Here is a 56851-nt window from a genome sequence, read left to right as displayed (position 1 = left end):
CCACCGGGCTCTTTCGGGCTCAAGCACGCGTACTTGAGCCCGAAAAAGCCCTGGGGGGCGGCTGCGGGGGCGCGGGGGCCTTCGTCACCGGGCAGGCAGGCTCCGGGCGACGTCGCGGCCGATCGCCACCCAGCGGCGCAGGGCCTCCTCGTCGTCCACGGCCTCGGCCGCCACCCGCAGCCAGCCGTCGAGCTCCCGGCCGCGCATGACCATCCGGGCCACGCCGTCGGCGGCGACCAGCTCGTCGGTCTGCCGCGGGTCGCAGCGGACCATCAGCCCGCCCTGGCCGCTGACGGCCACCGCCATGGCGCCGTCGACCATGAACGCCAGGCCGCCGAACATCGCCTTCTCGGTCACCGCCGGCTCGGTGGAGAGCGCGGCGCGCAGGCGGTCGGCGAGCTCCCGGTCGTAGGCCATGCCGGGAGCGTCCCGCGCACGGGGACGGTGGGCAAGGCCTGTCGGCCGGATCAGTCCGGCGCGGGGGCCGGCTGCTCGTCCGCGTGCGCGACGTGCCGCAGCGAGTGCCAGATGAGCACGACGAACACCGCCGAGCCGGCGAAGGCGAACCAGAACGGGGCGGTCACCCCGCCGTGCTGGGCGAGCACGCCGCCGATGCCCGAGCCGACCACCAGCCCGCCGAAGACGCCGACCATGTTGACGCTGCCCACCCGTCCCTGCAGCGGCTGGGGGACCGCCCGCTGCCGCACGGCGATGGACGTCGTCCCCCAGACGAAGGCGTGCGCCCCGAACACGAAGAACACCGGCAGGGCGACCCAGGGGCTCGAGGTGAGCGCCAGCGCCAGGTGGGTGAGCGTCTCGATGACCAGGCCGACCCGCATCAGGTCGCCGAGGGACACCCGCCGGGTGATCCAGCCGTACGCGGCGGACCCCGCCACGCCCCCGGCCGCGCTGACCGTGGTCAGCAGGCCGAAGCCCACCTCGCCCAGGCCCAGCCGCTCGGTGGCGTAGAGCACCAGCACCGACCAGGCGGCGCCGAAGGTGACGTTGAAGATGGTGATGGTCAGCACCAGCGTCCGGACGGCGGGGTTGGTGCGCACCCAGCGCAGGCCCTCGGCGATGTCGGTCCGCAGCGCCGACCGCGGACCCTCCTCCCGCTGCCGGGAGGGCAGCACCACCCGGGTGACCAGGACGGCGCCGAGCAACACCACCACCGCCTGGGCACCGAGCGCCCACGCCGCCCCCACGGTGAACAGGGCCGCGCCCAGCGGTGGACCGGCCAGCTGGTTCACCGTGATGAAGCCGGTCATCAGCCGTGAGTTGGCGACGGCGAGGTCGTCCCTGGCCACCAGCATCGGGAGCAGGGTCTGCGAGCTGTTGTCCGCGAACACCTCCGCGGTGGCCAGCACGAACAGCGCGCCCAGCACCGCGGCGACGGACACGGAGTCGGTGGCCACGGCCGCCGTGAGCACGGCCAGCACGGCGGCCCGGAGGACGTCGACGGTGGCCACGATCAGCCGCCGGTCCAGCCGGTCGGCCAGCGCGCCGGCGACCAGGCCGAACAGCAGCGGGGGCAGCCACTGCACCGTCGCGGCCAGGGCGACGAGGAAGGCGTCCTCGGTCAGGGACGCCACCAGCAGCGGCCCGGCGGCCAGTGCGATGCCGTCGCCCAGGTTCGACGTCCACGAGGAGGCGAGCAGCCAGCGGAACGGGGTGCCCAGGCGGCTGGGCACGACGACCTCACCGATGCGGCTCACCGGTCGGCCGGGACCGGCTGCGGGAAGCGGACGTGTGCCTCCAGCGTCTGCAGGGAGCGGTGGATCCCGACGGTGAGCACGAGGATGGCGGCGAAGCCGACCCAGCTCGTGACCTCGTGGAGGGCCACGGCCGGCGAGAACCCGGCCAGGAGGGCCAGGAGGCTCCGCCAGGCCGCGGAGGCGGAGTCGGCGACCGTCGGGCCCACCGCGATCACCGCGCCCAGCGGTGCGTGGTGGGCGTGCTGCGCGAGCGCGGGCGGCAGCAGCAGCGCCGCCTGCCAGGACAGCCCCGCCGCCGGCGCCGCCCGGACCGCCCGCTGCACCCACGGCTGCTGCAGCCGCGCGACCACCCACCCCACCCCGCCAGGATGCGGCCCGGACCGGTCCGTCCAGCGGTACGACGCTGTGGCGCCCGCCACAGCGTCGTACCGGCGCCTGGGGCGCGGTGGCGTCAGCCGCCCTGGCGGGCGGCGTTGGCCTGCACGGCGGTGCTCACGTACTGCGCCAGACCCGGCGCGACCTGCTCGTAGTGGGCGGTGAACCGCTCGTCCTCCACGTACATCCGGCCCAGGCCCGCGTGCACCTCCGGCGAGCAGTCGTAGAAGTTCCGGCTGATCTGCTGCCGGTGCTCCTCGGCCAGGTCCATCGCGGTCGCCGAGTCGGCGGGGACCCCGCCGGCCAGCGCCTCGGCGAACCGCCGCTCGACGTCGTCCCCCTCGGCCTTGACCCGCAGCCAGTCCTCCTTGGACAGAGCCGCCGTGCGCCGCTGGGACTGCGCCCAGGCCTCGGTGTCGCCCCACTTCTCCTCGGCCTCGGCCGCGTACTCCTCGGGCAGCCAGTCGCCGAACACCTCGAACCGTTCCTCCGGGGTCAGCGAGATCCCCATCTGCCGTGCCTCCATCTCCTTCTCGACGGCCGCGACCATGGCCTGGGTGCGCTCGAGCCGTTCCCGCAGCAGCCGGTGCTGCCGGCGCAGCGGGAGGACCCGCCTGCCCCCCAGCCTCGCGAGCTCGGCGTGGGCCCCTGCAGGCGGGCCACATGACACGCTGCCAGCCGCTGCAAGTCCTTTTGGCCTCGCTGCAGGGCCCCGCCGCGAGCCTGCGAGTGGTGGGGGGCAGCGGTGTCCTTCGAGTAGTGGTGCAGCGTGCGCACCGTGACACCGGCCAGCCGGCACCAGGCCGGCCTGCAGGGGCCCGCGCCGAGCCTGCGAGGCGCGGGGGGCAGGCCGGTCCTTCCGCTGACGCTGCGTCAGGGTCAAGCATTGCCACGTCCGGGGTGCCGAACTAGTGTTCGGCCCGTGCGTGGACGACTGATTCGGTGCGGGCCCTCCGGCGAGTGACTCTCGCGCCGGCGGGTCCGGGGCAGTGCGATCGAGAGCACCCACGTCCGACCGAGGGCCAGCGGGCCCGGAGGACCACCCCATGTCCCCGCACCACCACCACGCCGATGCCCGGGCCACCGCCAAGGTCGCCGTCCTCGTCTGCGACGTCGCCGGCGTCCAGCGCATCCTGACCCTGCTGACCGGGCGCAACTACGCGATCACCCGCTTCGAGGCGGAGGAGGCCGGATCGGGGCGGTGGCGACTGAGCGTCGACTGCGTCGTCGACGCGCCGGGAGCCGACCTCTTGGCTGCCCGACTCCAACGGATCCCCAGCGTGCTCACCGTCCGACTCCGCCGCGGCGGCCACCTGGCGGCCACCGGCTGACGGGCCGGGAGCCGGGCAGCCCCGGGCCCCCGAACGGCAGGGTCGCATCCGCGCTGACAGCATCGGGGGATGCCCACCGACACGCGCCCGCCCGTGCCCGCCGACGACCCGTTCCCCCGCTCCCGGGTGCGGGTGGACGGGTCCGAGATGGCCTACGTCGACGTCGGCTCGGGCGACCCGATCGTCTTCCTGCACGGCAACCCGACGTCGTCCTACCTCTGGCGCAACGTCATCCCGTACGTGCGGCACCTGGGGCGGTGCATCGCCCCGGACCTGATCGGCATGGGGGAGTCGGCGAAGCTGCCCGACCCCGGCCGGGGCACGTACTCCTTCGCCACCCACGCGGACTTCCTCGCCGGCTTCCTCCGGGAGGTCGGGGTGACCGAGCGGGTCACCCTGGTGCTGCACGACTGGGGCTCCGGGCTGGGCTTCGACTGGGCCGCGCAGCACCCCGGCGCCGTCCGCGGGATCGCCTTCACCGAGGCGATCGTCGCCCCGCTGCTCTGGGCGGACTGGCCGCGCGCGGCCAAGCGCATCTTCCAGACGATGCGGGGCCCGCGGGGCGAGGAGGTCGTGCTGGAGCAGAACGCCTTCGTGGAGAAGATCCTGCCGGCGTCGGTGCTGCGCGGTCTGTCGCCGGAGGCGCACGAGCGGTACCGGGCCCCGTTCCGCGAGCCGGCCGACCGCTGGCCCACGCTGGAGTGGCCGCGGCAGCTGCCGATCGAGGGCGCGCCTCCCTCGGTGCGCGACCGGGTCGACCGCTACCGCACGTGGCTGGGCAGCAGCTCGGTGCCCAAGCTGTTCATCGACGCCGACCCGGGGTCGATCCTGGTCGGCCGGATGCGCACGGTGGTCCGGCGCTGGCCGGCGCTCACCGAGGTGACCGTGCCCGGGTCGCACTTCGTCCCGGAGGACGCACCGGACGAGGTCGGCCGGGCGCTGGCGGACTGGATCCCCACCCTGCGCTGACGGTCGGTCAGCCGCGGGCGGCCAGCCGGTCGGCGCGGACACGGGCCATCGCCCCGTCCGCGGCGGCCAGCAGGGACTCCGGCGTGGAGTCCCGGCCGGACAGTGCCGCCCCGACGCTGACCCGCACCGCGACGGGGACGTCGGGCGTGGGGCGCAGCGGCTCGCCGAAGGACAGGGCCACCCGCTCGGCGATCAGCCCGGCGTCGGCCGGGTCGACGATCCCCGGGCAGAGCAGGACGAAGGTCTCGCTGCCCACCCGGGCGACCAGGTCGCCCTGCCGGACGGCGTTGACCAGCCGGCCCGCGGCCTCGCTGCGGGCGGAGTCGGCGACGGTGGGACCGTGCCCGTGCTCCACGGCGGCCAGCCCGTCCAGCTCGCAGGAGAGCACGGCCAGCCGCCCGGCACCGGGCCCGGCGGCGGCCAGCGACAGCTCGAGCCGGTCGACCAGCAGGCTGCGGACCGGCAGGCCGGTGAGCGGGTCGCGGATGGTCCGGCGGCGCAGGCGCGTGGCGAACTCCCGCTGGGCGGCGACCACCGACGCGGTCTGCACCAGGAGGTCCTGCGACTGCTCGACCCGGATCGTGTCCATGACCCACTCCCGTCTGACGAGGGCCGTCCGTCGCCCCTCACCGGAGACGTCGACCGCGCGGGGGAGCCCCTTGAGGGCAGCCGACCGGCCTGCCCCTTCCGGGTCAGCCGCTGGAGGTCAGCCGGTGAGGATGCGGACCGTCTCCACGACCGCCACCACGGCGAACACCAGGAACAGGACGGCGGCCACCCGGCGGATCAGCGCGATGGGCAGCCGGTCGGCCAGCGTCCGGCCCAGGAACGCGGCCAGGCCGGAGACCACGAGCAGCGCGGCCCAGGCGCCCAGGAACACCGAGACCGGCTCGTCGTAGCGGGCCGCCAGGCCGGCCGTGGCCAGCTGGGAGAGGTCGCCCCACTCCGCGGCGAACAGCACGCCGAAGGAGATCGTGGCGGCCCGCAGGAACGACGTCTCCTCCCGGGCGGCGGCCGCGGCCTCCTCCTCCTCGGGACCGCTGGACGCGCTGCGCCACAGCAGGACGGTGCCGACCAGGAACAGCGCCGCGACCACGGCGGTGACCAGCGCCTCGGGCAGCAGGGACAGCAGGCTGCCGGCGGTGACGGCGATGGCCACCTGCAGGCCGAACGCCGTCCCGACGCCGACGAACACCGGCAGGGCCGGGAACCGGGTGGCGAGCACCAACGTGGCGAACAACGTCTTGTCCGGCAGCTCGACGGGCAGCACCAGGACGAACGCGGCCAGGACGACCGAGGGGACCAACTCGTGCTCTTCTCTGCTCGCGCCGCCGACCGGGTGCGCAGACGCCTCCGACCGGCAGCGCACCGACGGGTGGACTGCGGGTCGAAGGTCTCGCCCACCCGCACCGGGGTGCGGGCCCGCTGACCGGGCGCACCATCGCGCCAGCATGTCGACCAACGGTCGGGGGGCTACTCCCCTTCTCGGTGCGCCAGCCTAGCCGACGCCCCGGGAAGGGCCCGGTGCGCCGCTGCGGTGGCCGCCCGCAGCACCTCCTTGACCGGCAGCCCCCGGTCCCGGGCGAGCGCCGCGACGTCCTCGAACTCCACGCTGACGTTGACCACCCGGCCGGCCGACCGGGCCACCTTCACCCCGACCTCCCCGCCGAGCACCGGCACCCGGTCCTGCACGCGCTCCAGCGCGACCTTCTGCACCGGCTGGCGGCGCAGGCCGATGGTGGTCGTGGCCGCCAGCACGACCTCCTGGACGGCGGCCGCCCGGGCCGGGACGCACAGCACCGACAGGGTGTGCGCCGGACGGCCCTTCTTCATCAGGATCGGCGTCAGCCACGCGTCGGCGGCGCCGGCGGCCAGCAGGTCGGCGAGCACCCCGGGCCAGAGGCGGGGGTCGAGGTCGTCGACGTTGGCCTCCAGCAGCACGTCCCCGTCCCCGGCCGGCAGCTCGGCCGGCTCCCCGAGCACCAGCCGCACCAGATTGGGGTGCTCGACCGGGTCCCGGCCGCCGGCGCCGCTGCCCACCCGCTGCACGCGCATGGCGGGCAGCGCCGTCCACTCCTGCACCCGGGCGGCCAGCAGCGCCGCTCCGGTCGGGGTGCAGGTCTCCGCCGGCACCGGCCCGGCCAGCACCGGGACGCCGGCGAGCAGCTCCAGGACGGCGGGGCCCGGCACCGGCACCACGCCGTGGGCGCCGCGGGCCGACCCGCTGCCCAGGGCCACCGGCGAGGCGGTGAGCCGGGTGAGGGCCAGGTGCTCGAACCCGGCGACCACGCCGACCACGTCGGCCAGCGCGTCCAACGCGCCGACCTCGTGGAAGTGCACGTCGGCGGGCGGCACCCGGTGCACCCGTCCCTCGGCGACCGCCAGGCGCTCGAAGACCTGCAGCGCGCCGTCCCGCACGGCCGGCGGGAGCGCCGCGGTGGTCAGCAGGTCCCGGACGTCGGCCCAGGTCCGGTGGGCGTCGGTGGCCGGGGCGTGCACGTGCACCCGGGTGGCACCGAGCCCGTGCCGGGTGACCGCCTCGGTGGTGAGTGCCACCGGCTCCACGGGCAGCGCGGCGACGGCGGAGCCCAGCACCTCCAGCGGCACCCCGGCGTCGACCAGCGCCCCGAGCAGCATGTCCCCGGACGCACCCGCGGAGAGATCCAGCCAGCCGATCACGAGGCGATCATGCCGGGCCGGCCACGGCTGCCGTACGGGCGACGGCTCGACGCGACGGGGGGACGGCTCCTGGCCGCGGTGCGGTCCGTCAGGATCGCGATGTACGCCGCGCGATCCGGGCGGCGAAGACGCCGGCGGACCAGCCGTTGTCGATGTTGCTGACCACCACGCCGGGCGCCGCCGAGTTCAGCATGGTCAGCAGCGCGCCGAAGCCGCCGAACGAGCTCGGCTGTCCGGTCGAGGTGGGGACGGCGACGATCGGGACGTCGGTCAGCCCGCTCACCACGCCGGCCAGGGACGCGTCCAGCCCCGCGACGACGACCAGGCAGTCGACGTCGGTGAGCAGCGACGGGTCGCTGAGCAGCGGGCGCATCCGGCTGCCGCCGACGTCGTCCACCCGGACGGTCTCGCTGCCGGTGACCCGGGCGACGAAGGCGGCCTCGGCGGCGATCGGGGTGTCGCCGCTGCTGGCGCAGAGCACGCCGACCCGGCCGACGGGCTCGGGCAGCGGGCCGATCGCGCAGGCCATCGCGGCGGCGTCCATCGTCGTGTACGCGTCGTGCTCGCTGGCCAGGGCGACCAGGGTGTCGGCGGTGGCCCGGACGACCAGGGCGGCGCGGTCGGGGAACTCCCGGCGCGCCTCGCGGACCAGGGCCAGCACCTGCTCGGTGCTGCGGCCGGTGCCCCAGATGACGTCCGGACCGGTCGGCAGGGCGAGCTCCCGGGGGGCCGGGGGGCCTGCGACCTGGGCGGCGGCGACCGGCGCGAGCGGCGGTGCCGGGGCAGGTGCCGGGGCGGGTGCCGGGGCGTGTGCCGGGGCGATGGTGCGCCCGCGCGGCGCCGAGCCGAACAGCTCGTCCAGCGGGCTGCGGGAGCGCTCCGGCGCCTCGTCCGGGGGCTCGACGAGCAGCGGGGCGAACCCGCCCGCGGCGTCGGCCGGGTCCTCGACGACGTCCCGGTCGTCCCGGTCCCCGGGGCCGTCCTCCAGCGGTTGGGCGCTCACGGCGCCGACCCTAACCGTCGTCCCGGCCGGCTCGGGGACGTCGGCGACGACCGTGTCCGGGGCCGTGTCGGCGGTCGTGTCCGTGCTGGTGTCGGAGGTGCTGTCGTCGTCGGGACCGGGGTCGCCGGGGAGCGTCTGGGTCACGTCGGACAGCCGGACGACGCGGTCCCGGCCACCCCGCTTGGCCTCGAAGAGCACGCCGTCGGCCGCGGCGAACAGCGTGCGCCGGTCGTCCCCGCGGGCGGCCGAGGCGATGCCGACGCTGATGGTGACCGGCACGTCGACGCCCAGGGAGGACCAGTCGTGCACGGCGATGGAGCGGCGGATGCGCTCCATCGCCCGCTCGGCCTGCTCGGCGGTGGTGTCCGGCAGCAGGATGACGAACTCGTCGCCGGCCCAGCGGCACACCTCGTCGGTGTCGCGGCACCCGTCCACCAGCAGCTGGCCGACCGCGCGCAGCACCGCGTCCCCGCCGGGGTGACCGGCGGCGTCGTTGATCGACTTGAACCGGTCGATGTCCACGACGGCGAGGGCGGGTGCGCTGCCGGCGGTGAGCAGCCCGTCCAGCCGGGCCTCGGCGTACCGGCGGTTGGGCAGGTGGGTCAGGGTGTCCTCGTAGGCCTGCCGGCGCAGCTGGCCGGCGGCCCGCTCGGTCTCCAGCAGGCTCTTGCGGCGGCCGAACAGCTCCACCCAGCGGGTGCGCCGCTCGTCGACCCGGTCCAGCTCGTCGGCGAGGTAGGCCTGCAGGTAGGGCAGCGCCCGGGCGGCGTCGTCCAGCTCGGCGTGCAGCGTGCACAGCTCGCGGAGCGCGGCCCGCCGCAGCCGGGGCAGCCCCTGCTCGGTGCTCAGCGTGAGCGCCGTCGCCAGGTGGTCGTCGGCGGCCCGGCGGTCCCCGGACCGGCGCAGCGCGCGGCCCAGCCCGAGCTCCGCCGACGCAGTCAGCTCGACGTCGCCGGACACGGTGGCCGCGCGGATCGCGGTGGACAGCAGCGCCACGGCGGCGCCGGGCTCGCCGACCCCGACCAGGGCCCAGCCGTGCACGACCTGGGCCTCCAGGACGCCGGGGTCGTCGGGCCCCAGCTGCGCCAGTGCCCGCGCGGTGAGCTCCCGCGCCTCGGCGAAGTGCGGGGCCGCGGCCTCGGAGCTGCCGTCGTCGAGCAGGCCCTCGCCCACCTCGGCGCACAGCGCGGCCAGGTGGGTGGCCGCCTCGGCGGCGACCGCGTGCGGCGGCCGCTCGCCCGCGCGGACCTCACCGGTCGCCTGCTCGGCGGCCGCCTGCGCGGTCTCGGCGGCGCGCCGCTGGTAGTCCAGCGCCAGCGGCATCAGCTCCAGGTCGGCGAGCACCGCGGCCAGTGAGCCCAGGGTGTCCACCAGCAGCGGGCTGGCCGGCAGTGCCGGGTCCAGCAGGCTGGCGGCCTCGACCGCCTCGTCCATCGCCGCGTCGACCCGGCGGGAGAGCAGCTCGATGCGGGCGTGCCGGACGAGCCCGGCGGCCCGCTGCACGTCGTCGTCCTGGGCGTCGAAGGCCGCCCTGGCGGAGCGGACCAGCGCGACGGCGAGGGCGGCGTGGGTGGCCGACTCGGCCCGGCCCTCGCCGCCCGGCCCCGGGGTGGCGGGCGCGGGACCGTCGGCGTCGGGCTGGGGGGCGGCGGCCGGGTCGGCGTCGCCGGCTCCGGTGGTCCCGGCACCGTCGGGGTCGGGCGCGTCGGGGTGCAGCCCTGCCATGCCGGTGTGCAGGTCCAGGGCCGGGTCCTGCTCCGGGCCGCCCTCGACCAGCGGGTCGCCGAGCAGCGACCAGCCGGCCCGGCGCAACCGGCGGACCAGCAGCTCGGCGCGCAGCGTGTCGGCCCACGCGCGGGCCAGCGAGGTGAGCGGTGCGGCGGTCCGCTCGGCCGCGGGCACGGGCAGCGTGCCGTCGATCTCGGTGAGCAGCTGCTCGGCGGTCTCCAACTGCCAGTTGGCGAGCGCAGAGCTCACCTGCTGGTGCAGGACCCCGGGTGGCACGAGGGCACTCTGCCTGCTGCCCGGGCCGGAGTCACGCACCTGACCGGTGCTGGCACGTCGCGCGCGGCCCGGGCCGCCGGTCTGACCCCGTGGGCCCCGCGGTGCGCGGACGGTCACGAGGCGACCTCGCCGTCGTCGAACGCCCACCCCGGCGGCCGGGCGGCCTGGCTGCCCAGCACCTCGGCGACGAGGTCGTCGACGGAGGCCGTCATCGGCAGGGCCCGGCCGGTCGGCTGCGCGACCTGGCCGGAGGTCGTGGCCCGCACCCGGTTGCGCCCGGCGCGCTTGGCGCCGAACAGGTGCAGGTCGGCGCTGTCGAACAGCGACCGCCACGAGTGCGGCCCGCCGGTCCGGTCCGGCTGCGCGGTGGCCACGCCGATGCTGACGGTGATCGGCGTGCCGACGTCCAGCACGGTCCAGTCCTCGGCGGCGACGGCGGTCCGCAGCCGCTCCATGGCCACCACCGCCTGTGGCTCGGCGGTCGCCGGCAGCAGGACCAGGAACTCGTCGCCGGCCCAGCGGTACACCTCGTCGCCGGTCCGGCTGTGCTGGCGCAGCAGCTCGGCGACCCGGCGCAGCACCGCGTCGCCGTGCAGGTGCGACCGGGTGTCGTTGACGGCCTTGAAGCCGTCGACGTCGACGACGCCCAGCGAGACCGGCCCCCCGGAGAAGTCCAGCTCCGCCATCCGCCGCTCGGCGCTGCGCCGGTTGCCCAGCCCGGTCAGGGGGTCCTCCATCGCGTGCCGGCGTAGCACGGCGGTCTGCCGCTGGGCCTCCCGCAGCCGGCTGCGGCGCACGAACATCTCCGCCCACAGCTCCCGGCCCCGGAGGTGCGCCCGGGTGGTCTCGGCGCGGTAGGCCTCCAGCCAGTGCAGCGCGTCGGCGGTGCGGCCCAGGGCGGCCGACGCCTGCCCGAGCTCGAGCAGGCACTGCCGGTACCGCCGCCGGTCGCCCACGGCGGCGAAGGCCCCGGCCGCGGTCACCAGCAGCCCGATGGCCTCGTCGCCCGCGGCGCTGACCGCGGCCGGGCCGTCCTCGGCCCGGCACTGCGTGGACAGCAGTCGCGCGAGCACCAGGTCGGCGTAGCCCAGCAGGTGCAGCCCGCCGTCGGCCTCCACCCGCCCGCGGACCCGGCGGAGCGGCGCGAGCGCCTCCTCCGGCCGCCCGGACAGCGTGATCGCCCAGGCGGTGACCACGGCGAGCAGGTCCTCCTCGGGCTCCGGCGGGTGCCACGGCAGCTCCCGGGCGGCGGCCGCGGAGCCCAGTGCCACGTCCGCCAGCTCCCGGGAGCGGGGGAGGTCGCCGCGGCGGTGCACGGTCTGGGCGAGCTCCACGTGCTGCTGCGCGCTCAGCCGCAGCAGCTGCCAGCGGTCGGCGACGTCGGGCAGCGCGTCGGCCACCCGGGAACCGCGCAGCGCCTGGGCGGCGGCGAGCTCCTCCAGGTCCAGGAGGGTCAGCGCCAGGGACAGCCAGTAGTGCGCCTGGTGCAGCTCGCGGCTGGGTTCCCCGCCGCTGGCCTGGTCGGCGAGCAGGCTGGCGTCCACCGCCAGGTGCAGCGCGGCGTCGAACCGGTCGGCGGTGACCTCGACGTGCGCCAGGTAGGCCAGGGTCAGGGCGCGCTCGGCCGACGGCGGGCAGCGCTCCAGGTCGGCGCGGGCGGCGGCCACGTCGGTCGCCGCGCCGTCCGGGTCTCCGCCGTCCAGTTGCGCTCGGGCGGCGAAGGCGCCGGCCCAGGCGCTCCAGCAGGGGGAGCTGGTGGCGCGGAAGGCGTCCTCGACGGCGGCGAAGCCGTCCCCGAAGGCCCGCGCGTCACCGGCGTCGCTGGCGGCGAGCAGCCGCCACCGGGCAGCCTCGAGCTCGTCCTGCTCGACGGCCGGGAGCCCGGGGGTCACGCCTTCCTCCACTCAGCTGTCGGCTGCCGCATCGGATGCGGTGCCGGCCGGTGACGAGGCAGCTCCCCCCGTGCCGGGCGCCTGCCCCGACACGGCCGCACTACCCTCGCCGGATGCCTGGTACAGCTCCGACGAGGTTCGCCTATCTCGGCCCTGAGGGTACCTTCGCCGAGGCCGCTCTCCGCATCCTCGGTGCCGACGCGGAGGGTGAGGCGCACCCCGAGCCCAGCGTCCCCGCTGCCCTGGCCGCGGTCCGGGCGGGCACCTGCGACGCCGCCCTGGTCCCGCTGGAGAACTCGGTCGAGGGCTCGGTCCCGGCCACCATGGACGGACTGGTGGGCGGGTCGCCGCTGGTCATCACCCGCGAGGTGTTCCTCGAGGTGGCCTTCGTGCTCGCCGTCCGCCCGGGGACGACGGCGGCCGAGGTCGGCACCCTCGCCAGCCATCCGCACGCCCTCGCCCAGTGCCGCGGCACCGTCGCCGGGCTGCTGCCCGGCGCGGAGGTCGTGCTGGCCGCGTCCACCGCCGACGCGGCCCGCCGGGTCGCCGCCGGGGAGTGGGACGCCGCGGTGTGCGCGCCCATCGCCGCCCAGCGCTACGGGCTGACCGCGCTGGCCACCGACCTGGCCGACCACCCGGGCGCGGTCACCCGGTTCGTGCTGGTCAGCCGGCCGGGGCCGCTCCCCGCCCCCACCGGCGCGGACAAGACGACGGTCACCGCGGTCGTCGCCGACCGCACGGGGGCGTTGCTGGACCTGCTCTCCGAGCTCGCCGTCCGGGGCATCAGCCTGACCCGGATCGAGTCGCGCCCCACCAGGGAGCGACTGGGCGTCTACTCCTTCTCGATCGACTGCGAGGGCCACGTGGCCGACCGCCGGGTGGGCGACGCGCTGGCCGCGCTGCACCGGCTGTGCGACGACGTGCGCTTCCTGGGCTCCTACCCGCGCGCGGACCGCCAGCCGGGCAAGCCGGTCGACGACCGGGTCGCGGACGCGGCCTTCGCCGACGCCGACGCCTGGCTGGCCGGCATCCGGAGGGGACAGGCCGGTTGAGCCCGACATGACCACCCGGTCCTCCACTCGTCGACTGCGATCACCCAGTGTGGCGCATCAACGACGGATGGCAACAGCCCGACGGGACCAGTTCGTCACATCGCAACACTCGCGCCCCCTCCGCGTGTCGCTGCCGGACGTCCCGCGGAGCGTCTGCTAGAGGGCCCGCCGCGCGTCGGCGGGGCCCGTCGCTAGAGGTACAGCCCGGTGGACTCCTCGATCCGCTCGGCGGCGACGGCGTGCACGTCCCGCTCCCGCAGGATGATCAGGTCCTCGCCGTGCACCTCGACCTCGTGCTGGTCCTCGGGGGAGAACAGCACCTGGTCGCCGACCTTGATCTGGCGCACCGTCGGCCCGACCGCCCGCGCCTCGCCCCACACCAGCCGCTTGGCCACCTGGGCGGTGGCCGGGATGAGGATCCCGCCGCTGGACCGCCGGTCGCCGTCCTCCCGGCGCAGGGAGACCAGCAGCCGGTCGTGCAGCATCTTGATCGGCAGCCCGGCGGAGGAGCCGGTGGCGGGGCGAACGTCGTCCTGAGGCACGTCCTCCGACGCTACCCGGCGCTGCGGGCGGCCTCCCGGTCCGCGACCTCCGGACGGTCGGCCGCGTGCCGGCCCGTGGCCGCCGGCCCCCGGGCCAGCCGGCTGGGCCACCACACCCGGTCACCGATGAGCGCGACGGCGGCCGGCACGACCAGCGAGCGGACGACGAAGGTGTCCAGCAGCACCCCGAAGCCGACCAGGAACGCCAGTTGGGCGAGGAACAGCAGCGGCAGCACAGACAGCGCTCCGAAGGTGGCGGCCAGCACCAGGCCGGCGCTGGTGATCACCCCGCCGGTGACGGCGAGCGCGCGGAGCACGCCGCCCTTCGTGCCGTGCCGCGCCGACTCCTCCCGCGCGCGGGTCATCAGGAAGATGTTGTAGTCGATGCCGAGCGCGACGAGGAAGACGAAGGCGATCAGCAGGATCGTCGGGTCGCTGCCGGGGAAGCCGAAGAGCGTGTCGAACAGCAGCGCGGCCACACCCACCGTGGCCCCGACGCTGAGGACGACGGTCGCGACCAGCAGCAGCGGGGCCACCAGCGAGCGCAGCAGCAGGGCCAGCACGAGGGTGATCACCACCAGCACGCTGGGCACGATCACCCGCAGGTCGCGGGCGCCGCTCTCCCGCGCGTCGAGGTTGCTGGCCGTCTCGCCCCCGACGATCGCCCGCGGGTCGGCGTCGTCCAGCGTCGTCCGGAGCGCCTGCACGGTCTCGATCGCCGCGACGCTGTCCGGGGTCACCGCGAGGGTGGCGTCCAGCCGGACCAGCCCGTCCACGACGAGCGGTTCCGCCCCCGGCAGCGGCGGGCCGGCGGTGAAGGGGACGACCGAGCCCACCCCGTCCGTGGCCCCGGCCACCTCCGCGACGTCCTGCCAGCTCTCCTCCGGCGTGAGGATGATCGTCGGGCTGCCGGCGCCGGCCTCGAAGTGGCGGCCCAGCGCCTCCTGGCCGGCGATCCCGTTGGACTCGCCCTGGATCGTGTCGCTGATCGGGATGCCGTCGGCATCGAAGGTCGGGGCGAAGACGGCGGCGGCGACCAGGGCCAGCGTGCTCACCGCGAGCACCCGACGGGGACGGCGGCCGACGAGCGCGGCGACCCGCGGCCAGCCGCGGCCCTCCCTCGGCTCGGCGCCGTACTGCGGGCGGAACGGCCAGAACGCTGCCCGGCCGAGGAGCGTCAGGGCCGCGGGGAGGAAGGTGAGCGCGGCGAGGACGGCGAGCGCGACGCTGACCGCGGAGATGGGGCCGAGCCCGCGGTTGCCGCCGAGGTCGGAGAGGAGCAGGCAGAGGACGCCGAGGACGACCGTGGCCCCGGAGGCCACGATCGGCTCCCACGACCGGCGCAGCGCGGTCCGCATCGCCGCGTACTTCGAGCGCTCCCGCCGGAGCTCCTCCCGGAAGCGGGCGACCAGCAGCAACCCGTAGTCGGTGGCGGCACCGACGACGAGGATCGAGGCGATGCCCTGGCTCTGGCCGTTCACCTCGATCAGGCCGCCGTCGGCGAGCAGGTAGGCGACGGCGGTGGCGGCGGTGAGCGCCAGGCCGGCGGTGCCGATGACCAGCAGGGGCAGGAGTGGGCTGCGGTAGACCACCAGCAGGATCACCAGGACGACGCCGAACGCGGCGAGCAGCAGCAGGCCGTCGATCCCCTCGAAGGCGGCGGAGAAGTCGGCGAAGATGCCGGCCGGGCCGGTGACGAAGGAGTCGGTGCCCTCCACCTCGATGGCGGCGCGCATCTCCTCGACCAGGGGGAGCAGCGCGTCGCCGAGGTCGGGGTCCAGGGGGAGGAAGGCCTGGACCGCCTCGCCGTCCTCCGACGGGATGGGCGGCGAGGGCTCCCCGGCGAGCGCGTCGGCGTCCTCGGCCACCCGCGCGGCCGCCCCGACGCGCTCTCCGATCTCGCCCAGGGTGGCCGGGTCGATTCCGTCCGCGCTCTCCCAGAGCAGGAGGGCCGGGATCGACTTGGTCGGCTGGAACTCCGCCTGCACCTCCTGGACGCGGGTGGACTCCGCGCTGTCGGGGAGGAAGGCCGCGACGTCGTTCTCCTGCAGACCGGTGAGCTTGCCCCCAAGGGCGCTCAGCGGGGCCGCGCTCCCCACCCAGACCAGCAGGACCAGCAGGGGGAGGAGCCAGCGGAGCGAGCGGCGAGGCATGATGTCCCTGATCGTCGATTGTCTCGAAGATCGAGAGATTACCGGACGGCCGTGGAGGGTGACCAGTGGGCGGGGACGTCGACCGCCAGGAGCTCGCGCTCCTGCTCCGCCGGCTGAGCATCGCGCTGGACGCCATGGGCCAGCGCTTCGCCGACCTGCACGGGCTGGGCCGCACCGACGTCCGGGCGCTGGTGGCGATCATGGACGCGGCGCGGCAGGGCCGGGCGCTCACCGCGGGCGGACTGGGCGCCGCGGTCGAGCTCAGCTCGGCCTCGGTGACCGCCCTGCTCGACCGGCTGGAGCGGGTCGGCCACGTGCGCCGGGTGCGGGACCCCGCCGACCGGCGGCGCGTGGGCCTGGAGCTGTCGGACACCGCCCTGGCCGCCGGGGGAGAGTTCTTCGGCGGGCTGCAGCGCGAGCTGGTCGGGGCGATGGCCGGCTACACCGACGAGGAGCTCGACGTCGTCCGCCGGTTCCTCACCGAGATGACCGCCGTCATCGAGCACCACCAGCACCCGTGACGTGCTGGAGCGGCCCTCGTGCAGGGCCCCTCCCCGAGCCTGCGAGGGGTGGGGGGCACGAGGGTCCTTTTGCTATCCCCAGCCGAGGGCGTGCAGGCGGTCGTCGTCGATGCCGAAGTGGTGCGCGATCTCGTGGACGACGGTGATCGTGACCTCCTCGGCCACCTGGTCCTCGTCGTCGCAGATGTCGCAGATCGCCTCGCGGTAGACCATGATCCGGTCCGGCAGCGCCCCGGAGTGGTCCCAGCCCCGCTCGGTCAGCGCGTACCCCTCGTAGAGACCGAGCAGGTCCGGCTCCTCGTCGTTGCGGTCCTCGACCAGGACGACGACGTTGTCCAGCAGCGCCATCAGCTCCGCCGGGACCTCGTCGAGGGCCTCGGCGACCAGCTCCTCGAACCGCTCCTGCGGGATCGGCCTCACCAGCTGGTCGGCAGCGGCCTGCCCTCCTCGTAGCCGGCGGCGCTCTGCACCCCCAGCACCGCGCGCTCGTGCAGCTCGTCGATCGTGCGGGCGCCGGCGTAGGTGCACGCCGACCGGACGCCGGCGACGATCTGGTCGATCAGGTCCTCGACGCCCGGGCGCGCCGGGTCCAGGTACATCCGCGAGGAGCTGATGCCCTCCTCGAAGAGCCCGGCCCGGGCCCGGTCGAAGTTGCTCTGCGACGACGTCCGGGCCCGCACCGCCCGGGCCGAGGCCATCCCGAAGCTCTCCTTGTACTGGCGGCCGTTCCCGTCCTCGTTGAGGTCGCCGGCGCTCTCGTAGGTGCCGGCGAACCAGGAGCCGACCATCACGTTCGCCGCGCCCGCGGCCAGTGCCAGCGCCACGTCCCGCGGGTGGCGGACCCCGCCGTCGGCCCACACGTGCCGGCCCAGCTCGCGGGCCGCGGCGGCGCACTCCTCGACGGCGGAGAACTGCGGCCGGCCGACGCCGGTCATCATCCGGGTGGTGCACATGGCGCCCGGCCCGACGCCGACCTTGACGACGTCGGCGCCGGCCTCGACCAGGTCCCGGGTGCCCTCGGCGGTGACCACGTTGCCGGCCACCACCGGGACCGCGCCGGCCACCGACCGGACGGCGCGCACCGCCTCGATCGCCTTCTCCTGGTGCCCGTGCGCGGTGTCCACCACGAGCACGTCGACGCCGTGCCCGAGCAGCGCGGCGGCCTTCCCGGCGACGTCGCCGTTGATCCCGACCGCGGCGGCGGTGAGCAGCTGGCCGCGGTCGTCGACCGCCGGGGTGTACAGCGCCGAGCGCAGCGCGCCCTTGCGGGTGATGACGCCGACCAGCCGGTCGCCCTCGACGACCGGCGCGGCCTGCACCCGCTCGTCGGTGAGCACGTCGAAGACCTTCGGCAGGTCGGTGCCGGCCGGGATGGTCAGCGGGGCCGGGGTCATCACCTCGGACAGCTGGGTGAAGCGGTCGACGTCCCGGCAGGAGCCGTCGGTGACCAGGCCCACCGGCCGGCCCTCCTCGACGACCACGACGATGCCGTGTGCCCGCTTGCCCATCAGCGACAGCGCCTCGCCGACGGTGGAGGTCCGCCCCAGGGTGATCGCGGTGTCGTGGACCGGGTGGCGGGCCTTGAGCCAGGACACCACCTCGCCCACGACGTCGATCGGGATGTCCTGCGGCAGCACGGCGAGCCCGCCCCGGCGGGCGACGGTCTCGGCCATCCGCCGTCCGGAGATCGCGGTCATGTTGGCGACCACCACGGGGATGGTGGTGCCCACCCGGTCCGGGGTGGTCAGGTCGACCTCGAGCCGGGAACCGACCGTGGAGTGCGCCGGCACCATGAAGACGTCGGCGTAGGTCAGGTCGCTGGCGGGGCGGTCACCGAGGAAGCGCATGTGCCCAGTGTCCCGCACCGGCGGGGCGCGGTCAGGCGGACGCCGACGTGGCGGCCGCCTCCAGGGAGGTGACGCCGGCGAAGCCGGTCCGGGGCATCGCCGTCCAGACCGCCTTGCGCCGGGTCAGCGCGGCGACCAGGCCGCGCAGCCGGAACCACGCGTGCGCCTGCCGGAAGCCGACGTTCTCCAGCACCCCGGCGGCCAGCAGCGAGAGCAGGTCGCGGCCGCGGCGGTAGCGGTGGTAGGTGAACTCCTCCACGGCGATCGTCGTCGTGGACAGCAGCGTCCCGACCGCCAGGGCCAGCCCGATCATCAGCAGCGCGGTCCCGACGTCGAGCATGCCGAGGACGGCGGCGAGGACCACCGACGCGAGGCCGACCACCTCCACGACCGGGCCGAGGAGCTCGAACAGCAGGAAGAACGGCAGCGCGAGCATGCCGACGGCGCCGTAGCGGGGGTTGCCGATCATGTGCCGGTGCTTCCAGAGCAGCTGGCCCAGGCCGTGGGACCAGCGCTTGCGCTGCCGGCCGAGCACCCGCCAGGTCTCGGGCACCTCGGTCCAGCACACCGGCTCCGGCACGAACACCACCCGGTGCGGGCGGCGCTCGCGGCGCAGGTGCTCCTGCAGGGTCACCACCAGCTCGGCGTCCTCGGCCAGCGACAGCGGGTCCATGCCGCCGATCTCCAGCAGCAGGTCCCGGCGGAACAGCCCGAACGCCCCGGAGATGATCAGCAGCGCGTTGGCGTCGGCCCAGCCGGTGCGGCCCAGCAGGAAGGACCGCAGGTACTCCACGGCCTGGATCCGCACCAGCCAGTTGCGGGAGAGCCGGGGCTCGACCACGGTGCCGCGGTCGGTGAGCGCGCCGTTGGCCGTGCGGATGACGCCGCCGGCCGCGACCACCTGGACGGGGTCCTCCACGAAGGGGCGGGCCACCCGCAGCAGCGCGTCGGACTCCAGCAGCGAGTCGCCGTCGACCATGCAGACCAGCGGGTGCCGGGCGAGGTTGAGGGCGGCGTTGATCGCGTCGGACCGGCGGCCGACGCTGACCTTGCGGATCACCGTGAGCGGATCGCCGGTGGTGGCGCGGTGCACCGACAGGACCTCACCGTCCACCGGCAGGTCGGCCGTCGGGTGCGCGGTGACCTCGCGGAGGGCGTACCGGGCGGCGACCAGCTCGAAGGTGCGGTCGGTGGAGCCGTCGTCGACGAGCACCACCTCCAGGGCGGGGTAGCGCTGGCCGAGCGCGGCGGACAGGGTGTCCAGCACCCCGGCCTCCTCGTCGTGCGCCGGGACCAGGATCGACACCGCCGGGGTGAGCGGGCTGGCGAAGATCTCGTCGTGTCCCTCGGCGCCGCTCCACCGGCGGCTGGCCGCGACCTTGCGGCCACCGGCGACCACGAGCACCAGCATGGTGAGGTCCAGGGCCAGCACGTAACCCAGCACGGTCCAGTTCATGACCAGCACGACCTGGGTGGCGAGGTCCCTCACGACGACGCCAGCCCGGGACGGCGCCGGCCGGCCGCGACCGCGACCGCGTCGAGCGCGGCGCGGGCCGCCCGCCCGGCCGGGGTGGCCGCGATGGCCAGCACGCCGAGCCGGCCGCGACCGTCGCCGCCGACGGCGGCGAGGGCGTCGGCGCACGCGGCGCGGACCCCGGCGTCGGGGGAGCCGAGGCCGGCGGTGAGGGCCTGGATGCCGGCCGGGTCGCCGATCCGGCCCAGCGCCTCCGCGGCGGCGTGCTGCAGCAGCGGCAGCGGCGCGGAGGCGAGGACCCTGGCCAGGGTCCCGGTGGCCTCCGGGGACCCGATCCGGCCCAGGGCCGAGGCCGCGGCCCGGCGGACGTCGGCCGGATCGCCCCGGTCGGCGAGGGTGGCAAGCAGGGCGGCGGTGGCGTTCGGGTCGCCGTGCAGGCCGAGGACCTCGGCCGACAGCAACCGCGCGGCGGGGGCGCCGTCGACCAGGGCCTCCCGCAGCGGCGCCAGGACCGCGGTCCCGAGGTCGAGCACGGCCATCCCGACGACGCCCGAGGGCAGTGCCGGTTCGGCCGAGAGGGAGGCCAGCAGCGGGCCGACGGCGGCGGCGTCGCCGGTCTTCCCCAGGGCCCGCGCGGCGGCGCAGCGCACCTCGGCCGAGCGGTCCCCGAGCAGCCCGGCCAGCGTGGCGGTGTGGTCGCTGACGGCGGCCGAGCCGAGTAGCGCGGCCGCCCGGCCGCGCCGCCAGGCGGCGCGGGCGTGCACGTCGGCGGCGGCACGGTCGACCAGGCCGCGGGTGACCAGCACCCGCTGCAGGGCCTGCCGGTCGCTGCCGCGCAGGGAGGGGAGCAGGTCCAGCACGAGGGCGTCGAGCAGCGCGGGGGCGGCGGCGAGGTCCGGCGCGGTGCCGTCGTCCTCGTCCTCGTCGAGCAGGGCGTGCAGGACGGGGGTGAGCGCCGTGCGGCGCCGCGCGTCCCGGGCCTGCGCGCGGATGCGGTGCACATGGCCGGCCGCGACCGCCAGCGCCAGGAGCAGCACCAGCCCGGCCACGAAGGAGCCCGCGGCCAGGGCGAGGCCGGCCATCGAGGTCACGCCGGCACGCTGCCCGGCGGCAGGGCCGCGGTCACCCGGCTGACCAGCTCACGGGTGCTGAACGGCTTGGTGACGAAGTCGGTGGCCCCGGCGGCGAAGCCCCGCTCCAGGTCGGGCTCCTGCGCCTTGGCGGTCAGCAGCACGACGGGGGTGCGGGCCAGGGCCGGGTCGGTGTCCGCGCGCAGCGCCCGGCACACCTCCAGGCCGTTCATCCGCGGCATCATCCAGTCCAGGACGACGAGGTCGGGCCGCAGCTCGCGGGTCGCGGCGAGGCCGGCCTCGCCGTCGGTCTCCACGGAGATCTGCAGGCCCAGCCGGCCGAGCCGGAAGGCGACGAGGTCGGCGATCACGGGGTCGTCGTCGACGACCAGGACGTGCGGCATGGGGCTCCGATCAGCGGGGTGGGTGCTGCTGCTGCATCGGCACGTCGCCCGGCGGGCTGAAGCGCCCGGTGCACGCGGGTCCTCCGGGCGGTGCACAACTCAAGGACGGCGCCCTCCCGGTCGATCCCTGAGGGGTGACCACCGACGAACGACCCCCGGCGTCAGCCGACGCTCGCCCCCTCCGGGTCGTCCTGCGCCGCCCCCTCCTCGTGGGGCTGGCCGCGCTGACCACGGTGGCGCTCACCACCACCGGCCTGGCCGTGCTGGTGGTGACGGTGCTCGGCGGGCGGGTCGACCGGGCCAACGACATGCTCAGCGCCCTGCAGGACAGCCACACCGCGATGATCAACCAGGAGACCGGCCTGCGGGGCTACCTGGTCACCCGGGAGGACCGCTTCCTGCAGCCCTACCGCAAGGGCGTCACCGACCTGGCGCTGCTCGACGAGGAACTGCGCCGGCTCGCCGCCGCCGACAGCGCCCTGGTCGAGGAGCTGGCCGCGCTGCAGGACGCCGAGGACCGGTGGGCCGACGGCTGGGTCACGCCTCTGCTGCTCAGCCAGCCCGCCATCGGCGACGTCGCCGGGCTGAGCGCGCTGCTGAGCCGGGACAAGGCGCTCTTCGACGCCTACCGCGAGGTCCAGGCCGGCGTCCGCACCGCGGTCGAGGACCAGCGCGGCCGGGCCATCGACCAGCAGCGGGGCGTGCTGCTGGGCGGGGCCGCCCTGGGCCTGCTGGTGGCCGGCGCCGTGGCCGTCGCCGTCCGCCGGGCCAACCGCCGGCTGGCCGAGGAGCTGCTGCCCCCCACGCAGCAGGTGCGGGAGACGCTCGCGGCCCTCGCAGCCGGTGACGTCGGCACCCGGGCCAGCGAGACCGGACCGGCGGAGCTGCGGGACATCGCCGGGGACGTCAACGCCCTGGGCGAGGCGCTGCAGGACCGCAGCGCGATGGTCGCCGCACGGGAGCGGGACCTCGTGGCCGCCCGGGACCAGGCCGAGCAGGCGGGCCAGGCCAAGACGGCGTTCCTGGCGACGATGAGCCACGAGATCCGCACACCGCTGAACGCCGTGCTGGGGCTGACCGACCTGCTGCTGACCACCGATCTGTCCGAGGAGCAGCGCGGGCACCTGGACACCATCGCCAGCAGCGGCGACAGCCTGCTCACCCTGATCAACGACATCCTCGACTTCTCCAAGATCGAGGCCGGTGAGCTCGACCTGGACCACGCGCCCTTCGACCTCGACGACCTGGTCTACGACGTCGCCCAGCTCCTCGCCGGGCAGGCGTCGGGCAAGGGCCTGGATCTGCTCGTCGACATCGCCGGGGACTGCTGCTGGCAGGTCGTCGGGGACGGCCCCCGGCTGCGGCAGGTGGTCATCAACCTGGTGGGCAACGCCCTCAAGTTCACCACCTCCGGCCAGGTCGTCGTGGGGGTCTCGGCGACCGCGGACGGTGGCCGGCTGTCCTGCCGGATCGCCGTGTCGGACACGGGGATCGGCATCCCGGCCGACCAGCGGCACCGTCTGTTCCGCTCGTTCAGCCAGGTCGACACCTCCACCACCCGCTCCTACGGCGGCACCGGGCTGGGCCTGGCGATCAGTCAGCGGATCGCCCAGGCGATGGGCGGCGACATCAGCGTGGACAGCGAGCTGGGCGCCGGATCGACCTTCACGGTCACCGTCCAGCTGGACGTCGCCGCCGAGGCCCAGCAGCTGCCGGAGACCGGGCGGCTGGCCGGGACCCGGGTGCTGCTCGTCGACGACAACCCGACCAACCTGCGGATCCTGGACCACCAGCTGGCGCGCTTCGGCGCCACCTGCGTGTCGGTCGGCAGCGGCGCCGAGGCGCTCACCGTGCTGGCCGCCGGTGAGCCCGTCGACGTCGCCGTCCTGGACCTGCACATGCCCGGCATGGACGGCGTCGAGCTCGCCGGCCGGATCCGCGAGCTGCCGGTGCGTGCCGGTCTCCCGCTGGTGCTGCTGAGCAGCTCGGCGAGCGTCCGCGCCGACGAGCTGACCGACTTCGCCGCCCGGCTGCACAAGCCGGTGCGCCCGGACCGGCTGCTGCGCACCGTGCGGTCGGTCCTGCACCCGGAGGCCGTCGAGGCCCCGCCGTCGGCCGCGGGGCCGGACGGCACGGGCCCGGACGGTGGTCCTGCCCGCCGGGCGCTGCGGGTGCTGGTGGCGGAGGACCACGCGGTGAACGCGAAGCTGATGGCCCTGTACCTGCGCCAGCTCGGGCACGAGAGCCACCACGTGGTCAACGGCCGGGAGGCCGTCCACGCCGTCCGCGACGGTGCCTACGACGTCGTCCTGATGGACGCCCAGATGCCGGTCATGGGCGGCGTGGAGGCGACCGCGGCCATCCGGGCCGCACACGGTCCCCGGCCCACCGTCATCGCCGTCACGGCGAGCGTGCTGGCCAGCGACCGGGCCGCCTTCCTGGAGGCCGGCGCGGACGCGTTCCTGACCAAGCCCGTCCGGCTGGCCACCCTCGGCGAGGCCCTGACCACCTTCGCCGCCACGAGCCCGCCGGTGGTCGCGCCCGCGGACGCGGAGGCGCCCACCGGCCCGGACGACGACGTCCCGGCACCGCTGGACGCCGAGACGGTCGAGGAGCTGCGGGACCTCGGGGACGACGGCTTCGCCCACCTCTACGGCCAGTACCTGGACAGCCTGACCACCACCGTGACCGCCCTGCTCGCCGCCCAGGACGGCGGGGCGGCCGACCCCGACAGCTCGGTCGACCGGCTGGCCCACCGGCTCAAGGGCAGCAGCGCCGCCCTCGGCGCGCTGCACCTGGCCGAGCTCTGCCGGCAGGTGGAGGAGCACGGCGCCGGCGCCTCGCCGTCGCTGGAGGACGCCCTGGCCGCCGTCGAGCAGGAGAGCGCGCGGGTCCGGGCGGCCGTGCACGTGCTGCTCGGGGCCGTCCGCTGACCGGGGCGCCCGGGCGGACCGGCGTCCGCCGCCACCTACCATCATCGGCGTGATCGACCTGCGACTCGTGCGCGAGCACCCCGACCTCGTCCGAGCCAGCCAGCGGGCCCGGGGTGCCGACGAGTCCCTGGTCGACGCGCTGCTGGCCGCCGACGCCGAGCGGCGCGCCGCGGTCAAGGCCGCCGACGACCTGCGCGCCGAGCAGAAGGCCGCCTCCCAGGCGGTGCGCGGCGCCTCGAAGGAGGAGCGTCCCGCCGTCCTGGAGCGGGCGAAGGCGCTGGCCGCCCAGGTCAAGGAGGCCGAGGAGGCCGAGCGGGCCGCGGACGCGGCGCTGCGGGCGGCGCACCTGCGCATCCCCAACGTCGTCCACCCCGAGGTCCCGCCCGGCGGCGAGGACGACGCGGTCACCCTCCGCACGGTCGGCGAGGTGCCGACCTACGACTTCGAGGTGCGCGACCACCTGCAGATCGGCGAGGCACTCGGCGCCATCGACATGGAGCGCGGCGCGAAAGTCTCCGGCGCCCGGTTCTACTTCCTCACCGGCCCCGGGGCGCTGCTGGAGTTCGCCCTCGCCCAGCTGGCCATCACCCGCGCGGTCGCCGCCGGCTTCACGCCCGTCATCGCCCCGGCGCTGGTCAAACCCGAGGCGATGGAGGGCACCGGCTTCCTCGGCGAGCACGACGAGGAGGTGTACCGGATCGAGCGCGACGACCTCTACCTCGTCGGGACCTCGGAGGTGGCGATCGCCGGGATGCACGGCAACGAGGTGCTCGACCTCTCGGCCGGGCCGCGTCGCTACGCCGGCTGGTCGTCCTGCTTCCGCCGCGAGGCCGGCTCCTACGGCAAGGACACCCGCGGCATCATCCGGGTGCACTGGTTCGACAAGGTCGAGATGTTCAGCTTCTGCGCGCCCGAGGAGGCCGCCGCCGAGCACCGCCGGCTGCTGCAGTGGGAGGAGGAGTTCCTCTCCGCCCTCGAGCTGCCCTACCGGGTGGTCGACATCGCCGCCGGGGACCTGGGCACCAGCGCCGCCCGCAAGTTCGACATCGAGGCGTGGTTCCCCAGCCAGGGCACCTACCGCGAGCTGACCAGCACCTCGGACTGCACCACCTTCCAGGCCCGGCGGCTGGCCATCCGCACCCGCGACGCCGACGGCAGGCCGCAGCCGGCCGCCACCCTCAACGGCACGCTCTGCGCGATCGCCCGGACCATCGCCTGCCTGCTCGAGGTGCACCAGCGCGCCGACGGCTCGGTGCACGTGCCTGCCGCGCTGCGGCCGTGGCTGGGCGGGCACGAGCTGCTCACCCCCGGCATGCCGCTGGCCGCGGTGGCGGCACCGGGGTTCTCCGGATGAGCACCCAGCTCCCCGCCCGGGCCGCCAACGCCCTCACCGCCCCGCACGTCGCGGCCGCGTCCGCCGAGGTCGTCGACCTCGGCGACCTGGCCACGGAGCTGGACGGCTGGCGCCCCCGGCTGGTGGCCACCGACCTGGACGGCACGCTGCTCAGCTCGGCCGGCGAGGTCAGCCCGCGCACCCGGGCGGCCCTGGCCGCCTGCTGGGAGGCCGGCATCCCGGTGGTCGGCGTCACCGGCCGCGGGCCGCGGCTGCTGGACAGCGTGCGGGCCGCGGTGGGCGGCCGCGGCGTCGCCGTCCTCGCCCAGGGCGGGTACGTCGTCAGATTCGGCGGTGAGGGCGGCCGCGACGAGGTGCTGCGCACCGTCGGCATGACCCGGGAGGACGCGACCGCGGTCATCGCCGAGATCGAGCAGGTCGCCGGGGAGCTGGTGGTGGCCGTCGAGGACGCCGCCGAGCAGGCCGAGGCGCTGCAGGACGGCGCGCTGGCCCCGCTGCGGGTGCAGCACGGCTTCGACTGGCCCTATCCCGAGCCCGCGCACCTGCTGCCCCGCCACCAGGTGCTGCCCGTCGGAGCGGTGCTCAAGGTCTTCCTGCGGTCCTCGGTGCTGGGCGAGGACGAGCTGCTGGCCCGCGCCCAGCAGGTGGTCGACCCGGCGGTGGCCGAGCTGACCCACGCCGGGCTCGGCTTCATCGAGGTGCTGCCGCCCGGCGTCACCAAGGCCACCGGGCTGGCGGTCGCGCTGGGCACGTACGGCCTGGACCTGGGCGACGTGCTGGTGTTCGGGGACATGCCCAACGACCTGCCGATGATCACCGCGGTGCGCGAGGCGGGTGGCCGGGCGGTCGCCGTGGCCAACGCGCACCCCGCGGTCCTCGCCGCGGCCGGCGGGCGCACCAGCGGGCACGACGCGGACGGCGTCGCCCGCTACCTCGAGGCCGTGCTGGCCGCGCCGGCCACCGGCCGGGAGGTGACCGGTGTCTGACTGGCGGCCGCGGCTCATCGCCAGCGACATGGACGGCACCCTGCTGCGCAGCGACGAGACGGTCAGCGCGCAGACCCGGGCGGAGCTGGACCGCTGGCGGGACGACGGCGTGCCGGTCGTGCTGGCCACCGGCCGGCCGCCGCGGTGGATGGTCGGCATCCGGGAGGTGCTGGGCTCCGGGACGGCGGTCTGCTGCAACGGGGCGGTGCTGCTGGACCTCGGCAGCCTCGAGGTGCTGGACGAGCTGCCGGTGACCCCCGACGTGCTGCAGGACGTCACCGCCGAGCTCCGGCGCCGGGAACCGGAGACGGGCTTCGCCGTCGAGTACGGCGACCAGTTCCGGCACGAGCCGGTCTACCACCCCCGCTGGGACCTGGCCGGTCCGGGCGTGGAGGTGGCGACGCTGGAGGACATGGTGGCGCGGCCGGTCGCCAAGCTGCTGGCCCGGCACGAGTCCATGCCGCGGGACGACTTCGTCGCGCTCGTCGAGGAGGTCGTGGCGGACCGGGCGACGGTCACCCACTCCTCGCACAACGCGCTGGCCGAGATCTCCGCCCGCGGGGTCACCAAGGCCACCGGGCTGGCCCGGGTCGCCGCGGACCTCGGCGTGGGTCCGGGCGACGTCGTCTACTTCGGGGACATGCCCAACGACGTGGCCGCCTTCGACTGGGTGCGGGAGGGCGGCGGCCGCGCGGTGACGAATCCGGCGATGCCGATGCCGTTGGCGCCCGTCCGGGCGCCGGCCGGGGTGGTCGCGAAGTGCTGTTCGGTGCTCACTGGGTCCTCCGTGTGGTGGCCGGCGTCACAGAAGCCGGGTGACACAGAGTGATCAGCAGGCGAGCGCGCCCACAACGTCCGGGCCCCGGGTTCACCCGACCGGGCGACGGGTGACCCGGGAGCGGGTCAGAGGTACTGGCCGCCGCCGGGACGGGGGTCCGGGCCGGCCTGGTGGCCGGCGGGCAGCGCCTTGCGGCGCATCTCCTCCAGCTGGGCGCGCGCGGCCATCTGCTGGGCGAACAGGGCCGTCTGGATGCCGTGGAACACGCCCTCCAGCCAGCCGACGAGCTGGGCCTGGGCGATGCGCAGCTCGGCGTCCGACGGCGTCTCGTCCTCGGCGAACGGGAGGGTGATCCGCTCCAGCTCCTCGCGCAGCTCCGGGGCCAGGCCCTGCTCCAGCTCCCGGATGGAGGAGGCGTGGATCTCCCGCAGCCGGTTCCGGCTGGCGTCGTCGAGCGGGGCGGCGCGGACCTCCTCCAGCAGCTGCTTGATCATCGTGCCGATCCGCATGACCTTGGCCGGCTGCTCGACGAGGTCACCGATGCCGGCGGGTCCGCCGTCCGCGCCGTCCCCGTCGGGGGGCATCTGCATCGAACCGACCGGCTGGCCGTCCGGGCCGACCACGAGGACCTGCTGCGGGCGCTGCCCGCCCGTACCTGGAGCCGTCATGCCCCCAGTCTGCCCTCCCCTGGCCGACCGGGCCGGGGGTGGGTCGGGCGCTGGACCCACGGGCGGCACAGGTCCGCTGACTAGGCTCGCGGGCATGGCAACGGGGGGCGGTCGGCTGGACGTCGCCCGCGTCCGCGGCCTGTTCCCCGGCCTGTCCGACGGGTTCGTGCACGCCGACGCGCCGGCCGGGTCGCTGGTGCCCGAGAGCGTCGTGCGGGCGGTCTCCCAGGCGATGCGGGTGCCGATCGCCAACCGCGGCGGGGTGTTCCCGGCGTCCGCCCGGGGCGAGCAGCTGGTCTCCGCGGCCCGCTCCGCGGTGGCCGACCTGGTCGGCGGCACGGCGGCGGGCGTGGTCCTCGGGGCCAACATGACCACCCTCACCTACGCCGTCGCCCGGGCGCTGGCCAAGCGCTGGCGGCCCGGCGACGAGGTGGTGGTGAGCCGGCTGGACCACGACGCGAACGTCCGGCCCTGGCTGCAGGTGGCGGAGCGGACCGGCGTCGGGGTCCGCTGGGCCGAGGTGGACATCGAGACCGGCGAGCTGCCGGTCTGGCAGTACGACGAGCTGCTCACCCCGCGCACCCGGCTGGTGGCGGTGACCGCCGCCAGCAACGCGATCGGCACCCGGCCCGACATCGCGGCCATCGCCGACCGGGCGCACCGGGTCGGCGCGCTGCTCTACGTCGACGCCGTGCACGCCGCACCGCACGGGCTGCTGGACGTGCGCGCGATGGGGGCGGACTTCCTCGCCGTCTCGGCCTACAAGTGGTGCGGTCCGCACGTCGGCGCGGTCGTCGCCGACCCGGGCCTGCTCGGCGAGTTCTGGCCGGACAAGCTGGTGCCCCAGCCGGACCGGGTGCCCGACCGGTACGAGACCGGGACGCCGCCGTTCGAGCTGTACGCCGGCCTGGCCGCCGCGGTCGACCACCTCGCCGACCTGTGCTCGGACGGCACCGGCACCCGCCGGCAGCGACTGGCCACCTCGATGGGCGCGGTGGAGCGCTACGAGGGCGAGCTGTTCGGCCGGCTGGACCGGGCCCTGCGGTCGATGCCGCACGTGCACGTGCTCGGGGCGCCGCTGCGGCCGACGCCGACGCTGTCGTTCACCGTCGAACGGCTGCGGCCGCGGCAGGTCGCCCGCGAGCTGGCCCGGCGCAACGTCTGCGCCTGGGACGGCGACTACTACGCCCGGGAGCTCTTCGACGCGATCGGGGTCAACGAGACGGGGGGAGCCGTGCGGCTCGGGCTGCTGCACTACAACACCGCCGGCGACGTCGAGCACCTGATCGAGAGCGTCGCCGCCCTGCGCTAGGCGTCCGGGAGCAGCAGCACCTTGCCGATGTGGTCGCTGGCCTCGATCAGGGCGTGCGCCTCGGCGGCCCGGGACATGGGCAGCCGCCGGTCCACGACCGGCCGGACGACGCCGCGCTCCACGTCCGGCCACACCTCCCGCCGCACCGCGGCCACGATCTCCGCCTTGCCGCCGGGGCCCTGGACCGGCCGGGAGCGCAGCGCCGTGGCCGCGACGCTGGCCCGCTTGCGCAGCAGCTTCCCCAGGTCCAGCTCGGCCTTCGTCCCGCCCTGCATGCCGATGACGACCAGCCGCCCGCCGGTGGCCAGCACGTCGACGTTCCGGGCCAGGTAGGCGGCGCCCATGATGTCCAGGACGACGTCGGCGCCGTGCCCGCCGGTCGCCGTCCGCACCGTCTCGACGAAGTCCTCGTCGTGGTAGTCGACGAGCACCTCGGCGCCCAGCTCCCGGCAGAAGGCGAGCTTCTCGGCGCTGCCGGCGGTGGTGGCGACCCGGGCGCCGGCCCGCACGGCGAGCTGCACCGCCATCGTGCCGATGCCGCTGGACCCCCCGTGCACCAGGAAGACCTCCCCGGCCCGCAGCCCGGCCAGCATGAACACGTTGGACCAGACGGTGCAGGTCACCTCCGGCAACGCGGCGGCGGTGGCCAGCTCCACCCCGGCCGGCCGGGGGAGCAGCTGGGCGGCCGGGACGGCGACCCGCTCGGCGTAGCCGCCGCCGGCCAGCAGCGCGCAGACCTCGTCGCCCACCGACCAGCCGGTCACCCCAGCGCCGACCTCGCTGATGATCCCGCTGCACTCCAGGCCGAGGACCTGGCTGGCACCCTGCGGCGGGGGGTAGTTGCCCTGCCGCTGGAGCAGGTCGGCGCGGTTGACCGCGGTCGCGACCACGTCGACCAGCACCTCGCCGGGCCCGCACACCGGGTCGGCCACCTCGCCCCATCCGAGCACCTCGGGACCGCCGGGTCCGCCGATCGTCACCGCACGCATGGCCCGACCCTAAGGCCCCTCCGCAGGGGCCCGCGCCGAGCTCGCGAGGCGTGGGGGGCAGAGGGGTCCTTCCTCGCCCCGGGCGTGCGCGGGTCCTTCCTCAGCCCAGCGCCCGGCCCATCTCGGTGCACAGTTCGGCCAGCGCCTGGGGCGCGGACCGGCACAGCCGCGGGAAGCTCAGGTAGCCGTGCGGCATGCCGACGTACTCGGTCAGCTGCACCGGCACGCCGGCCTCGCGCAGCACCTCGGCGTAGCGCCGCCCGTCGTCCCGGATCGGGTCGTGCTCGGCCACCTGGACCAGCGCCGGCGGGAGCCCGCGGTGGTCGGGGGCGTGCAGCGGGGAGGCGAGCGGCGCGGCGGGGTCCTGGCCACCCAGGTAGTGGTCGCGGAACGCCACCACGTCGGCCCGGCTCAGGATCGGTGCGTGCGCGTTCTCCTCGAGCGACGGGCTGCCCAGCGTGAGGTCCGTCGCCGGGTACACCAGGCCCTGGAAGCCGATGGCCGGCCCCGACCGGTCCCGGCTCATCAGGCTGACCACCGCGGCGAGGTTCCCGCCCGCGCTGTCGCCCATCACCGCCAGCCGCCCGGGGTCGGCGCCCAGGGCCGCCGCCCGGCCGGCGACGTCGACCAGCGCCGCGTAGCAGTCCTCGGCCGCGACCGGCCAGCGGTGGTCCGGTGCCAGCCGGTAGTCCACCGAGACGACGACGGCCGGCAGTGCCGCCGCGACGGAGCTGCACAGCCAGTCGCCGGACTCCAGCGAGCCGAGCGTCCAGCCCCCGCCGTGGAAGGCGACCACCAGCGGCAGGGGCCCCGGACCGGCCCCGTGCGGGCGGTACACCCGCACCGGGACCGGTCCGTCAGCGCCGGTCGCGGACTCGTCGGACAGCTCCACGCCCGGGGCGACCGGCCCGAACAGCAGGTCGGTGAGCGGGTTGTGCGGGATCCGCTGCTGCTGGACGCGCCGCAGCCGGGCGTCGTCCATCCGGGCGACCGAGAAGGCGCCCAGGGCGCGGCCGGCCAGCCGCACCCGCAGGTCCATCCGTGCCATCTGCACTCCCCATCGGTCCGGTGGTCCACGGCCCTCTCCAGGGCACCACCCCGAGCTCGCGAGGGGTGGGGAGGAGGGGTCCTTCCGCTAGACCCGGGCCTTGAGGTCCTTGCGGAGGATCTTGCCGGCCGCGGACTTCGGCACCGCCTCGATGAACTCCACCTGCCGGACCTTCTTGTGCGGGGCCACCTTCTCGGCGACGAAGGCCATCACGTCGTCCGCGCTGATCGACGAGCCGGGGGTGCGGACGACGAAGGCCTTGGGCAGCTCCTCGCCGTCGGCGTCCTGGACGCCGATCACCGCGGCGTCGGCGATCTCCGGGTGGCCGAGCAGCACGGCCTCGAGCTCGGCCGGGGCGACCTGGTAGCCCTTGTACTTGATCAGCTCCTTGACCCGGTCGACGACGGAGTAGCGGCCCGCCTCGTCGACGACCGCGACGTCGCCGGTGTGCAGCCAGCCCTCGGCGTCCAGCGTGGCCGCGGTCGCCTGCGGGTTGTTCAGGTACCCGGCCATCACCTGCGGCCCGCGGACCCACAGCTCACCCCGCTCGCCGGGGGCGGCGTCCTCGCCGGTGGCCGGGTCGATCAGCCGGCACTCGGTGTTGGGGATCGCGTAGCCCACCGTGCCCTTCGGGGTCGGGCCGGCACCCTCGGGCGCGTGCGCTGCCTCGGGGGTGGTGTGCGAGACGGGCGAGAGCTCGGTCATCCCGTAGCCCTGCGCGACGACCACGCCGTCCGGCGCGCCGCGGCGCAGCCGCTTCTCCACCGCCAGCGCGAGCGACTCGTCCAGCGGGGCGGCACCGGAGGTGATGGTGCGCAGCGAGGAGAGGTCGAACTGGTCGACCAGGGGGTGCTTGGCCAGCGCCACCAGGATCGGCGGGGCGACGTAGGCCCGCGTGACCCGCTGGTCCTGGATGGTCCGCAGGAACTGCTCGAGGTCGAAGCGCGGCAGCGTCACCACCGTGCACCCCCAGGCCAGGCCCTGGTTCATCAGCACGGTCAGCCCGTAGATGTGGAAGAACGGCAGGACGGCGATGACCCGCTCGTCGCCCTCCTGCAGGTCGAACAGCGGGCGGCACTGCGCGACGTTGGCCACCAGGTTGCGGTGGGTGAGCATGACGCCCTTGGGCAGCCCGGTGGTGCCGCTGGAGTAGGGCAGGGTGACCAGGTCGGTGGCCGGGTCGATGTCCACCTCGACCGACGGCGCGTCGCTGGTGAGCAGGTCGCGCAGCGACGCGTGCCCCTCGGCGCCGTCCAGGACGATCACCTCGTCGACCGGCTGCTGCGCGACCGCGGCCTGCGCCCGGTCCAGGAACAGCGAGATGGTGACCAGCACCTTGGCGCCGGAGTCCTCGAGCTGGAAGGCGATCTCGTCCGGCGTGTACAGCGAGTTGATCGGGCTGGTCACGCAGCCGGCCGCGGCGATGCCGTGGAAGACGACCGGGTACCAGATGGTGTTCGGGCAGAACACCGCCACGACGTCGCCCTTGCGCAGGCCGCGGGCGTGCAGCGCGGCGGCCACCCGCTCCACGTGGGAGGCCAGCTGGGCGAAGCTGATCGTCTCCCCGCTGAGGCCGTCCACGAGCGCCGGAGCGTCCCCGCGCCGCGCGGCGTCCGCCAGCACGTACTGCGGGACCGACAGCTCCGGGATCTCGACATCGGGAAAGCGACTGGGGTACGGCACGGGTGCTCCTCGACTCGGCGGGTGACCTCAGTCTCACATCCGCCGGGGGGCTCCGGCGCATCCGGGCCTACCCGTCGGTAGCGATCACCCGAGCGGGTGGTCAGCGTGGCCGGAGGACCGACTGGGTGCAGCGGAAGAGGGCCATCGTCGTACCGGCGTCCGCGTCGGTGACGACGGCGTCCCAGACCTGCGTCGTCCGCCCGGCGTGCACGTTGGTGGCCACCGCGGCGATCCGGCCCTCCCGGGTGGTCCGCAGGTGGTTGCACTTGAGCTCGATCGTGGTGAACCCGACGGCGCCCTCGGGGAGCAGCGCCCGGGTGGCCAGCCCGCAGCTGGTGTCGGCCAGCGCCACCACGGTGGCCGCGTGCAGGTAGCCGTTGGGGGCGAGCAGGTCCGGCCGGACGTCCAGGTGGGAGGTGAGCCGGCCCGCCTCGTGGGTGTCGACCACGATGCCCAGCAGCCCCGGGAGGGTGCCGGGCAGCAGCGCGTTGAGCTCGTCGGCGGTGTGGAACCCGGTGGCGGCCATGCCGGGCAAGGTAGTCAGCTGCTGGGGGCGGCGGTCTCCCAGAGGCCGATGACGTTGCCCTCGGGGTCGCGGACGTAGGCGGAGAAGCCCATGTCCCCGACCGGCTGCCGGGGGACCAGGGTGTCGCCGCCGAGGTCGCCGATCCGGGCCAGCGCGGCGTCGATGTCCTCGACGTCGATGACGACGATCGGGCCGGGTGACGGGCTGTCGTCGCGGGACAGCATGCCGCCGTTGATGAAGCCGGGCTCGGCCGGTCCGCGTTCACCGTTCGGGCCGGTGGAGACCAGGGCGTAGCTCATCTCCGGCATGGCCTGGACCTGCCAGCCGAAGGCGTCGCGGTAGAAGGCCGCGGCGCGGTCCTGGTCGTCGTAGGGGATCTCGAAGTGCACGACGCGTCCGCTCATGGCGCCACCTCCCGGGCTGCTCAGGACCTCGGCGCCGCCAGTCTGGACCGGTCGGGCGGTCGCGACCAGGGGTCCCGGAACGCGCTGGACCCGGCGGTGGGCTGGGGGCATCCTCCTCGGCCATGACCGACCTGAAGGACGACCTGCTCGCCTACCTGCACCAGGGTCGCGAGGTGCTGGTCTGGAAGCTGGAGGGGGCCGCGGAGTACGACGTCCGGCGTCCGCTGACGCCGACGGGCACCAACCTGCTGGGCCTCGTGAAGCACCTCACCGCGATCGAGGCGGGCTACCTGGGGGAGGTCTTCGGCCGGCCCTTCCCCGAGCCGATCCCGTGGAGCGACGTGGAGCCGAACTCGGACATGTGGGCCACCGCCGAGGAGTCGGTGGACGGGCTCGTCGCCCGCTACCGCCGGGTGTGGGCGCACGCCGACGGGACGGTCGCGGCGCTGGACCTGGACACCCGGGGTCTGGTGCCGTGGTGGCCGGCCGAGCGCCGGGAGCCGACGCTGCAGCGGGTGCTCGTGCACGTCGTCGCGGAGGTCCACCGGCACGCCGGCCACGCCGACGTCGTGCGCGAGCTGGCCGACGGTGCGGTCGGCCTGCGACCGGGGGTGTCTAACATGGGCTACGAGGACCCGGCCGACACGGCCGCCCACCACGCCCGCGTGCAGGCGGCGGCCGAGGCGGCCGTCGGCCGAACCTGATCAGGTCGATCCGACTAGGCCAGGCCGCGGGTGCTGTGCACCGGCGGCCGGTCGCCGCGGATCGACGCCACCATGTCCACCGTCTGCCGGGTGGCGGCGACGTCGTGCGCCCGGAACACCCGGGCTCCCAGCCAGGCGCTGACCGCAGTGGCCGCCAGGGTGCCGGTCAGGCGCCGGTCGAGCGGCACGTCGAGGGTCTCCCCGACGAAGTCCTTGTTCGACAGCGCCACCAGCACCGGCCAGCCGGTGGCGACGAGCTCGTCCAGCCGCCGGGTCACCTCCAGCGAGTGCCAGGTGTTCTTGCCGAAGTCGTGGCCGGGGTCGACCAGCACCCGCTCGCGGTCCACCCCGGCGGCGACGGCGGCCTCGGCCAGCGCCGTCGTCCGGGTGACGACGTCGGCCACGACGTCGGGGTAGCTGACCCGGTGCGGGCGGGTCCGCGGCGGCAGCCCACCGGCGTGGGTGCAGACGATCCCCGCACCGGCCTCCGCGGCCACCGCCGCCAACTCGGGGTCGACCCCGCCCCAGGCGTCGTTGACCACATCGGCCCCCGCGGCGAGGGCCTCCCGGGCCACCTCGGCCCGCCAGGTGTCGATGGAGATGGGCAGCGCGGGATGCGCGTCCCGGACCGCCGCCACCAGGTCGACGGTGCGCCGGATCTCCTCGGCGGGGGAGACGTACTCGCCGGGGGCGGCCTTCACCCCGCCGACGTCGACCATGTCGGCGCCCTCGGCGACCACCTGGCTCACCCGGTCGACCGCGGCGGCCAGCTGGTAGGTCGCCCCGCGGTCGTAGAACGAGTCCGGGGTGCGGTTGACGATGGCCATGACGACCGGCCGGCCGTCGGGCACGTCGAGGGCACCCAGTCGCAGCACGCGCCCAGCCAACCAGGTGGAGGACCCCCGCGCCCCGGCCCCCCTGCAGGGTCCCGCCGCGAGCGGGCGAGCGGTGGCGGGCAGGGGGGTCCTTCTCAGCGGACGGCGCCGTCCGGGAGGACGGCGTGCACGCCGACCACCTGGTTGACCACCTGGGTCACCCGCAGGTCCACCACCGCGCTGGCCAGCCCGAGCGCCGCGGAGCGGGTGATGCCGTGCAGGGCCGCCAGCACGTCGAGCATCGCGTCCAGCGCGACCGCCATCGCCTCGTGCAGGTCGTCGGCGACGCCCATGGTCACCCAGCCGGCGGGGGTGCGGGCCACCGGCGTCCGCAGCGGGGCGCCGAACAGGTCCGGCAGCACGTCCAGGGTCAGGTCGACCCGGTCCATCGGGCACTCGATCGCCGTCCCGGCCACCTCGCCGTCGCCCTGGGCGGCGTGCCCGTCGCCGACCGACAGCAGCCCGCCGGGCACGGTGACCGGGAGGTACAGCGTCGAGCCGGCGACCAGCTCCCGGCAGTCGAGGTTCCCCCCGTGCCAGTACGGCGGGATGGTGGAGTGCCGGCCGGGTTCGGCCGGCGGCACGCCGATCACGCCGAGGAAGGGCCGCAGCGCCACGCTGTGCCCGTCCTGGTCCCGGCCGATCCCGGCCACCGGGTCCAGCGTCCAGCGGCGGACCGTCGGTGCGTCCAGCACGCCGAGCCGCTCGTTGAGCGCGGTCCGCCGCAGGCCCACGTAGGTGGTCCCGAACGGGCCGGGGATGACGTCGTCCACCCGGACGGCGAGCACCTGCCCGGGCTGGGCGCCCCGGACGGCGACCGGCCCGGTCAGGGCGTGGCCGTGGGTGGGGTCGTGCGCCGGGTGGCGTGGCCGGGCGGCGAGCGCCTCGAGGGTGTCGGCGCCGGTGTACGGCCCGGTCGACCAGCCCGAGTCCAGGGTGCGCGTGCGCACCGTCGTCCCGGGGGCGACCGTCAGGACCGGAGCCAGCGACGGGTCGAACCAGCCGTGCAGCGTGCGCTCGTCCGCCTCCAGGAACTCCACGGTCCGGTCCTGCCCAGGCGGGCGTCGGTCCTCCGTCAGGTGAGTGCCTGGTTGACCAGCTGCCGCAGCAGGCCCCGGACCGGCAGGGTGCTGGAGGGCATCAGCTGCGTGTAGAAGGTGACCGTCAGGTCCTCCACCGGGTCGACGTAGAAGGTCGTCGACGCCGCGCCGCCCCAGCTGTAGTCACCCACGCTGCTGACCCCGCCGTAGCGCGCCGGGTCCAGCACCATCGAGAAGCCGAGCCCGAAACCGACGCCGCGCAGCGGCGTCTCGGCGAACAGCGGCCGGCCGTAGCTCTCCAGGTCCACGCCGCCGGGCAGGTGGTTGCGGACCATGTGGGCGACCGTCCGCGGTCCGAGGACCCATCCGGCGTCCGGGTCGTCGGCGACCGAGCCGCCGCGGCGGAGCATCTCCACGAAGCGCAGGTAGTCCCCGGCGGTGGAGACCAGGCCGCCGCCACCGCTCAGGAACGCCGGCCGGGACAGCGCCGCCTGCTCGAACGCCGGGGGCATCGGGCTGACCCCGGGGCCGTAGAGCCGCGCCAGGGAGTCCGGGTCGTCCCCGGGACGCAGGCCGAAGGAGGTGTCGGTCATCCCCAGCGGCCCGAACACCCGCTCCTCGAAGACCTCGTCGAGGGGCTTCCCGGCGATCACCTCGACCAGCCGGCCGAGCACGTCGGTGGACATCCCGTAGTTCCACTCGCTGCCCGGCTGGAACAGCAGCGGCATCGCGGCCAGCTGCCGGCTGACCTCGGCGGTGTCGGCGCCGGGCGGGGTGCTCCACTCGAAGCCCCGGGACCGGTAGAGGGTGTCGACCGGGTGCGCGTGGTGGAAGCCGTAGGTGATGCCGGCGGTGTGGGTCAGCAGGTGCCACACCCGGATCGGCTCGACCTGCGGGACGGTGACCGGCCGGAGGTCGGAGCCGGCGACGAACACCCGGGTGTCGGCCCATTCGGGCAGCCAGCGGCTGATCGGGTCGTTGAGTCCGAAGGCGCCCTCCTCGTACAGCGACATCGCCGCCACCGAGGTCACCGGCTTGGTCATCGAGTAGATGCGCCACCGGGTGTCGTCGGTGACCGGCCAGCCCGCCGCGACGTCGCGGTGCCCGTACCTCCCGACGTGCACGAGCCGCCCGTGGCGCGCCACCGTGACCAGGAACCCGGGCAGCTGGCCCTCGTCCACCCAGCGCGCCAGGCGCCGGTCCAGCCGCAGCAGCCGGGCCGCGTCGAACCCGACCTCGGTCGGGTCGGTGGTCACGGACAGGTCGGTCTGCACGGCCGTCATGGGCACCCCCGTGTCGTGGGTCCCGCTTCCCGGACGAGCGGCGCCCCCGCCCGCATCCTGACACGCGGTCAGGAGCGGCGCGGGGGCGCATTCGTCACGCAGGTGGCTCCGCTGCCGGGCCACCCGGATGGCCCCCTTCCAGGGCCCCGCCCTGAGCTCGCGAAGGGTGGGGAGGAAGGGGGTCCTTCACTTGACGGGGACGGCGCTCGCGGCCTTCTTCAGGACCGAGCCGGCGGTCACCTTGACGGTGTTGGCCGCGGCGATGTCGATCGACTCGCCGGTCTGCGGGTTGCGGCCGGTGCGGGCGGAACGCTGCGTGCGCTCGACGGTCAGCAGGCCGGGGAGGGCCACCTTGTCGCCGCGGGTGATGGCCTCGACCAGCTCCTCGCGGAGGCCGTCGATCACGGAGTCGACGGTCGACGCGGGCACGTCGGCGCGCTTGGCGATGGCGGAGACGAGTTCGGCCTTGTTCATCGGGGTCCTCTTCCAGTGTCTCGGGCGGTCGGCCCGGGAGGGCGACCGCCGTTCGTCGTCGGTGCCCGGCTCGCGCCGGGCACGCACCCCGGTCGTCCAAGGGCGGACGCCGGGACCTCCACCGTGCACCGCACTGCTGACGGAACTGGCAGCCGGTGACGACGGGCGGGTCTGGCCGACCACGTCGTCGACCAGGAACGCCGGGCACGCTGCCATGCCGACCCCCGTCCTGGCCAGCGCACCTCCCGGATTCCCGGGGATTTCCCGGCCCGGGGGCCACGGCCGTCACCTCCCCGGGGGTCCGGGCCCGCCGCGCGACGACGCCCTGACCGACATAGCGTGGCCTCCATGCCTCAGCTCCCCGGGACCGACCTGACCGTCAGTGACCTCTGCCTGGGCGGCAACGTGTTCGGCTGGACGGCGGACGAGCCGACGTCCTTCGCGCTGCTGGACCGCTTCCTCGACGCCACGCCCAGCACCCAGTCCGCGTTCGTCGACACCGCCGAGATGTACGGCAACGGCCTCTCCGAGCAGGTCCTGGGACGCTGGATGGCCGAGCGCGGGGTGCGGGATCGGATGGTGGTGGCGACCAAGGCCTCGCCCGGGGAGAAGGAGCACCCGCTCGCCGCGGGGGAGATCGAGGCGGCGGCCGAGCGCTCGCTGCGGAACCTGCAGGTCGACACCATCGACCTCTACTACGCGCACTACGACGACGAGAGCACGCCGCTGGAGGAGACGCTCACCGCCTTCGACGCGCTGGTGCAGGCCGGCAAGGTGCGGCACGTGGCGGCGTCGAACTACTCCGCGAAGCGGCTGACCGAGGCGCTGGAGACCTCCGATCGGCTCGGGGTGGCCCGCTACGTCGCCCTGCAGCCGCACTACAACCTGATGGAGCGGCCGGCCTACGAGGCGGAGCTCCGCGACGTCGTCGCGGACGCCGGGCTGGGCGTGCTGCCCTACTTCGGGCTGGCCCGCGGCTTCCTCACCGGCAAGTACCGGGCCGGCGAGCAGATCGACTCGCCGCGGGCCAAGGGTGCCTCGCAGTACGTGGGCGAGAAGGGCGACCGGGTGCTGGCGGCGCTGGCCGAGGTGGCCGACGCGCACGGGGTGAGCGGAGCGGCGGTGGCCCTGCGGTGGCTGGCCGACCAGCCGACCGTCGTCTCGCCGATCGCCAGCGGCCGCTCGGTGGAGCAGCTGGCCGACCTGCTGCCCATGCAGGACCTGGTGCTCACCGACGAGCAGCGCCAGCGCCTCACCGACGCGAGTTGAAGGACCCCCGGCCCCCCACCGCTCGCACGCTCGCGGTGGGACCCTGCCGGGGGGCCGGAGGGTCCGAGTACTACGCGCTGACGATGGCCCCGCGGACGGCGTCGACCAGCTCCGGGGAGACGGTGGCCAGGCCGTGGTCCGCCGAGGCGTGCGCGGCCACCAGGCCGAGCACGGCCGCCTCGTCGTCGGCGGTGAAACGGGCGGTGCAACCGGGGACGACGTCCCCGCAGGCGAAGGTCTTCACGTGGGCTCCTCCGTGAGCTCGATCGGCTGGCCCACCGGTCGGCGGCCCAGGGCGTGCTGGGGTGCTGCGACCCGGACGCGGTGTCCGGGGGCTCAGGGGTCCGGCGGGGTCAGCGGGTGGCCGCCGCCGAGGCCAGGTCGTCGACCCGCAGCAGGCCGAGCACCTCGCCGTTCCGCGCGGTGCACAGGACCGGGTCGAACCGCTGCGCCGGCGGGCGGGTCAGTGCGCGCTGCAGCGTCTCGGTGACCCCGGCCGACGGCGGCACCCGCAGCGAGGCCGGGGCCTGGAAGGACTGGCCGGTGCGCGGGTCGGCGAGCACGAGGCCCACCGGCGCACCGGCGGCGTCGAGCAGGACGTAGGGCGGCGGTGCGGTGCGGTCGTCGACGCCGGCGGCGTGCTGCCGGACCGGGCGCAGCAGGCTGGCGACGCTCTCGGCGAGCCGGGCCCGGGCCACCTGGCCGCGGATCAGGTCCACGACCTGCGGGGCCAGCGGCGCGAACCCCGGCGCCGGCCGGCCGAGCAGCCAGCCCTGCACCAGCGGGACGCCCAGCCGGGCGAAGGCGGCGAGCTCCCCGGGGGTCTCCACGCCCTCGGCGAGCAGCCACGCGTCGATCCGGCCGGCGAACGCGCCGACCATCTCGGCGAGCGCCAGCCGGACCGGGTCGTCGTCGACCCCGGTCACCAGCGCCCGGTCCAGCTTGACCAGCTGCGGACGGAGCTCGGCGAGCTGCTGCAGGCCCGAGTAGCCGGAGCCGGCGTCGTCGATGGCGATGAGCGCGCCGCGGCCCCGCAGCGCGGCCGTCCGCTCGCGGAGTGCGGTGAGGTCCTCGACCGGCGTGTGCTCGGTCAGCTCGACCACGACCCGGCTGAGGGTCGCGGGTGCCGCCAGCGCGGCGGCGACCGGTGCGCTGCCCAGCAGGTGCGGGCTGACGTTGACGGTCAGGAAGGTGTCCGGCGGCAGGTCCGGCAGCGCGGCGAGGGCCCGGTCGATGGCCAGCGCCTCCAGCTCCGCGCCCAGCCCGGCCTCCGCGGCGGCGGCGAACCAGACGTCGGGGGTCGCCGTGCCCGGGAAGCGGGCCAGCGCCTCGTAGCCGGCGATGCTGGCCGACGCCAGGTCCACGATCGGCTGGAAGACGACGGTGAGGTCGTCGGGGTCGGCCAGCAGGGGCCGGCAGTCCCAGCGCTGCTGCGGGAGCATCGTCGTCACCCCCCGGCCATCGGCCCGTCCCCGACGGTCCTTGAGCGACCTCACCCCGCCGAGTGCCCCGTGGAACCGGGCGCGCGGCCGGTGCCGTGACAGCATGGGCAGTCGTTGCCGCCAGGCCACCGTCCCGACGGGCAGAGGAGGAGGTCCGCCGTGGTGCCCGACCCGAGCGCCCTGGGGACCCCTGACCCGAGCGCCCTGGGGACCCCTGACCCGCTGCTGGACCCGGCGCGGCTGGCCTTCACCCGCCGGCTGCTCGCCGAGCTGCCCGGCAGCGCGCCCTTCGACCGGCTCGCCGGTCTCACCACCCGGCTGCTGCGGGTGGAGACCGCCCAGGTGGTCCTGTTCACCGACGTCGCGGTGGCCGTGGGCGGGGCCGGCCGGCCGACCGTGGTGGGCCCGGCCAGCCCGGTGGAGGACGCGCCCGGCTCGGTCGCCCTGCGGCTGGGTGCGCCGCTGGTGGTGCCCGACGCGCCCCACGACCCTCGACTGGCCGGGGTGCCGGCGGTCGCGTCCGGGCAGGTGTGCGCCTGCCTGTCCCTGCCCCTGGTGCTGTCCGGGCACGCGGTCGGCGGGCTCACGGTCCTCTCCCCGACCCCGCGGGCCTGGTCGGCCGAGGACGTCGCGCTGGCCGGTGAGGTGGCGTCGGCGGTGGTGACCGAGCTCGGTCTGGCCGCTGCCTCCGCCGAGCTGCGGGCCTCCCTCACCCGGCTCGAGGTGGCGCTGGAGGCCAGCATGGTCGGCGTCTGGGAGGTGGACCTGGACACCGGCCGGGTCAGCTGGGACGACCGCTGCGCCGGGCTGTTCGGACTGCCCTCCGGGATGGAGCTGGACTCGGTCGAGGTCGTCTTCGAGCGGATCCACCCGGACGACCGTGCCCCGGTGCGGGCGGCGATGGCGGCGGCCATCGAGTCCCGCGGGGAGTACGCCGTCGAGCTGCGCCTCTTGCGCGAGGACGGCGCCGTCCGCTGGGCAGCGGCCCGCGGCCGGGTGCTGTCGGACCCGGCCGGCCGGGCGGTGCGGTTCCTCGGCGCGCTGGTGGACGTCACCGAGGGACGGCGCCAGGCGCACGAACGGCTGGACGCGCTCCGGCGGACCGCCGCGATCGCGGAGGTGGCCGCGGACCTGGCCGGCGCCCGTCGGCTCGACCAGCTCGCCCAGATCACCCTCCGCGGCGCCGAGGTGCTGGGTGCCCGGACCGGGGCGCTGGCGGTGTTCGACCCGGCGTCCGGCGCCCTGCGGCTGCACATGGGCAGCCGGCTCAAGGACATCGTCGAGGTCCGGGCCGCCGAGGCGGGCGTCGACGTCCCGCCCGACGGCGTGGAGGTCCCCCTCGACGACCAGCTGCCCACCCAGTGGGTGGCCCGGCACGGCGAGCGGGTGCTGCTGCCCGACCCGGTCGAGGCGGCCGCCCGCTTCCCGGGGATGGCGGAGATGAGCCGGCTGCTGGACGCCCACGCCCTGGCCGCCCTGCCGCTGCGGGTGGACGACCGGCTGCTCGGTGCGTTCGTGGCGGTCTGGGACACCGAGCACGGGTTCACCGACGACGACGTCGAGGTGCTGGAGGCGCTGACCGCCCAGATCGGGCTCAGCGTCATGCGGCTGCAGGCCGACGCGGAGCGGGACGCCGCCGTGGCGGAGATGGCCGCGGCGAACGCCCGTCTGCGGCTGCTCGCCGACGTCGGGGAGGTGCTCGCGGGGACCCTGGACATCACCGAGCAGATCGGCCGGCTGACCGAACGGGTGGTCCCCGCGCTCGGCGACTGGTGCTGGCTGTTCGTCACCGACGACCACGGCCGGCTCCGGGACATGGCCTCGGCGCACTCGGACCGGGCCCGCAAGGCCGAACTGGAGCGTTACGTCCGCGCCATGCTCGCCGAGCTGACGTCGGCGTCGAGGACGGCGGAGGTCGTCCGGACCGGCCGGCCGGTGGTCCTCCGCACGATCGACCCCGACGTCCTGGACCGGTCGCTGTCCGGGCAGGAGGCCCGGCGGGTGCTGGCCGGGCTGGCCCCGGCGTCCGGCATCGTCGTCCCGCTGACCGCCGGCGGTCGCACGCTCGGGGCGCTGGGGCTGTTCAACGGCGCCGGCCGCCCCCCGCAGACGCCGGCCGAGTTGGAGACCGCCCTCGAGGTGGGCCGGCGCGCCGGGTCGGCCCTCCAGCAGGCGCGGCTGTTCGGGGAGCAGCGGCAGCTGGCCGAGACGCTGCAGCGCAGTCTGCTCACCGCGCCGCCCGCCCCGGACCACTGCGAGATCGCCGTCCGGTACGTGCCCGCCGCCGCCGGCGCGGAGATCGGCGGCGACTGGTACGACGCGTTCGTCCAGCCCGCCGGGGGGACGGTGCTGGTCATCGGGGACGTCGTGGGCCACGACAGCCGGGCCGCGGCCGCGATGGGCCAGCTGCGCGGGCTGCTGCGCGGCATCGGCCACCACACCGGCGGCACCCCGGCCGAGGTGCTCAGCGGGCTGGACCGGGCGGCACGGGGCCTGGACCTGGACACCATGGCGACGGCGCTGGTGGCCCGGCTCGAGCAGGACGACCCGGAGCTGCGGGCGGGGGAGACCCGGGTGCGGTGGTCGACCGCCGGCCACCCGCCGCCGCTGCTGTTGTCACCCGACGGCTCGGCGACCCTGCTCGACGGGGGTCCCCCGGACCTGCTGCTGGGGGTCGACGCCGGCACACCGCGGGTCGACCGGGTCGCGGTGATCCAGCGGGGCGGCACGCTGCTGCTCTACACCGACGGGCTGGTCGAGCGCCGCGACCGCGACCTGGACGCCGGCATGGAGGAGCTGCGCGAGGTCGCCGCGGAGCTGGCCGGGCTGCCGCTGCAGGAGATGTGCGACCGGCTGCTGGCCCGCCTGTACCTGCCCGACACCGAGGACGACGTCGCCCTGCTCGCCGTCCGGCTGCACCCGCAGGACCGGCCCCGGCCCCCCGAGGCCGGTCCGCAACGGGTCCCCCCGGGCATCGAGCCGGCGCCCGACGTCGTCCCGGGAGCCGGGGCCGGCTAGGTGTACTGACCGGAGACGTTGGTCGAGGACGTGTGACCACAGGATCTGACTGACCGATCTTGTGGAGGAGGACCTCCGGACGTGGAGTGGAGCTGCTGAAGGCATCCACGACACGAACCCGGAGGTCCTCGTGGCCCACGCTAATGCCGCTCTGACCCCTCGCATGCGTCTGCGTCTGGCCCGCGCAGTGGTTGAGGACGGCTGGACCGTCTCCTACGCCGCGGCGGTGTTCCAGGTCGCCTACCCCACGGCCAAGCGCTGGGCGGAGCGCTACCGCCAGGCCGGGCCAGCCGGCATGGTCGACCGCAGCTCACGCCCGCACCGCTGCCCCCGCCGTACGCCGCGGCCGGTGGTCCGCAAGATCGTGCAGCTGCGCTGGCGCCACCGACTGGGACCGGTGGAGATCGGCGCCCGACTGGGGGTGCCGGCCTCCACGGTCTACGCGGTGCTGCGGCGCTGCCAGATCCACCGGCTCTCCCACATCGACCGGCGCACCGGCGAGCGGGCCCGCCGCTACGAACACGACCACCCCGGCTCGCTGCTGCACGTCGACGTCAAGAAGCTGGGCAACATCCCCGACGGCGGCGGCTGGCGATACCTCGGCCGCCAGCAGGGCACAAACAACCGGCACGCCACCGCGCGCACCTCGGGCAAACCTCGCAGCAGGCACCACAACCCGCTGATGGGCACCGCCTTCGTGCACACCGTGCTCGACGACCACAGCCGGATCGCCTACGCCGAGATCCACGACGACGAGACCGCCGCCACCGCCATCGGCGTGCTGCGCCGCGCGGTGGCCTGGTTCGCCATCCGCGGCGTCACCACCGAGCGGGTGCTCTCGGACAACGGCTCGGCCTACCGCTCCCACGCCTGGCGCGACGCCTGCCTCGAGCTGGACATCCAGCCCAAGCGGACCCGGCCCTACCGGCCGCAGACCAACGGCAAGATCGAGCGCTTCCACCGCACCATGGCCGACGGCTGGGCCTTCCGCCGGATGTTCCTCAGCGAACACGCCCGCCGCCAGGCACTCCCGGGCTGGCTACACGAGTACAACCATCACCGGCCCCACACCGCGATCGGACGTCGCGCCCCAATCACGCGACTGACCAACCTGTCTGGGCAGTACAGCTAGGCCCGGGCTGGGGCGTCGCTCGCCTGGCGGTCGGGCGGTCGGGGGAAGCCCCCGGACAGCTGCTCGAAGGCGTGCGCGACCTGCAGGCAGGTCGCGTCGTCGAAGCGCCTCCCGACGATCATCATGCCGACGGGCAGGCCGTCGGACAGCCCCGCGGGCACGCTGGTCGCGGGGTGGCCGCTGACGTCGAACGGCGCGGCGTTGACGATCATCTCCAGCGCGCGGCCGATCGAGACCTCCAGCGGGTCGGTGGGCTGCACCAGCGGGGTGGCGACCATCGGCACGGTGGGCAGGACCAGCACGTCGAAGCGCTCCAGCGCCTCGTCGTAGTGCCGGCGCACCTCGGCGGCCAGGTTCTGGGCCATCGCGTAGTGCCGGGTCTGCAGCTGCTCGATCGACCAGCGCCCGGTGAGCGCGACGGCGGTGACGGTGGGCGACCACTCGTCGGGGACCTGGCGGCTCTGCCGGCCGTAGTGCTCGATCAGCTCCGGGTCGTAGAGGCCCTCCCAGTTGTAGCCGTAGCCGTTGCCCTCGATCATCTGCACGGTCGCGCCGTCGGTGGCGATGACGTTCCAGACGTGCAGCGCATGGCGGTGCCAGGGCAGGTCGACGTCCTCGACGGTCATGCCCAGGTCGCGCAGCCGGGCCGCGGCGGCGCGTACGGCCTCGTCGACGCCGGGCTCGGACAGCTCGGGCCAGCCGAAGCCCTCGGTGACCACGCCGACCCGCAGGCCGGCGACGTCCCGGTCCAGGGCGGCCAGGTAGTCCTGGGGCTGCACGTCGGCCGGCTGGCGGGGGTCGAGGCCGTCCCGGCCGGCCATCACCTGCAGCATCCGGGCGGCGTCGGCGACCGTGCGGGTCATCGGGCCCAGGTGGTCCAGCGTCATCTCGATCGGGAAGGCGCCGGTGTAGGGCACCAGCCCGTGGGTGGGCTTGTGCCCGACGATGCCGCTGAACGCGGCGGGCATCCGCACCGACCCGCCCTGGTCCCCGCCGACGGCGATGTCCACCTCGCCCGCGGCCACCAGGGCGGCGCTGCCGCTGGAGCTGCCGCCGGTGGTGCGGGTCGGGTCCCAGGGGTTGCGGACCGGGCCCGTCCGCGACGTGTGGCTGGCGCCGGAGAAGCAGAGGTCCTCGCAGACAGCCTTGCCGGTGACCGTGGCGCCCGCGGCCAGCAGCCGGGTCACCACGGTCGCGTCCCGGGACGGCACGAAGCCCTCGACCGTCTTCGAGCCGTTCATCATCGGCACGCCGGCGACCTCGACGTTGTCCTTCACCGCGACCCGGTAGCCGGCCAGGGGGCCGTCGGGGGCACCGGCGATCTCGGTGGTCACGTACCACGCGCCCAGTGGGTTGTCGGCGTCGTCCGGCCGGGTGCTGGGCCGGTCCGTCGGCGCCTGCGGAGCGGTCTGCCCGTACAGCTCCTCGACGGCGTCGTAGGAGGTCAGGAAGGCCGCGACCAGGGTGGTGTACACCTCGAGGTCGGCGGGCGAGGGGTTCATGCCGTAGCCGCGGGCGAGGGCTCCGACCTGGTCCTTGTCGGGTGGGACGACGGCCATGGGGACTCCTTCGTTCCCCGGGCCGTCGGAGCGCGCCGGCCCGGTGCGGGGTGCCGCCCGTCCTGCCGCGGCGATGGCGGAAGGCTACGAGCCCGGGGTCCGCCAGGTCCAGGTCGCCGTCCCGCTCACCGTCCCCGTCGCCGCCGTCCCCACCGCCGGTCGGGATCGCGGCGGCCGAGCAGGCGGTTGCGGGCCCGCTCCGGGAGGTCGACGGCCACCGGCGCCTCCCAGCCCCGCCACACCGACAGCACCCGCAGCGTGGCGACCAGCACGATGACGATCGCGGCGACCGGCAGCGGCGGCATCTCCAGCGGGCCGGCGAGCACGGTCAGGGCGCTGGCGCCGATCAGCGCGGCGACCGCGTTGTAGGGGCCGGGCTGGACGATGTCGGCCCGCTGGGCCAGCAGGACGTCGCGGATCACCGCCCCGCCGACCGCGGTGGCGGTGCCGATGAAGACGACCGAGGCACTGGGCAGGCCGGCCAGCTGGGCCTTCTGCGCGCCGATCACCGTGAAGAAGCCCAGGGTCACCGCGTCCAGCAGCACCAGCAGGCGGGTCAGCCGGGACAGCCAGCCGGAGAAGTAGAACGTCACACCGGCGGCCACCGTGACCGTGGGCAGGTACGCCGGGTTGGTCAGCGCCACCGGCGGCCCCTGCGCCAGCAGGACGTCGCGGATGAGCCCGCCGCCCAGCCCGCCGCTGACCGCCAGCAGCAGGACGCCGGAGACGGCGAAGCCCTCCCGCGCGGCCAGCAGCCCGCCGGTCAGGGCGCCGATGACGATGGCCGCCAGGTCCACGGCCGCCGGCACCCGCAGCGTCTCGGCCGCCGCCGCCACGAGCTCCACGACCGCACATCCTCCCGCCCGGCGGGCCGCCCGGCGCAGCGCCCCCTCACATGTTGATCATCGGCTCGATGCCGCCCTCCCCGGCGCGCCCTGCCGTGTCGGTGGCAACGAGCCGATGATCAACTGACCGGCGCCAGCTCCGGGTCGGTCGCCGTGTCGTCGGCCCGCGGCGCGGCGTCATGGGCAGCCATCGCCTCCTGGCGGCCCGGCTCCTCGTCCAGGACCGCGCAGGCCAGCCAGGCCGGGTGGATGCCGAACGCGTCCACCAGCGTCCGCATGTGCGGGCGCAGTCGGCCCAGCAGTTCGTTGACCGTGCCGGTCAGTGCCCGGGCCCGGGCCGGCGTGAGCCGACCGTGCTCGAGGAACCAGCCCTTGTCCGCCTCGATCGTGGACAGCGCGAACAGGTCGCAGACCGCGTCCAGCAGCGCGCGTGCCGCCGGGTCGGCGGTGCGCGTGACGGCGGCGACGAACGCCTCGAGCACCACCCGGTCGATGTGCGCCTGGGCGGCGAGCAGCACATGGTCCTGGACGTCGTTGAAGACGTCGAAGGGGGTCAGGTCCCGGCGGGCGGCGTTCCGGCGCAGCCGCTTGATGGCCCCGCTGAGCAGGTGCTTCTCGCGGTCCTCGAAGGTGCGCAGCTGCCAGCCGCGGTCGGTGAGGGCGACGTCGTCGTCCCGGCCGGGGACGGCGTCGACCAGCCGCTGGATCAGGCCGCGGGCCGCGGTGCGCTCGAGGACCGTCTCGCGGACCTGCTCGGCGACGAAGGCCACCCGGCCCCAGCCCTCCAGCGAGCCGAAGGCGTCCCGGTAGCCGGTGAGCAGCCCCTTGGCGACCAGCTGCAGCAGGACGGTGTTGTCGCCCTCGAAGGTGGTGAAGACGTCGGTGTCGGCCTTGAGCCCGGGCAGCCGGTTCTCCGCCAGGTAGCCCGCGCCGCCGCAGGCCTCCCGGCACTGCTGGATGGTCCGGGTGGCGTGCCAGGTCTGGGCGACCTTGAGCCCGGCGGCGCGGGACTCGAGCTCACGCTGCGCCGCCTCGTCCGGCTGCGCCGCGCGCTGGACGTCGTGCAGCGCGGACACCAGCTCCTCCTGGGCGAAGTGCAGCGCGTAGCTGCGCGCCAGCGCCGGCAGCAGGGTGCGCTGGTGCACGCGGTAGTCGTTGACCACCACCTCGCGCTCCCGGCCGGGGGCGGTGAACTGGCGGCGGGTGTCGCCGTAGCGGACGGCGATCTCCAGCGCGAGCTTGGTGGCCGAGCCGGCCGCGCCACCGACGCTGACCCGGCCGCGCACCAGCGTGCCCAGCATGGTGAAGAAGCGGCGGGTCTCGTTCTCGATGGGGCTGGAGTAGGTGCCGTCGGGGGCGACGGAGCCGTAGCGGTCCAGCAGCATGTCCCGGGGCACGGTCACGTGGTCGAAGGCGAGCCGGCCGTTGTCCACGCCGAGCAACCCGGCCTTGGCCCCGTCGTCGCCGATGGTGACCCCGGGCAGCGGCTGCCCGTCCTCGTCCCGGATGGGGACGAGCCAGGCGTGCACGCCCCGGCCCTGCCCCTGGGTGACCAGCTGGGCGAAGACGACCGCCATCCGGCCGTCCCGGGCGGCGTTGCCGATGTAGTCCTTGCGGGCGGCCTGGTGCGGGGTGTGCAGGTCGAAGGTCTGCGTCCGCGGGTCGTAGGTGCACGTCGTCCGCAGCAGCTGGACGTCGGAGCCGTGGCCGGTCTCGGTCATCGCGAAGCAGCCGGGCAGGTCGAGGGCCATGATCGCCGGCAGGTACGCGTCGTGGTGCCGGGCCGTGCCGAGCGCCTGGACCGCACCGCCGAACAGGCCCCACTGCACGCCGGCCTTCACCATCAGCGACAGGTCGGTGAAGGCGAGCATCTCGACCGCGGTGACCGAGCCACCGGCGTCGTCCGCGCCGCCATAGCGGGTGGGGAAGCCCAGTCGCACCGCGTCCGTGCCGGCCAGGGTGCGGGCCAGCGCCGTCACCCGCTCGCGGGCCTCGGCCACCGACTCGCCGGGGACCGGGGTGTACCCGGGCCGGCCCAGCTGCTCTCGGGCGCTGCGGCGCACGTGCGCCCAGCGCCCGTCCAGCACCTCCTGGACGCGGGCCGGGTCGACCGAGGTGGGGACGGTGCTCGTCACTTCTGCTCCTGGGGAGTCGGTGCGGAGGTCGCGATGCCGGAGAGACCGGTCCACGCGAGGTCGGTGAGGTGGGTGGCGAGCTCGGCGCGCGGCATCGGCCGGTCGGCCTGCAGCCACCAGTCGGCGGCCGACCGGATGAGCCCGACCAGGCCGTGCCCCCAGGGGGCGGCGGCGGCCGGGTCCCGGCCGGCGCGGCGCAGGCCCAGTTCGACCAGTGCGGCGGCCTCCTGGCCGACCAGCACCGACAGGTCGCTGATCGGGTCCAGCGGCCGGTCGGCGAGCTGCTGGTGGACGACGAAGCGGTAGACCTCGGGATCGGCCTCGAGGAAGGCCAGGTAGGTCTCCACCGCCGCGGCGACCATCTGACGGGGGTGGTCGGTGCCGGTCATCGCCTCGCGCAGCTTGCGGGTGAGCTGCTCGGCGACCCGGGCGCAGACGGCGACGTGCAGCTCGCTGCGGTCGGCGAAGTGCCGGTAGACGACGGTCTTGCTGGTGCCCGCCTCGGCGGCGATCTCCTCCATGCCGACGCCGGCGCCGTGCCTGCCCACCGCCACCAGGGTCGCCTGCACCAGCTGCTCCCGGCGGGCACGGCGGTGCTCGTCCCACCGCGAGTCGCGCCGGTCGCGGCCTCGCCCTCCAGCAGCTTTCACGACACGGACAGTACCTGATACTGTCGGTACCGATAGTGATCCGTCACCCTCCCGGGCCAGAGTTGCGACCCCGGCCGGAGAGGGGGCGTCCCCGCTCGCTGGAGGCACCCGCATGGCTGCGCAGACCCGGAAGGCCGCGATCGTCGGCGGCAACCGCATCCCCTTCGCCCGGTCCAACTCCCGGTACGCGCGGGCGTCGAACCAGGACATGCTCACCGCGACCCTCGACGGGCTCGTCGCCCGCTTCGGGCTGCAGGGCGAGCAGGTCGGCGAGGTGGTGGCCGGCGCCGTCCTCAAGCACTCCCGTGACTTCAACCTGACCCGGGAGAGCGTGCTGGGCTCGCGGCTGTCGGCCCGGACCCCGGCCTACGACGTCCAGCAGGCCTGCGGGACGGGGCTGGAGGCCGCCGTCCTGGTCGCCAACAAGATCGCCCTCGGGCAGGTCGAGTCCGGCATCGCCGGCGGGGTGGACACCACCTCCGACGCGCCGATGGCCATCAACGAGGACATGCGCCGGGCGCTGCTCGCGGTGAACAGCGCGCGGACGCTGCAGGAGCGGCTCAGGGCACTGGCCGGGATCCGGCCGGGCCAGTTGGTGCCCGAGGTCCCGCGCAACGCCGAGCCGCGGACCGGGCTGGCCATGGGCGACCACGCCGCGATCACCGCCGCCGAGTGGGGGATCGGCCGTGAGGAGCAGGACGAGCTCGCCGTCGCCTCGCACCGGAACCTCGCCGCCGCGTACGACCGCGGGTTCTTCGACGACCTGGTGACGCCGTTCCTCGGGCTGGCCCGGGACCAGAACCTGCGGCCGGACACATCGACCGAACGACTTGCGGGGCTCACCCCGGTGTTCGGCAAGGGCGAGGGCGCCACCATGACGGCGGGCAACTCGACGCCGCTCACCGACGGCGCCTCCGCCGTGCTCCTGGCCTCCGACGAGTGGGCCGCCGCCCGGGGGCTGCAGGTGCTGGCCCACCTGGTCGACGCGCAGACCGCCGCCGTCGACCACGTGCACGGCGGCGAGGGCCTGCTGATGGCCCCCGTGTACGCGCTCCCGGTCCTGTTGGCCCGCAACGGCCTCACCCTGCAGGACTTCGACCTCTACGAGGTCCACGAGGCCTTCGCCTCCACCGTGCTGGCCACCCTCAAGGCGTGGGAGGACCCGGACTTCTGCAAGGGGAAGCTCGGCCTGGACGCCCCGCTGGGCGCGATCGACCGGTCGAAGCTGAACGTCACCGGGTCGTCGCTGGCGGCCGGGCACCCGTTCGCCGCGACCGGCGGCCGGATCGTGGCGACGCTGGCCAAGCTGCTGCACGAGGCCGGCCCGGGCAAGCGCGGGCTGATCTCCATCTGCGCCGCCGGCGGCCAGGGCGTCGTCGCCGTCCTCGAGTCCTGACCCATCCACCCCGTGCATTTTCGGGCTCGAGCCCGCGTGCTTTTTCGGGCTCAAGCACCTGGAGGACCCCATCGTGAGTGACTGGTACCGCGACTTCGCCAACTCCGGCGTCGGGACGACGATCGTCGGGCAGCTCGGCCTGCCCCGGCCGGCCGTGCTGCGCCGCCACGAGCCCGGCTCGCCGCTGCTCCCCGGCCCGGCCGTCGTCGGCTCGACTGGCACCGGACGGCTGGGCGAGCGGCTGACCGGGCTGCTGCGGGACGCGGGGGTCGACGTGCGGCCGCCGGCTCCCGCCGACGGAGCGACCGACGGCGAGCGGCTCGCCGCCGTGCTCCTCGACGCGACCGGGATGACCGGTCCGGCCGACCTCGCCGCCGCCCACGCCGTCCTCGCCCCCGCGGTGAAGCGGCTGCGACCCAGCGGCCGGGTGCTGGTGCTGACCGACCCGCCCGCCGAGGCCGCATCACCGGCGCAGGCCGCGGCGCGGCAGGCGCTGGAGGGCCTGGTCCGGTCCCTGGCCAAGGAGCTCCGTGCCGGGTCGACGGCGAACCTGGTGGTGGTGCCCGCCGGCGCCGAGGCCTCGCTGGACAGCCCGGTGCGCTTCTTCCTGTCCGGGCGGTCGGCCTACGTCGACGGCCAGGTCGTCGGCGTGTCGGCGGCGGAGCTGCCGGCCGCCGAGGACCCCGACTCCCCGCTCACCGGCAAGGTCGCCGTGGTCACCGGCGCCGCCCGCGGCATCGGCGCGGCCATCGCGCGGGTGCTGGCCCGGGACGGCGCGCAGGTCGTGGCCGTCGACGTACCGGCAGCCGGCCAGGCACTCGCCGAGGTGGCCAACGAGGTCGGCGGGACGGCGCTGCAGCTCGACGTCACCGCCCCCGACGCGGGAGCCCGGCTGGTCGCACACCTGCAGGGGCGGCACGGCGGGGTGGACGTCGTGGTGCACAACGCCGGCATCACCCGGGACAAGCTGCTGGTCAACATGGACGCCGCCCGGTGGGACTCGGTCATGGCGGTCAACCTGCAGGCCCAGCTGGACCTCACCCAGGCGCTGCTGGACGTCGACGGCGTCCTGCGGCCCGGCGCCCGGGTGGTCGCGGTCAGCTCCCAGTCCGGGATCGCGGGCAACCGCGGGCAGACCAACTACGCCGCCAGCAAGGCCGGCGTGATCGGCATGGTGCGGGCCTGGGCGCCGGAGTTCGCCGGCCGGGGCGCCACCATCAACGCCGTCGCCCCCGGGTTCATCGTCACCGAGATGACCGCGCGGATGCCGCTGGGCCCGCGCGAGGTGGGCGCCCGGCTGAACTCGCTGCAGCAGGGCGGGCTGCCGGTGGACGTCGCCGAGACCATCGCCTGGCTGGCCCAGCCGGGCAGCGCGGGCGTCAACGGCCAGGTCGTGCGGGTCTGCGGCCAGTCCCTGCTGGGGGCGTGATGGCCGAGCGCACCGTGCTGTCCGAGGCGCCGGCCCTGCCGGCGCTGTTCGCCCGGGCGGCCGTGACCGCCCGGGGCCGCGGCGGCGACCTGCCCGGCACCCGGCTGGCCCGAGTCGGCGTCCCGGTGGACCCGGCGCACCTGGCCGGCTACGCCCGGGTCTGCGGGTTCGGCCTGTCCGACACGCTGCCGGTGACCTTCCCGCACGTGCTCGCCTTCCCGCTGCAGGTGGCGCTGATGACCGACCGGTCGTTCCCGCTGGCACTGCCCGGGCTGGTGCACGTGCGCAACCGGATCACCGCGCTGCGGCCCGTCGCGGCCGGGGAGGCGCTCGACGTCGAGGTGTGGGCCGAGCGGTTCGCGGCGCACGTGCGGGGGGCGACCGTCGACCTGTGCGCGTCGGTGTCGGCCGGCGGCGCCGAGGTGTGGCGCGGGCGGTCGACCTACCTGGCCCGCGGCGCGACGGCTCCGGCGGGCGCGCCGGACGCCGACGTCCGGCTCACCGTCGGCGGGCTGGACCGGGTCGTCGCCCAGTGGCGGGTGGCCGCGGACACCGGCCGGCGCTACGCCGCGGTGTCCGGAGACGCCAACCCGATCCATCTGTCCGGCCTGTCGGCCAAGGCGTTCGGCTTCAAGCGGGCCATCGCGCACGGCATGTGGCTCAAGGCCCGGGCGCTGGCGGCGCTGTCCGGGCGGCTGCCCGACACCGTCGACGTGGACGTCTCCTTCCGCAAGCCGCTGTTCCTGCCCTCCACCGTCACACTGGCCACCGAAACGGCCGAGCAGGGCTGGGACCTCGCCGTCCGCAACGCCGGCAGCGGCGCCGAGCACCTGCTCGGGACGGTCCGTCCCGCGTGAGCTGAGGACGTCAGCCGGCCGGGCGCTCGGTGACCAGCCGGGGGCGGGCGGCGGCCAGCCCGGCCGTGGTCTGGACGACCGCCAGGACCAGGAGCAGCAGCAGACCCGGCGCCCAGCCGTCGGCCAGGTCGTGCAGCAGGCCCACGCTGAGCGGGCCGGTGGCGGCCAGCAGGTACCCGGTGCTCTGCGCGGCCGCCGACAGCCGGCCGGTCTGCGCGACGTCCCGGGTGCGCAGCAGCACCAGGGTCATCGCCAGCGGGAAGGCGATGCCGGTGCCCAGTCCCCACAGCAGCGTCCACAGCACCGGCGCCGCGGCCGGTGCCAGGGCCAGGCCGGCCAGCGCGCCGACGATCAGGCCGCCCGCCGCGAGCACCCAGCGGCCCTGACCGGGCCGCCGGGCGGCGAGGGTGGGCACCACCAGCGACGCCGGGGCGCCGAGGCCCGCGGCCAGCGCCAGCAGCCCACCGGCGCCGACGGGGGAGAGGCCGGCGTCCTGCTGCAGGACGTCGGGCAGCCAGGCCAGCATGGAGTAGAAGCTCAGCGACTGGAGTCCGAAGAACACCGTCACCAGCAGGGCCACCCGGTCGCGCAGGATCGCCCGGCGGGCCGGTTCGGCCGGAGGCGCGGTCCGGTCCCGCGCCCGGGTGAGGACGGCGATGGCCGCCAGCGCGACGAGCGTCACCGCCAGCCAGAGCGCCAGGCCGGTCCGCGCGCTGCCCGTGGCGGCGCTCAGCGGCTGGGCCAGGCCGGCGCCCGCCGCCGCGGACGCCGCCATGGCGCACGACGTCACCCCGATGACCGTGGGGGCCCGCTCGCCGTACTCGGCGCGGGCCAGCGCGGGCAGCAGCACGTTGACCACGGCGATGCCCCCGGTCAGCAGCACCGTGCCCAGGAACAGCCCCGGCGTGCCGCCGAGCCGGACGGCGACGCCGGCCGACAGCACGACCACCGCGGCCAGGGCGGCCCGGTGCACGCCCAGCCGGGCGGCCAGCCGGGGGGCGAACGGGGAGACCAGCCCGAAGCAGACCAGCGGCAGCGCGGTGAGCAGCCCGAGGGCAGCCGTGGAGAGGGCCAGCTCCTCCCGCAGCTCGCCGGCCACCGGGCCGACCGCGGCGAACGGGCCGCGCAGGCACAGCGCCACCAGCACCAGTGCGAGCGCCGGCGCCAGGGTCAGCAGCAGCCGCCGGCCCGCCGGCGGGGCGCCCGGTGGAGTGCCGACGGCGGGCGAGGAGGTCACCCGGTCATCCTCGGCCGCGCCGCCCGACGGGCGACCGGCGGGTGACCCCGCACGGCCGCCGAGGGGCACGGTCACCCGCGGCGGGCTCCCCGCGCGGGCCGGCCGCGACGGCTCCCGGGCGGCGTCCCGCCGGCCCCCCGCGCGCCGCGCCCGCCGGAGCGGCCCTCGTCGTGCCGGCCCGCCGCGCCGCGACCGCGGCCGCCGGGACGCCGGTCCCGCTCGCCGCCGTCGCGCCCGGCCGGGCCGATGCCGCACGGCCGGCAGGTGGTGAACCAGGGCGCGATCGCCCGTCCGCAGTCGGTGCACGTGCCGGACCGGCCCAGGGCGATGGCGTCGGGGAGCATCTCGGTGATGGTCTCGGCGCACTCCTCCTCGACCCAGGCGGCGTCGTCACCGCTCAGCCCGGCGACGCCGGGGAACTGCCGGAGCAGCGTCTGGGCGTCGCGGGCGCCCGCGGCGGCCTGCTCGAAGTCCTCGACGGTGCCACCGACCGGCACGTCGGGGAGCACGGTCTCCGGCCGCACCGGCAGTCCGGCGGCGTGCTGCAGCGCGGCCCGGGCCAGCACCAGCCAGCGGGTGCGGCGCGGCGGGTTGTAGTCGATGGCCAGGTTGACCAGCCGCCAGACGGTGTCCAGGTCGCCGGCCGCGCCGAGCGGTCCGCGCAGCATGGGGAGCAGCGCGTGCACCCGGACGACGAGGCTGGTCACGTCGTCGGCGGTCATCGCCTCGTCCCGGGTGGCGGCGCGCGCCCACGCCATCCACCGGGTGAGTGCCTCCGGCAGGTCCTGCGGCTCGAACGCGCCGAGGTCGGCGAGCTCCGGGCGCAGCCGGGGCGCGCGGCGGGGGAGGTCGCTGATCGCCTCGCCGCGGGCCACCTCGGCTCCGGCCATCAGCAGTCCCTGGGACGGCTTGAGCCCGGCGACGCCGATCAGGATGCCGACCCGGCCGTGCCCGGTGAGCCCGTAGCGGCCGGCCCGGCCGGCGATCTGGGCGGTCTCCCAGGTGCGCAGCGGGCGCAGCTCGGGGCCGTCGAACTTCGTCGTCTCGGCGAAGAGCACGGTGGTGGCCGGCACGTTGATCCCGTGGCCGATCACGTCGGTGGTCACCAGGACCTCGAGCTCACCGCTGGTGAACCGCTCGATGACCTCCCGGCGGGTGGCCGGCGGCAGTGCCCCGTAGAGGACTCCGACCTTGCCCGGCCGGTGCTGGTCCAGCTCGGCGGCGACGGCGTAGACGGCCTTGCGGGAGAAGGCGACGACCAGCGTCTGCGGCCGCACCCCGGTCGCCCGGACCGGAGCCCGCAGCACGTCGAGCCGCGAGAGACGCTTGTGGTTCACCACCTGCACGTGCTCCGCGTCGGCGACCAGCGGCTTGAGCACCAGGTAGGCCTCGGCCGCGGAGATCAGGTGCATCCGGCGGTACTCGCCGGTGAGCAGCAGCCGCGCCCAGTGGTGGCCGCGGTCCGGGTCGGTGACCCAGTGCGCCTCGTCGAGGACGAGCATCTCGCCGCGGTCGGGGGCCTTCTCCACGGTGCAGCAGACGATCGGCGCGTGCGGGTCGATCTCCTCCTCGCCGGTGGACAGTCCCACGGTGCCCGCGGGCAGCTGTGCGGAGAGCTTGGCGTAGGCCTCGTGGGCGAGCTGCCGCAGCGGGGCGGCGTAGACGCCGGAGCCGGTGGCGGCCAGCGCCTGCAGCGACTCATAGGTCTTGCCGGAGTTGGTGGGCCCGAGGTGGAACACCACCTCCTCGGGACGCGTGCCGCGGACCGGCAGGGCCGGCGCGGCGCCGTCGACC

At 75.6% G+C, this 56851-nt stretch carries 50 protein-coding genes (1 of these 50 cut by a window edge); 16 read left to right on the top strand and 34 right to left on the bottom strand.

What is annotated here, in order from left to right; genetic code table 11:
• Positions 1–84: 84 nt before the first annotated feature.
• The 4 genes from ACWIX6_RS22835 to ACWIX6_RS22820 form a co-directional block, all read right to left on the bottom strand.
• Complete coding sequence (locus ACWIX6_RS22835) at positions 85–417, bottom strand: TfoX/Sxy family protein (RefSeq protein WP_448614732.1); 333 nt, start codon at positions 415–417, stop codon at positions 85–87.
• A gap of 50 nt (positions 418–467) precedes the next feature.
• The gene (locus ACWIX6_RS22830) at positions 468–1715 is read right to left on the bottom strand and encodes an MFS transporter (protein ID WP_448614731.1); all 1248 of its coding nucleotides are present in this window, start codon (positions 1713–1715) and stop codon (positions 468–470) included.
• Entirely contained in the window at positions 1712–2074 is a 363-nt protein-coding gene (locus ACWIX6_RS22825) for a hypothetical protein (RefSeq protein WP_448614730.1), read from the bottom strand. The genes ACWIX6_RS22830 and ACWIX6_RS22825 overlap by 4 nt, the downstream gene beginning before the upstream one ends.
• A gap of 92 nt (positions 2075–2166) precedes the next feature.
• The gene (locus tag ACWIX6_RS22820) at positions 2167–2760 is read right to left on the bottom strand and encodes a TipAS antibiotic-recognition domain-containing protein (protein WP_448614729.1); all 594 of its coding nucleotides are present in this window, start codon (positions 2758–2760) and stop codon (positions 2167–2169) included.
• A gap of 376 nt (positions 2761–3136) precedes the next feature.
• Here ACWIX6_RS22820 and ACWIX6_RS22815 point away from each other — a divergent pair, with 376 nt between their 5' ends.
• Both ACWIX6_RS22815 and ACWIX6_RS22810 read left to right on the top strand, forming a co-directional pair.
• The gene (locus ACWIX6_RS22815) at positions 3137–3421 is read left to right on the top strand and encodes a hypothetical protein (RefSeq protein WP_448614728.1); all 285 of its coding nucleotides are present in this window, start codon (positions 3137–3139) and stop codon (positions 3419–3421) included.
• 69 nt (positions 3422–3490) lie between these two features.
• Positions 3491–4390 carry a haloalkane dehalogenase gene (locus ACWIX6_RS22810; RefSeq protein ID WP_448614727.1) on the top strand — a complete coding sequence of 300 codons (900 nt, stop codon included), beginning with the start codon at positions 3491–3493 and terminating at the stop codon, positions 4388–4390.
• Between the two features lie 7 nt (positions 4391–4397).
• On the opposite strand, the gene ACWIX6_RS22805 is transcribed toward ACWIX6_RS22810, so the two are convergent.
• From ACWIX6_RS22805 to ACWIX6_RS22785, 5 genes are all read right to left on the bottom strand, one after another.
• The gene (locus ACWIX6_RS22805) at positions 4398–4979 is read right to left on the bottom strand and encodes a GGDEF domain-containing protein (protein ID WP_448614726.1); all 582 of its coding nucleotides are present in this window, start codon (positions 4977–4979) and stop codon (positions 4398–4400) included.
• A gap of 117 nt (positions 4980–5096) precedes the next feature.
• Entirely contained in the window at positions 5097–5696 is a 600-nt protein-coding gene (locus ACWIX6_RS22800; protein ID WP_448614725.1) for a TMEM165/GDT1 family protein, read from the bottom strand.
• 167 nt (positions 5697–5863) lie between these two features.
• Positions 5864–7069, bottom strand: a complete 1206-nt coding sequence (gene larC, locus ACWIX6_RS22795) for a nickel pincer cofactor biosynthesis protein LarC (RefSeq protein WP_448614724.1) — start codon at positions 7067–7069, stop codon at positions 5864–5866.
• Positions 7070–7157: 88 nt separating this feature from the next.
• Positions 7158–10076 (bottom strand): diguanylate cyclase domain-containing protein, encoded by a 2919-nt coding sequence (locus ACWIX6_RS22790; protein ID WP_448614723.1) that lies wholly within the window; start codon positions 10074–10076, stop codon positions 7158–7160.
• A gap of 113 nt (positions 10077–10189) precedes the next feature.
• On the bottom strand, positions 10190–11968 hold the full coding sequence (locus tag ACWIX6_RS22785) for a GGDEF domain-containing protein (protein ID WP_448614722.1): 1779 nt from the start codon (positions 11966–11968) through the stop codon (positions 10190–10192).
• A gap of 113 nt (positions 11969–12081) precedes the next feature.
• On the opposite strand from ACWIX6_RS22785, the gene pheA reads away from it, so the two are divergent.
• Positions 12082–13020, top strand: a complete 939-nt coding sequence (pheA, locus tag ACWIX6_RS22780) for a prephenate dehydratase (RefSeq protein ID WP_448614721.1) — start codon at positions 12082–12084, stop codon at positions 13018–13020.
• 191 nt (positions 13021–13211) lie between these two features.
• Here pheA and ACWIX6_RS22775 read toward each other — a convergent pair whose 3' ends face one another.
• Together ACWIX6_RS22775 and ACWIX6_RS22770 are read right to left on the bottom strand one after the other, a co-directional pair.
• Entirely contained in the window at positions 13212–13562 is a 351-nt protein-coding gene (locus tag ACWIX6_RS22775) for a GroES family chaperonin (protein ID WP_448614720.1), read from the bottom strand.
• Between the two features lie 11 nt (positions 13563–13573).
• Positions 13574–15715, bottom strand: a complete 2142-nt coding sequence (locus tag ACWIX6_RS22770; protein WP_448614719.1) for an MMPL family transporter — start codon at positions 15713–15715, stop codon at positions 13574–13576.
• 65 nt (positions 15716–15780) lie between these two features.
• Here ACWIX6_RS22770 and ACWIX6_RS22765 point away from each other — a divergent pair, with 65 nt between their 5' ends.
• Complete coding sequence (locus ACWIX6_RS22765; protein WP_448614718.1) at positions 15781–16236, top strand: MarR family winged helix-turn-helix transcriptional regulator; 456 nt, start codon at positions 15781–15783, stop codon at positions 16234–16236.
• Between the two features lie 72 nt (positions 16237–16308).
• Here ACWIX6_RS22765 and ACWIX6_RS22760 read toward each other — a convergent pair whose 3' ends face one another.
• The 5 genes from ACWIX6_RS22760 to ACWIX6_RS22740 are packed head-to-tail and all read right to left on the bottom strand — an operon-like array spanning position 16309 to position 21031.
• Positions 16309–16656: a metallopeptidase family protein gene (locus ACWIX6_RS22760; protein WP_448614717.1), complete on the bottom strand. Its 348-nt coding sequence runs from the start codon at positions 16654–16656 to the stop codon at positions 16309–16311.
• On the bottom strand, positions 16653–18083 hold the full coding sequence (locus tag ACWIX6_RS22755; protein ID WP_448614716.1) for a GuaB1 family IMP dehydrogenase-related protein: 1431 nt from the start codon (positions 18081–18083) through the stop codon (positions 16653–16655). Before ACWIX6_RS22755 ends, ACWIX6_RS22760 begins: the two co-directional genes overlap by 4 nt.
• 31 nt (positions 18084–18114) lie before the next feature.
• Positions 18115–19572, bottom strand: coding sequence for a glycosyltransferase family 2 protein (locus ACWIX6_RS22750; protein ID WP_448614715.1), 1458 nt, complete (start codon positions 19570–19572; stop codon positions 18115–18117).
• Entirely contained in the window at positions 19569–20639 is a 1071-nt protein-coding gene (locus ACWIX6_RS22745; RefSeq protein WP_448617022.1) for a HEAT repeat domain-containing protein, read from the bottom strand. Before ACWIX6_RS22745 ends, ACWIX6_RS22750 begins: the two co-directional genes overlap by 4 nt.
• A 5-nt stretch (positions 20640–20644) precedes the next feature.
• Positions 20645–21031, bottom strand: a complete 387-nt coding sequence (locus tag ACWIX6_RS22740; protein WP_448614714.1) for a response regulator transcription factor — start codon at positions 21029–21031, stop codon at positions 20645–20647.
• Positions 21032–21165: 134 nt separating this feature from the next.
• Between ACWIX6_RS22740 and ACWIX6_RS22735 the strand changes: the two genes are divergently transcribed.
• Genes ACWIX6_RS22735 through ACWIX6_RS22720 form a run of 4 tightly spaced genes read left to right on the top strand, consistent with a single transcriptional unit; the run spans position 21166 to position 27133 of the window.
• Positions 21166–23964 carry a response regulator gene (locus tag ACWIX6_RS22735; protein WP_448614713.1) on the top strand — a complete coding sequence of 933 codons (2799 nt, stop codon included), beginning with the start codon at positions 21166–21168 and terminating at the stop codon, positions 23962–23964.
• Between the two features lie 49 nt (positions 23965–24013).
• The gene (serS, locus tag ACWIX6_RS22730) at positions 24014–25318 is read left to right on the top strand and encodes a serine--tRNA ligase (RefSeq protein WP_448614712.1); all 1305 of its coding nucleotides are present in this window, start codon (positions 24014–24016) and stop codon (positions 25316–25318) included.
• Positions 25315–26304 (top strand): HAD family hydrolase, encoded by a 990-nt coding sequence (locus ACWIX6_RS22725; protein ID WP_448614711.1) that lies wholly within the window; start codon positions 25315–25317, stop codon positions 26302–26304. Before serS ends, ACWIX6_RS22725 begins: the two co-directional genes overlap by 4 nt.
• Positions 26297–27133, top strand: coding sequence for an HAD family hydrolase (locus ACWIX6_RS22720; RefSeq protein ID WP_448614710.1), 837 nt, complete (start codon positions 26297–26299; stop codon positions 27131–27133). The genes ACWIX6_RS22725 and ACWIX6_RS22720 overlap by 8 nt, the downstream gene beginning before the upstream one ends.
• Before the next feature lie 74 nt (positions 27134–27207).
• Here the strand turns inward: ACWIX6_RS22720 and ACWIX6_RS22715 are convergent, their stop codons facing one another.
• Positions 27208–27750 (bottom strand): bacterial proteasome activator family protein, encoded by a 543-nt coding sequence (locus tag ACWIX6_RS22715; RefSeq protein WP_448614709.1) that lies wholly within the window; start codon positions 27748–27750, stop codon positions 27208–27210.
• A gap of 94 nt (positions 27751–27844) precedes the next feature.
• Between ACWIX6_RS22715 and ACWIX6_RS22710 the strand changes: the two genes are divergently transcribed.
• Complete coding sequence (locus ACWIX6_RS22710) at positions 27845–29062, top strand: cysteine desulfurase-like protein (RefSeq protein WP_448614708.1); 1218 nt, start codon at positions 27845–27847, stop codon at positions 29060–29062.
• On the opposite strand, the gene ACWIX6_RS22705 is transcribed toward ACWIX6_RS22710, so the two are convergent.
• The 5 genes from ACWIX6_RS22705 to ACWIX6_RS22685 all read right to left on the bottom strand — a co-directional run bounded on the left by ACWIX6_RS22705 (position 29059) and on the right by ACWIX6_RS22685 (position 33712).
• The gene (locus ACWIX6_RS22705) at positions 29059–30051 is read right to left on the bottom strand and encodes an NAD(P)H-quinone oxidoreductase (protein WP_448614707.1); all 993 of its coding nucleotides are present in this window, start codon (positions 30049–30051) and stop codon (positions 29059–29061) included. The two genes, ACWIX6_RS22710 and ACWIX6_RS22705, sit on opposite strands and share 4 nt — an antisense overlap.
• Positions 30052–30151: 100 nt before the next feature.
• Positions 30152–31099, bottom strand: coding sequence for an alpha/beta hydrolase (locus ACWIX6_RS22700; protein ID WP_448614706.1), 948 nt, complete (start codon positions 31097–31099; stop codon positions 30152–30154).
• An 87-nt stretch (positions 31100–31186) separates the two neighbouring features.
• Positions 31187–32782: a 4-coumarate--CoA ligase family protein gene (locus ACWIX6_RS22695; protein ID WP_448614705.1), complete on the bottom strand. Its 1596-nt coding sequence runs from the start codon at positions 32780–32782 to the stop codon at positions 31187–31189.
• 100 nt (positions 32783–32882) lie between these two features.
• Positions 32883–33308, bottom strand: coding sequence for a PaaI family thioesterase (locus ACWIX6_RS22690; RefSeq protein WP_448614704.1), 426 nt, complete (start codon positions 33306–33308; stop codon positions 32883–32885).
• 14 nt (positions 33309–33322) lie between these two features.
• On the bottom strand, positions 33323–33712 hold the full coding sequence (locus ACWIX6_RS22685) for a VOC family protein (RefSeq protein WP_448614703.1): 390 nt from the start codon (positions 33710–33712) through the stop codon (positions 33323–33325).
• Positions 33713–33834: 122 nt separating this feature from the next.
• Between ACWIX6_RS22685 and ACWIX6_RS22680 the strand changes: the two genes are divergently transcribed.
• Complete coding sequence (locus ACWIX6_RS22680; protein ID WP_448614702.1) at positions 33835–34416, top strand: DinB family protein; 582 nt, start codon at positions 33835–33837, stop codon at positions 34414–34416.
• 14 nt (positions 34417–34430) lie between these two features.
• Here ACWIX6_RS22680 and folP read toward each other — a convergent pair whose 3' ends face one another.
• The 4 genes from folP to ACWIX6_RS22660 form a co-directional block, all read right to left on the bottom strand.
• Positions 34431–35291 (bottom strand): dihydropteroate synthase, encoded by an 861-nt coding sequence (gene folP, locus ACWIX6_RS22675; protein WP_448614701.1) that lies wholly within the window; start codon positions 35289–35291, stop codon positions 34431–34433.
• 95 nt (positions 35292–35386) lie between these two features.
• Complete coding sequence (locus ACWIX6_RS22670) at positions 35387–36331, bottom strand: acetamidase/formamidase family protein (RefSeq protein WP_448614700.1); 945 nt, start codon at positions 36329–36331, stop codon at positions 35387–35389.
• Positions 36332–36366: 35 nt separating this feature from the next.
• Positions 36367–37614 (bottom strand): serine hydrolase domain-containing protein, encoded by a 1248-nt coding sequence (locus tag ACWIX6_RS22665; RefSeq protein ID WP_448614699.1) that lies wholly within the window; start codon positions 37612–37614, stop codon positions 36367–36369.
• A gap of 186 nt (positions 37615–37800) precedes the next feature.
• Positions 37801–38088: an HU family DNA-binding protein gene (locus ACWIX6_RS22660; RefSeq protein WP_448614698.1), complete on the bottom strand. Its 288-nt coding sequence runs from the start codon at positions 38086–38088 to the stop codon at positions 37801–37803.
• A 348-nt stretch (positions 38089–38436) separates the two neighbouring features.
• On the opposite strand from ACWIX6_RS22660, the gene ACWIX6_RS22655 reads away from it, so the two are divergent.
• Positions 38437–39357: an aldo/keto reductase gene (locus ACWIX6_RS22655; protein WP_448614697.1), complete on the top strand. Its 921-nt coding sequence runs from the start codon at positions 38437–38439 to the stop codon at positions 39355–39357.
• Between the two features lie 70 nt (positions 39358–39427).
• On the opposite strand, the gene ACWIX6_RS22650 is transcribed toward ACWIX6_RS22655, so the two are convergent.
• Positions 39428–39601, bottom strand: coding sequence for a DUF1059 domain-containing protein (locus tag ACWIX6_RS22650; RefSeq protein ID WP_448614696.1), 174 nt, complete (start codon positions 39599–39601; stop codon positions 39428–39430).
• A gap of 109 nt (positions 39602–39710) precedes the next feature.
• Positions 39711–40799, bottom strand: coding sequence for an EAL domain-containing protein (locus ACWIX6_RS22645; RefSeq protein WP_448614695.1), 1089 nt, complete (start codon positions 40797–40799; stop codon positions 39711–39713).
• Between the two features lie 159 nt (positions 40800–40958).
• Between ACWIX6_RS22645 and ACWIX6_RS22640 the strand changes: the two genes are divergently transcribed.
• Both ACWIX6_RS22640 and ACWIX6_RS22635 read left to right on the top strand, forming a co-directional pair.
• On the top strand, positions 40959–43817 hold the full coding sequence (locus tag ACWIX6_RS22640; protein ID WP_448614694.1) for a SpoIIE family protein phosphatase: 2859 nt from the start codon (positions 40959–40961) through the stop codon (positions 43815–43817).
• Positions 43818–43947: 130 nt separating this feature from the next.
• The gene (locus ACWIX6_RS22635; RefSeq protein WP_448614693.1) at positions 43948–44949 is read left to right on the top strand and encodes an IS481 family transposase; all 1002 of its coding nucleotides are present in this window, start codon (positions 43948–43950) and stop codon (positions 44947–44949) included.
• On the opposite strand, the gene ACWIX6_RS22630 is transcribed toward ACWIX6_RS22635, so the two are convergent.
• The 4 genes from ACWIX6_RS22630 to ACWIX6_RS22615 all read right to left on the bottom strand — a co-directional run bounded on the left by ACWIX6_RS22630 (position 44946) and on the right by ACWIX6_RS22615 (position 50138).
• Entirely contained in the window at positions 44946–46508 is a 1563-nt protein-coding gene (locus ACWIX6_RS22630; protein WP_448614692.1) for an amidase, read from the bottom strand. The genes ACWIX6_RS22635 and ACWIX6_RS22630 overlap by 4 nt on opposite strands.
• Positions 46509–46633: 125 nt before the next feature.
• Entirely contained in the window at positions 46634–47353 is a 720-nt protein-coding gene (locus ACWIX6_RS22625) for a trimeric intracellular cation channel family protein (RefSeq protein WP_448614691.1), read from the bottom strand.
• Positions 47354–47472: 119 nt separating this feature from the next.
• Positions 47473–49488, bottom strand: a complete 2016-nt coding sequence (locus ACWIX6_RS22620) for an acyl-CoA dehydrogenase family protein (RefSeq protein ID WP_448614690.1) — start codon at positions 49486–49488, stop codon at positions 47473–47475.
• Complete coding sequence (locus tag ACWIX6_RS22615; protein WP_448614689.1) at positions 49485–50138, bottom strand: TetR family transcriptional regulator; 654 nt, start codon at positions 50136–50138, stop codon at positions 49485–49487. Before ACWIX6_RS22615 ends, ACWIX6_RS22620 begins: the two co-directional genes overlap by 4 nt.
• A 112-nt stretch (positions 50139–50250) precedes the next feature.
• Here ACWIX6_RS22615 and ACWIX6_RS22610 point away from each other — a divergent pair, with 112 nt between their 5' ends.
• The 3 genes from ACWIX6_RS22610 (at position 50251) to ACWIX6_RS22600 (ending at position 53820) form a co-directional block, all read left to right on the top strand.
• Positions 50251–51534 carry an acetyl-CoA C-acetyltransferase gene (locus tag ACWIX6_RS22610; RefSeq protein ID WP_448614688.1) on the top strand — a complete coding sequence of 428 codons (1284 nt, stop codon included), beginning with the start codon at positions 50251–50253 and terminating at the stop codon, positions 51532–51534.
• Positions 51535–51607: 73 nt separating this feature from the next.
• Positions 51608–52963, top strand: coding sequence for a 3-oxoacyl-ACP reductase (locus ACWIX6_RS22605; RefSeq protein WP_448614687.1), 1356 nt, complete (start codon positions 51608–51610; stop codon positions 52961–52963).
• On the top strand, positions 52963–53820 hold the full coding sequence (locus ACWIX6_RS22600) for a MaoC family dehydratase (protein WP_448614686.1): 858 nt from the start codon (positions 52963–52965) through the stop codon (positions 53818–53820). The genes ACWIX6_RS22605 and ACWIX6_RS22600 overlap by 1 nt, the downstream gene beginning before the upstream one ends.
• Positions 53821–53830: 10 nt before the next feature.
• On the opposite strand, the gene ACWIX6_RS22595 is transcribed toward ACWIX6_RS22600, so the two are convergent.
• Complete coding sequence (locus tag ACWIX6_RS22595; protein ID WP_448614685.1) at positions 53831–55057, bottom strand: MFS transporter; 1227 nt, start codon at positions 55055–55057, stop codon at positions 53831–53833.
• Between the two features lie 71 nt (positions 55058–55128).
• Positions 55129–56851, bottom strand: partial view of a helicase-related protein gene (locus ACWIX6_RS22590; protein WP_448614684.1) — the 3' portion only. It continues 119 nt past the right edge of the window; the window shows 1723 of its 1842 coding nt (coding positions 120–1842); the start codon falls outside the window, past its right edge; the stop codon is at positions 55129–55131.

Source organism: Modestobacter sp. URMC 112 (assembly GCF_053502575.1).
This window is presented reverse-complemented; position numbering and strand designations above follow the sequence as displayed.

Excerpts from the sequence above, each read along its gene's own strand:
- ACWIX6_RS22705 (WP_448614707.1), bottom strand. The coding sequence starts at position 30,051 with ATGCGTGCGGTGACGATCGGCGGACCCGGCGGTCCCGAGGTGCTCGGA.
- ACWIX6_RS22610 (WP_448614688.1), top strand. The coding sequence starts at position 50,251 with ATGGCTGCGCAGACCCGGAAGGCCGCGATCGTCGGCGGCAACCGCATC.
- pheA (WP_448614721.1), top strand. The coding sequence starts at position 12,082 with ATGCCTGGTACAGCTCCGACGAGGTTCGCCTATCTCGGCCCTGAGGGT.
- ACWIX6_RS22655 (WP_448614697.1), top strand. The coding sequence starts at position 38,437 with ATGCCTCAGCTCCCCGGGACCGACCTGACCGTCAGTGACCTCTGCCTG.
- ACWIX6_RS22680 (WP_448614702.1), top strand. The coding sequence starts at position 33,835 with ATGACCGACCTGAAGGACGACCTGCTCGCCTACCTGCACCAGGGTCGC.
- ACWIX6_RS22770 (WP_448614719.1), bottom strand. The coding sequence starts at position 15,715 with ATGCCTCGCCGCTCGCTCCGCTGGCTCCTCCCCCTGCTGGTCCTGCTG.
- ACWIX6_RS22815 (WP_448614728.1), top strand. The coding sequence starts at position 3,137 with ATGTCCCCGCACCACCACCACGCCGATGCCCGGGCCACCGCCAAGGTC.
- ACWIX6_RS22755 (WP_448614716.1), bottom strand. The coding sequence starts at position 18,083 with ATGCGCTTCCTCGGTGACCGCCCCGCCAGCGACCTGACCTACGCCGAC.
- ACWIX6_RS22710 (WP_448614708.1), top strand. The coding sequence starts at position 27,845 with ATGGCAACGGGGGGCGGTCGGCTGGACGTCGCCCGCGTCCGCGGCCTG.
- ACWIX6_RS22645 (WP_448614695.1), bottom strand. The coding sequence starts at position 40,799 with ATGCTCCCGCAGCAGCGCTGGGACTGCCGGCCCCTGCTGGCCGACCCC.
- ACWIX6_RS22715 (WP_448614709.1), bottom strand. The coding sequence starts at position 27,750 with ATGACGGCTCCAGGTACGGGCGGGCAGCGCCCGCAGCAGGTCCTCGTG.
- ACWIX6_RS22665 (WP_448614699.1), bottom strand. The coding sequence starts at position 37,614 with ATGACGGCCGTGCAGACCGACCTGTCCGTGACCACCGACCCGACCGAG.
- ACWIX6_RS22745 (WP_448617022.1), bottom strand. The coding sequence starts at position 20,639 with ATGGCCGGCCTCGCCCTGGCCGCGGGCTCCTTCGTGGCCGGGCTGGTG.
- ACWIX6_RS22700 (WP_448614706.1), bottom strand. The coding sequence starts at position 31,099 with ATGGCACGGATGGACCTGCGGGTGCGGCTGGCCGGCCGCGCCCTGGGC.
- ACWIX6_RS22600 (WP_448614686.1), top strand. The coding sequence starts at position 52,963 with ATGGCCGAGCGCACCGTGCTGTCCGAGGCGCCGGCCCTGCCGGCGCTG.
- ACWIX6_RS22630 (WP_448614692.1), bottom strand. The coding sequence starts at position 46,508 with ATGGCCGTCGTCCCACCCGACAAGGACCAGGTCGGAGCCCTCGCCCGC.
- ACWIX6_RS22810 (WP_448614727.1), top strand. The coding sequence starts at position 3,491 with ATGCCCACCGACACGCGCCCGCCCGTGCCCGCCGACGACCCGTTCCCC.
- ACWIX6_RS22740 (WP_448614714.1), bottom strand. The coding sequence starts at position 21,031 with ATGCCGCACGTCCTGGTCGTCGACGACGACCCCGTGATCGCCGACCTC.
- ACWIX6_RS22835 (WP_448614732.1), bottom strand. The coding sequence starts at position 417 with ATGGCCTACGACCGGGAGCTCGCCGACCGCCTGCGCGCCGCGCTCTCC.
- ACWIX6_RS22805 (WP_448614726.1), bottom strand. The coding sequence starts at position 4,979 with ATGGACACGATCCGGGTCGAGCAGTCGCAGGACCTCCTGGTGCAGACC.
- ACWIX6_RS22690 (WP_448614704.1), bottom strand. The coding sequence starts at position 33,308 with ATGGCCGCCACCGGGTTCCACACCGCCGACGAGCTCAACGCGCTGCTG.
- ACWIX6_RS22725 (WP_448614711.1), top strand. The coding sequence starts at position 25,315 with ATGAGCACCCAGCTCCCCGCCCGGGCCGCCAACGCCCTCACCGCCCCG.
- ACWIX6_RS22660 (WP_448614698.1), bottom strand. The coding sequence starts at position 38,088 with ATGAACAAGGCCGAACTCGTCTCCGCCATCGCCAAGCGCGCCGACGTG.
- ACWIX6_RS22685 (WP_448614703.1), bottom strand. The coding sequence starts at position 33,712 with ATGAGCGGACGCGTCGTGCACTTCGAGATCCCCTACGACGACCAGGAC.